Here is a 57,671-nt window from a genome sequence, read left to right as displayed (position 1 = left end):
AGCTCGCGATCGGCGGGGCGTCGACGATGACCACATCGAAATGGTCGGCAAGATATCTCACCAACTCGGCAAACTCCCCGCCCGCGAGGATCTCCCCCACGTCGATGCCGTTTCCGCCGCAGGGGATGACGGTGAAACCGCCCCAGTTGTCCTGGAGAAGTGACTGGTCGAGTCTCATCCGGGCGACAGCAAAGTCAGCGACTCCCCGCGTCTGCGTCATGCCGACCAGGGCAGACAGACGGGTTTTGCGGACATCGGCGTCGATGAAAGCCACCCGCTTCCCGGCTGCGGCGAGCGCACCGGCGACATTGGCCGCCAGCAGTGTCTTGCCTGCACCCGTCCGGGGCGAGGTGAAGATCAGGTTCGGCGAGTCTTCGACCGAGCACAGCACGTCGAAGGCGATTCGATGAAGTATCGCCCGCAGTTCGGGTGGTTGCTCGGTGAACGGCAGCAGGCCCCGAGCTTTGACGTTCCGCGCCGTCGGAACCCCCCCGAGATACGGCACGCCCGAGGCGGTGACGTCACTGCGCCTTCGTATCCGGGTATCGAAGTTGTCTGCGAGCACCGCAGCGAATACCCCGGCGATCAGCGCCACCCCAACCGCGACGGCAAGGTTCAACAGCATGTTGGGTGACGATCGGTGTGCGGGTATGTCGGCTGGTTGTAGCACGGCGACTTGGACCGGCGATTCGGCGACCGAAGGGGCGCCTTCGAGGTCAGCGATAGCCCAAGACATCTCGTTGGTGATGCGGTTGGCGATGGAGGCGGCGTCGGCAGCCGTCGGCGCCTTCACCGCCAGGTCGATCACCAACGTGTTGCTGGGAATGGTGACTTCGATCTGTTCGATCAGTTCAGGCACCGTGACGCCCAGATCGAGCGAGTCTATGACCGGCTGCAGGACCTGGTTGGTGGTCACGACCTGCGCGTAGGTGGTCATACGATCCGCGAGATATGTCTCAGCGACTTGGCGGGCCGGCAGGCTCGCATAGGGGGACAGTTTGGGCACAAACACCATTCGCGCGTGCGCCGTGTAGGTCGTCGGAATGAGGAATCCCGCCCCCACGAGTCCTGCGCCGACCACGAGGCAGACGAGGAGGAGTATCCGCCAGCGCCGCACCAGCAGTCGGCAATAGCTGCGAAGGTCCATATCCCACCAGACTTGTCGGCACCACGTAACGAGGCCCGCATGTTAGCGGTGGCCTGCTCCTTGAGTGACAATAGCGTGGTGAAACCCGGAGAGTGACGAGGTGACACGAGCGCAGGCCCGCCGATCGGCGCGTACTCGTCGCAGGCAACCACTCCGGGGTCCGGAGTGAAGCCCGCGCCGACTGTCAAACAGTTCGATAAGACGGGCGTTTCGCACGTAACTCGCGATTGGGCAAACAGCTACAATCCGACCTTGGGCAGTCCCTGATGGCTGTGAGGGAAACGAAACCTCGAACGACTCGAAAGTGGAACAGCTTGCGCTCTATCGGTTCAGTCTCGTTCCCGGTCCCGCAGCAATACCGGATTGAGGGAGCTTCAATTCCGGCCGACGGAATCGGGGGACTGTGAAGGGTCGCAGCGTTGCGGCGTGGACGCTCGCCTTGGTGATGGTGCTCGTTGCGCCAGCAACATTCGCTGGACCGGTCATCGGCTCCGCGTATGCGCAGCCCGGCGACGTCGGCGACGCCGGCGATCAGGCGCCCATTGCCCCCGCGCCGAACGAGGGAGGCGTCACGTTGCCTTGGCCCGCCCTCGGCCTGCCATCCACCATTGAGCTATACGGCGACAGCACCGCCAGTTACACCGTGCCACTGCCCGCCGGGCTGAGCGCAACGCGGTTGCAGGGGATGATCCACACGCCGTCGAATATCGCTGCCGGCTACCTCGAGATCGACGACGGCGACGGCAAGTTTCTAGCTGCGGTCGATCTGCCTCCCGCGGCCCCCGGCCTGGTAAGGACTCCATTCGACGTCGACATATCGGCGGCTCGTATTCGACCTTCTTCAGTGCGCCTGTCGTTCACAGTTCACGCAAGCGACTCCGGTGACCGAGTGTGTGGCCCAGCCCAGCGATTGACACTCAGTGATCTGGCAACCGTGTATGCCGGAACACAGCTTCCCGTGACCACGATCGCCAACTTCTTCCCCCCGGTGCTCGAGAGGGTGACCATCTACACCCCGACCGACGCCAACCCAGCCGAACAGCAGGCGGCGCTGACGTTGGTATCCACACTGGCGCGTCTCTACGCACCCCGGCCGCTGCCTATCGCGGTCGTCAGCCAACAGCGCGGCACGGTACCGCCGCCCGCCTTTGGACTAGATCGTGCGGTCGTGGTCGAGAAGGGCCGGCCTGGTCTCACCGTCGAAAACGCCGGGATGCCGAACGCCTACCTTCGGGTCTCGGGTGAAGGCGACGCACTGTCGACCCAGGTGTCGTTGCTGGTCAATCGGTTGCAACCGCTGGCGCAGGCACCCACGGCCCGTGTCGATCAAGCAGAGGCGGCCACCGCTCTAAGTGGCGATACGCTGACGTTCAGCCAGTTGGAGGTGAGTGAAAAGAACACCACCTTCCTGAGGTCGACCACCGTGGACGTTGGATTTGACCGGGCAACTCTCGGGCCTAGATTCGACAAGCTGCACGTGCATCTGCTCGCCGACTACACGCCTGTGCCCGCAGATGACGCGGCAGCCGTCGTAATCCGCTCTCAAAATGTCGTCGTCTATCAAGCCCCGCTCGACGGATCCGGACATCTCGACGCGACGTTCGACCTGGAGCACCAGTTGGTCGACCGACAATGGATCAGCCTGGATTTGGCTCTCACCTACACCCCGAATCAAGACTGTGGGCCGTTGGTGGCGTCGATGGCATTCCAGATCGATCCACGATCGACCCTCACCATGCACCGTGGAGGTCCTCCGCTCGAAGGGTTTGCTGCCTTTCCGTCCGAGTTCAGCCCAAGCTTCATGGTGGCGCTTGACGGCAGCAGCCCGGATCAGCTCAGCTACGCCGCCCGCGTACTGACCGCGATTGCGCGCCAAACCCAGGTCGAAATCAAGCCGCAAGTAGTGAATATCCAGGCGGCGGCTGACGCCAACTCCGGGGCCCTGATCGTGGCCAATTCAAAAACCATCAAGCAAACATCGCTGACGCCACCGGTCAGCGGCGACGGCTCCATCATCAACTTCGGATTGCCGGCCGAACTGAACGTGAACATCGAATACGGGCTTGGATCCATTCAGGCTTTCGCCGATCCCCCGCGTAACCGTTCCGTCGTCCTTGTCACGACGACTGGCGATTGGACGCTGGTAGACCCGCTGTTCAGCTATATCGACGGGACGACCAGCGACTGGTCAGAACTGACGGGAGACGTACTCGCCGCGGGCGCGGAAGGCGTCCCGGTTAACGTGGCGATCCGACCAGCGGGCGACATCTTCGTGCCGACGCCGTCCACCAGCGCGTGGCATTCGTGGGTCGCGGCCTACGTTGCGGGGGGCGCCGTTCTCGTGGCCGTTGCGGTCCTGGCGGTGGGCCTGTACCTACGTCGGCGCCGAATCCGCCGAACTCGCAAACTGGTCGGCGCACACAGCGCAGGCGATTCGTATCCCCAATGAATTCAGCGGAACGGGCAAGTATTCGAACCGATCACTCGAGGCGGGCTCCGATAAAGCCGGCTAGAAACTTTGCCACGTGGCCGACTTTGCCATCGGATACGATCTTCCCGCAGCACGATCGAATTATCTGAAAATAAATAATGGGGGCAGCGATCTGCTGTGCGGCTGCCCGTCTGTTCGGGGAGTCGTCCTATGCCCGCAGCTGCCTTTGACAGTCCGTACGCTGAGGCTTTGTTCCAGCGACTTTCCACGCGCACGGCTCGCACCGGCGTCATCGGCCTCGGATATGTCGGCTTACCTCTGGCGGTCGAGTTCGGCCAGGCCGGGTTCTCCGTTGTCGGCATCGACATCGACAAGCGCAAGTGCGATGCGATAAACGCCGGGACTTCTTATGTCGCAGACGTGCCAAGTTCGGCGGTTGCGGCGCTGGCCGATGCCGGCCGCCTCCACGCCGTGACCGACCTGGGGGCGGCGGGTCGCCTCGACACGATCAATATCTGTGTGCCTACACCGCTGCGCAAAACCCGAGACCCCGATATGACGTACGTGCTTACTGCCGCACAGTTGGTGAAGGAGCATCTGCACCCAGGCATGCTCGTGATCCTCGAGTCGACCACCTACCCGGGTACGACGGAAGAAGTTGTGCGAAGCATCCTCGAGGAATCCGGCCTGCGGGCGGGATCCGACTTCTTCCTGGCGTTTTCGCCGGAGCGCGTCGACCCGGGCAATGTGAAGTGGAATACCAAGAACGTGCCGAAGGTCGTGGGTGGCCTGACGTCCGATTGCTCGGCGTTGGCCGCTGAACTCTACGGGGCGTCCATTGATCGCGTCGTCCAGGTCAGCTCTCCGCGCGCAGCCGAGATGGTCAAGTTGTTGGAAAACACGTTCCGCGCCATCAACATCGGTCTCGTCAACGAAATGGCCCTGATGTGTGACCGAATCGGTATCAACATCTGGGAGGTCATCGACGCTGCCTCGACGAAACCCTTTGGCTTCATGCCTTTTTACCCCGGTCCGGGACTTGGCGGGCACTGCATTCCGATCGACCCGTTCTACCTCTCGTGGAAGGTCAAGGAGGTGGGCTTTGAAGCCCGCTTCATCGAACTGGCCGGCCACGTCAACGCGGCCATGCCGCGGTACGTCGTCGACAAGATCGCCGACGCACTCAATGAGCAGGGTAAGTCGATCAAGGGAGCCAACATTCTCGTGATGGGCGTTGCATATAAAGCCAACGTCGACGATGTTCGCGAATCACCTGCGTTGGATGTGATCACGCTTCTGGTGAAGAAGGGTGCGTGCGTCACCTACCACGACCCCTTTGTGCCGCATATGGATGCGGAATATTCGGGCACCGGCCACCGCATGGATTCGGTGCCTTACAGCCGCGAAACTGTGGCGGCAGCGGACTGCGTCGTGGTGACGACCGATCATCAGACGTTCGATTATGTGGAGCTCGTGCAGGCTGCGCGCGTCATCGTCGACACCCGGAACGCTGTCAAGGTGTCCGCACCCAACGTGTTCAAACTCGGTGCGCCCAACCCCGGCGCGTAAGGTCTATTGCGTTCTGCACCCTGGTAATTCTGTGAGGTCTCGGATCATAGAGATAGAGAATGCCATCTTGGTGGTGGCTCATCCCGACGACGAGATTCTCTGGTTCAGCTCGATCCTCGGCCTGTGTAAGCGCGTCATCGTCTGCTACGGCGTATCAGCGGGGTCCAAACAGAGTTGGGACAGCGGACGCGCTCGATTGATGGATACGTACCCGCTTGCCAAAGCGAAGTTCTTGAAAGTCACACTGTCCGGCGGATTCGACGCGGCCAACTGGAATCAACCACAAGAGGTTGACAGTGGACTGCGACTACGCGGACCCGCAGCCGCGGCATACGAGAAGAATGCGGACGAACTGTTTCGCATGTTGGAGCCGGAATTGGCATCCGAAAGTCTTGTTTTCACGCACAACCCGTGGGGTGAATACGGTCATGAAGAACATGTCCAGGTATTCAGAGTGCTCCAGCGGCTACAGGAACGAATCGGATTCGATCTCCTTGTCGACGGATATGTCAGCGATAGAAGTACTGAGCTGATGAGGCGCAGCCTGCATCTGGTGAAGGGCGCCCCATTAGTGCGCGAGACTGACAAAACGTTGGCTCTTCAATTGAAGACCTTGTATATGGACCATGACTGTTGGACATTCGACGATGATTTCGAATGGCCGGAATTTGAGCTGTTCTATCCCGTGGGTCGGGCCGGTGACCGCAATCCGAAGGCGTCGGCCGCCGTGCCCCTCAACCTCATCAGCCGAAGTCACTACGTGAGCCCGGTCAAAAAGGTGGTAAAGAACCTCGTCCCCGAGTCAGTGAAATCTGTAATCAAGAAGGCATACAAATAGATTCGCTGCATGCGCTCAAGAACAACCGCGACAGTGTGATTAGATACCCACATCTGCGAGCCGGCGGCATCTCGTTGGCCCAGAAGCCATACAGGGGATGCTGATGCCGTCAGTAGCAGTCATCGGAACACGTGGTTACCCGAGTTATTACGGGGGTTTCGAGACGGCAGTCCGCAAGATTGCGCCCTACTTGGTAAATAGCGGCTGGGACGTCACGGTGTACGGGCGACGTGGGACCACACGTCCCGACGACGAAAGTATCGAAAGAGCTGTTACCACCCGGGTAACCCGTGGACTTGAAACCAGGAGTTTGAGCACGCTCTCGTACGGAATGACATCGACTCTTGATGCTGCCGTACGCCGGCCGGATGTCGCCCTTGTGATGAATGTCGCGAATGGCTACTTCCTGCCTCTACTCAAGGCCCGCCGTATTCCGACACTGGTGAACGTGGACGGAATCGAGTGGGAAAGAGGCAAATGGAGCCGACTGGCGCAACGCGTTTTTCGTATCGGCGCAGAATTCACTGCGCGGTTCGCGAGCGGCCTCGTCTTCGATTCGCACGCCATCGAAGCCTACTGGTCCCAAACGTTCGGAGTGGCGGGCACATATATTCCGTATGGTGGCGAAGTACCGCCCCCGCTGCCTCTACCCGAAGGTTTGGCACATCGAGGTTATGTGCTGCTGGTCGCGAGATTTGTCGCCGAAAACAGTGTGCCGGAGTTCTTCGAGGCGGTTCCTGCCATTGCTGCCCGTCACCCTGTGGTGATAGTCGGAAGTTCTGGATATGGAGGGGAGTTGGACGAAGCCGCCTCCATCCTTGCGGCAGACCATCCGTCAGTCTCGTGGCTTGGCCATGTGAGTAACGACGGTCTGCTCCTTTCGCTTTGGCAGCATGCTGGCGTGTATTTCCATGGCCACAGTGTCGGGGGCACCAATCCTGCACTGATTCAAGCGATGGCGGCTGGGGCGCCGATCGTGGCGAGAGACACGATCTATAACCGCGAGGTTCTCGGGCCCGCAGGCAATTTCGTGACGCCGGATTCGGACGCGATCGCAAAGTCGATACTGGGGTTGATGGAAACCAGTGTCGAGGAGCGTGAGGACGCCGGTCAGGCGAATGTCGAGCGAGCCAAACAGCATTACTCATGGGCACAGGTCTGCGCCGACTACGACCGTGCTCTCCGCGAGCTTGTCCGCCGTTAGAGGTGGGGTAGCGCGGTGATACCCTGCCCTTCATCGAGTGGCATTGGAGGACAAAGAGATTAGGGTGTTGAACAGTATTTCACCCGCCGCTGGTCACGTGTCCGTCGCCTTCCCGCCCCTCGTGAAGATGCCCTCGATACCAGTAGCTGAAAGGTCTTTCACAGATGTGCGCGGAGGGTTGGTGCCGTGATGAAGGTCGACGATGGGGTCATGGTCACGGGCAGTGCAGGATTCATCGGCACCGCCCTGACGACGCACCTTCGCGAAATCGGCCGTCCGGTCATTGGCCTCGACCGCGTCGCTGAGCCGGCCCCCGATGCGCTGCGTCTCGACCTGACAGTCCTGCGGGAAGACGACCTACCTCGACCGTGCCCGTCGACGATCATCCACCTCGCCGCCGTCTCCAAGGAACCTGGCAGTCCCTGGCGGGATTATTTCGCGAACAACGCAGAGGGCACCCGCCGCCTCTGCCGGGCGGCCGAACGGGCGGGTGTGCAGAACATCGTCTTCACGAGTTCGATGATGGCCTTCGCCCCTGGTCCCTGGAGACGAGCCGAGGACGACTTCCTCGATGCCGATACGGCATACGGTTGCAGCAAGGTGCAGGCGGAGGAAATCCTCCGAGCGTGGCAGGTTGCCGGGCCAGGGCGCCGTCTGCGCATCGTCCGCCCCGGCGTGGTTTTCGGCCCCGGCGATCAGGGCAACATGCGGCGTTTGATCCATGGCCTGAGTAGACGGCGCTTCGCCTACATCGGTCGTCAGGACACGGTGAAGAGTTGTATCTACCTCAAGGACATGTTGCGGCTGCTGGTCCAGCTCATCGATGACGACGGGCCGCACGACACTTACCACGCCGTGTACCCACAGCCGACCACGATCCGAGAGATCGTCGATGCCATCAACCGGGCGTGGGGCTGGAACCGACGACCGCCGACCGTTCCTTATCGCCTCGCTCTAGCGGCGGCGACGCCCTTCGGGCTGATCGATCCGCGGGGCGAACGTTTCGGCATTCATCCGCGGCGCATCCAGAAACTGCATCTCGATACCAACATCAGCTCGGACCGGTTGGCCGATATCGGCTTCGTCCAACAGTATTCGTTATCCGAGGCGTTTGCCGATTGGCGACGGGAATGCGGCGGGGGGCTGCCTCAATGAGGATCGGGCGCCAGCTGCGCCGCGACCTCAACACAAGATGATTCGGCTGTTCGCGACCGCGCTCGGTCTGGTCGCGTTGGCGGTCGGTGCCGCGGGATTGGTGGCCCGCTATCTGCCCGTGACGAACGAGGTCGTGCTCGTCGTCGCCGCGGCGGCGCCGTACCTCACAGTCGCGAGTCTGATCGCGCTGTTCATGTTCGTCGTATCGCGGCGCTGGGTGCTGACGATCGTTGCCGCCCTGCTGTGCGTGGTGATGATCGCCGTTCAGCTGCCGCGCTTCATCGGACCCGAGAAAGTGGGCGTGCCGAGTGTCGCCGTCAGGGTGGTGACGGCGAATCTTGGCCGGGGACACGCGGATCCGCGTGCCGTCACCGAACTAGCCGGCACGACGGCCGACGTGCTGGTGATCCAGGAGCTGACGCCGGAGGCCGCAACGGGGTTGTCCGGGGCGGGACTGGACGCGATTTTTCCGTATCGCGCGCTCAACCCCGCAGCGCGGAGTTCCGGGGTCGGGGTGTGGAGCAGGTATCCGATCATCGACTCCGCGCGCATCGACGCCTATGTGATGCCGATGCTGCGAGCGCGAATCCAGGTGCCGGGGGTGATGTTCCCGACGACTGTCCTGTCGGTGCACCTGGCCGCGCCGTGGGTTCAGTCGCTGCACTACTTCCGCGACGACGTCGCCAACTTCCCGGTCACGTTGCGTGAGCTGTCCCGCGAGGCCGGCTCGGGTGCGGTTATCGTGGCCGGTGATTTCAACTCGACGCTCGACATGCAGCCGTTCCGCAAGCTGCTCGCCGAGGGTTACCGCGACGCCGGTGAACAGGCCGGCGCGGGCCTGACCCGGACCTACCCGAGCAAGCCCTGGCGCAGGCCGGTGATCGGCATCGACCACGTGCTCGTCCACAACTGCTCCGCGTCCTCGGTGCGGACCGTCGCACTGCCCGGCTCCGACCATCGCGGGTTGGCAACGGTCATCGACGTCCCGGTGGATCCGACCGCGAGTTATCCGGTGGTCTGAGCACTCGGCGGGGCCGGACGCCCCGTGGTGCGGTAGATGCGGAACCGTTCGTCGCCCGTAGCGCCGTAGACGGAGTGCACCAGTGTGCCGAGGCCGGCACCGTCCGCCCACAGCGACGGATAGCGGATGTTCAACGCGTCCGCTTGGGAGATCGCCGGATTGCTCGCGACGATGTACTGCACGCCGAAGTCCCACGGCCGGTTCATCACCGCGGTGAAGTCGTAATCGCTTGTGATGACGAACTGTTTCGGGTTCTTCGACGCCAGCCAGACACCCCACGTGTTGAAGGTGTCCATCAGGACGGACCCCTCAGGCAGGTGCTTACGATCGAAGTATTGCGCCAACGAGCGGTCGTTGACCATCAGCCGTCGGTACCACTGTTCGGTGGGCGGATAGTCCTCGGGATAGATGAGCGACTTCAACCCATACTGCAACTGCTGGTTGCCGATCCGCTCGTTCGACATCGCCAGCACCGTCACGGGCAGTCCAACCGTCAGGGACGCGCACAGCAGTCCCGCACCCACTCGGCTCGGGATGCTGTCCGCCCGCCACCACGCGCGCGCAGCCCGCGCGGCAGAGGCAACGGGCTCCCAGGACGCCAACGCGATGCACACCACCAGCGGGACGGCGAGCAGATAGAAACGGAACCAGCCGAACGTGGTCGACGAGTATTGGCTCCACGCCGCGAAGGCCAGGATCGGGCCGAACGTGAAGACGGGGACCAGCGCATCGGCTTTCCTGCACAGTACTGCGAGCACCACCGCGCCCGCAGATGCCAGCCCGACGAACGGCTGCATCCCCAGTATTCGGGCGGAGATAACGACCCAGTCGTCGGAGGCGGCCTTCATATGCGGGCCCGCGCGTTCGGCGGCGGCGGCCACCTGACTTCCGTTGCCGTACTGCGACGTCAGCGTCGCGAACGCCTCACCGGAGACCACCCACCCGGTGAACGCCCATATCGCGAGTGCCGCCGCGAGGGGGAACAGCACGATGATCACGGCGAGAACCGCGGAGTTGAGCCGGTTGCCGCGTTCGGAACGGCGGAAGGCGATCACGGCGACCAAAAGGGCGGCGCCGCAGGCGGCGGCGACGATCTCGTACCGAGCCAGGTAGCCGACGCCCAAAGCGACTCCCGCCCAACCGAGATCGCCCACCCGCCGCTTGCTCACCCACTGCATCAAGTGACGGGCACACCACAGCACGCAGAACACCTGCGCGGCTTCGCTCATCCCGGAGGCGCCGTAGATGATGATCATGGGCTGCAGCGCGAAGCACGCCACTGCGAGCCAGCGCCATACGTCGCCGACGCCGCGGTCCAGCGCGATCCGCCGAACCATCACCGCCGCACCCGCCATGAACAGGGCGCTCTGCGCCACTCCGGCGAGCCCGTGCGTCTTCAGCTCCGGCCACCAGTGGCTGAGCTGCAGTACGGGCACTTCGACAAGGCTGGGCAGCGGGTTCCAGACGAATCCGATAGCGGAGAGGTGGGGGTGGCGACTCATCACCACATATCCGGCGTTGGCCACCCGGCTCGGCGCATCCGGGTCGAACATGTTGTACCGCAGAATGAGCACCGCACCGACGGCGAAGTAGAACGCGGTGAGGACCGCGAAAAGCGCGATGCCCCAACGCCTTGCCGGTGCCGTCATGGTGTCAGCTCCTGGCACGTCGCCGGACAACCACCCATATGGCCGCAGCGAGCACCGCGCAGCCGCCCAATCCGATCGTCGCCCAGGCCCACCACTTCCACGGGTCGCCTGGGTACTCGTTGACGAGGCCCCCGCCTTCGCGAACGGTGAGGTTCACCGTCTCGTAGGCCGCGCCGGTTGCGACGACGTCTCCGGTCAGCGAGGCCCACCGGTTCGGCAACGAACGGATGTATTCGAAGCTGGCGTCGACCAACGACCAGTCGCCGCTGCCGGACACGGCCAGCACAGTGCGGTCCTTGTCGGTGAATGCCTGCACGACACCCAGCGCGCCCTTCAGGTCGACGTCGGTGGACGTGGCTCCGGTGACCTCGACCGTGTTCGGACCGCCGGGTAGCAGCGGCGCTTTCATGTTCGCCTTGGCCAGTTCGTCGCTGCTGGTGACGGCGAGCAGCGGGGTGCTCGATGCGGCGGCGGCCGAGAAGGCGGTGAGCCGTGGCCGAAGCATCACCCCGGTGTGCTGTCCCATCAGGTTGATCGCCTGTGCGGCGTGCGGTAGGTGCTCGGGGCTGTCGATCGCGACGTCGAACTCCGGGGTGAACGCCATCGGCAGAATGGGGAACCCGCCCCGGTTGTGTGTGCCGGGGCTGACGGCCACCGTCGATGCGGGGTCGAGTGCGAACGTCATCCGGTCGTTCATCGGTGCGCATTCCTGGCGTGGCACGTACCGAAGTTCCATCGCCATACCGATATTCGAGGTGATCGACTCCGGCGGAATCTCACCGGTGAGGTCGAGGACGCCGGAGTTGTCCAGGGTGTGGGTGGCGACCACGGTGGAACCCGAACGGATGAGAATCGATCCCTCGCCGCCGCTGATGGGGGTGTACTTCGCCTTCAGGTGAATGGTGGCGTTACTGATGGACCCGACCCCGAACTCGCTGACATCGAATCCCGCGTAGAGCGTGCTGGTCCCGAGAACCGACGTCGAACCCGTCATGCCGAGCTGGCCGAATGTCTTGATGTTGGTCGACTGAGCCACATCGGTGCGGGCGGAAAGCACCACCGCAGAATCGGTTTGCGCCAGTCCGATGCGTCGGTCGGTGAGCAGGTCCACCTGCTGCATCAGTTCGTCACCGGTGCCGGTGATCGCCAACACGGCGTTGGGGGTGCCCGGGTTCTCGACCGCGATGCCCGCCTGTTCCCCGTCGCGCATGTCGATCACGCGCGTCAGCGGGCTGCCCGCCAACGGTGGGAACTCGGTGGTGGTGACCGTGATCCGCACGGGCATCGGACGGTAGACGCGAGTCAGGGCGGACACCAGATTGAGAGCGGCCTGCTGCTGGCTGCCGCTCGGGTGGGGACCGACGTTGATCAGGATCTGGTCGAGGTAGCCGGGCAGGAATCCGGCGACGGTGGTGGGGTCCGGGGGTGGGCCCGAGTACGTGGTCATGAGCTGGCTCAGGGTGAGCGAGGGCGGCACCGAGCAGCTGTTCGACGGCGGGTTGTTATCGCGCAGAATAAAACTCAGCGGTGCTCGGCCCTCGGTCACCTGTGCGGCGGTGATGTCGACCACGAACGGCGCCGTGGAGACGCCGACAGGCACGCCGATGCTGCCGAGCACGATGCCGCGGGAATCCATGACGTCGACGCGGCCGTCGATCACGTTGACGACCGATCCGATCTCGCCGGTCAGCAGCGCGGGGCCGATACCTTCCGGCACGGGAATCGATGTGTCGAACTTCTGGTTCGCACCGATCAGGTCCATCCGCTCTGGCAGGCCCAACTGTGTCCAGCTGATCGCCGGCGTCACGTTCGGTTCGACTGGTTCGACCACTTCGACTGGTTCGACTGGTTCGACCGGTTCGACCGGTTCGACCGGTTCGACTATGTCCGGCTGTGCCGACACGACAGGTCCGCCCGCGATCACCGTCTGGCCGACGACTGCGCCGGCGGCGACAACCGCCACGATCAGCGTCCGCGCGATCGCGTGCATCAGTTTCCTCCAGAGGTTGGGGTCGAGGCTGCCTGGTGGGTGAGACCATGCACCGTCTTCTCCCAGAAGAACGGCCGGAAAACGAACTGGTACAGGGCTTTCAACGCGGCAATCGACTGCAGCACCCAATACATGGGCGCCAGGAGCGCGGCCCACCACAGGTAGGGCTTGCCGAGTGCCTGGGTGGCGATCAGCCCGACGAAGACCGAAAGCGGTGCGCCGACGATGAACAGCGCCAGGCAGATGTAATAGGTGATCGGCGGGAAGAGCTCGGTCACGAATTGGGGCCTGCCGAGCACCCACACCACCATGATGAACCAGAAGACCAGGTTGATGGCGGCGGTCAGTGGCACTCCGCCGGTCATGTTGACCAGCCGCAGCGTCGCCTTGGTACCGACTGTCTTTCGCAGGTCGGCCGGTGTCCGCAGGTGGACCATCATGGTCTGCAGGTAACCCTTGTACCAACGGGACCGCTGCCTGATCCAGTTGACCACGTCAGAGTTGGCTTCCTCCAACGTGATCGAGTCGAGAATGAGTGTCCGGTAGCCGTGTCGGGCCAGGCGAACACCCAGGTCGGCATCCTCGGTGACGTTGAACTCGTCCCAGCCACCGATCTCGCGCCACACCCTGGTCGACATGTGGTTGGACGTTCCGCCCAGCGGCACCACGCACCGCAGCTCGTCGACGGCGGGCAACACGACTCCGAACCACTGGTCATACTCCAGCGAAAACCACCGGGTGAGCAGGTTCTGGCGCTCGTTGAAGTACGCGAGCCGCGCCTGCAGGCAGCCCACGTCGGGTGGGGTGCGGCGGAAAGCGACGACCGCGCGTCGCAGCTGCAGGGGGTCGGGAATGTCCTCGGCGTCGTAGATCGTCACCAGCTCGCCCCGCAGATCGGGCAGAGACATACCGTAGTTGCACGCCTTGGGCTTCGTCTTGGGCAGGCTGTGGGGCACCAGGACGATCCGCACGGAACGCAGGTCCGCATCGAAAAGTGCGTTCTGCGTGGCGATATCGTCCTCTTCCACCAGCAGCAGGATCTCGAGCTTGTCGCTCGGGTAGTCGAGCTTGCCCACGCCATTGATGAGATTGGAGACGATGGCCGGTTCGTCGTAGACGGGCAGCAGGACGGTGTAGACCGGCAGTTCCCCGTCGGTCAGCATCCTCGCCTCGTCGTCGCTGACGCGGATCAGGGCCGAGGACTTCAGACCCCTGAGCACGAGATAGTTGCGGTCGATCGTCGAGCAGAGATACAGCAGCGCGATCGACCCGGTGATCAGCGGGGGTATGTCGTGCGGCCAGAAGATGATGACGGTGATGAGCACCGCCGCCAGGATGGCGAGGATGATCAGCGAGGTGCGCCCGAGCAGTGTGCGTGCCGACATGTGCGCCGGCAGCACAACCGCTTCGGACGTCTCAGACACCGGTGTCTGATGGGGGTTCGGGGCCGGACGAGTTCTTCAACAGTTCGATGACCTGGTCCGCGCGTTCGACGACGAGGGGGTCCACCTGACCGGTGCCGTCGGGCTGCTGGCGGGCCAACCACAGCGCCGGTTTCAGTGACATGTCGAGAAACGACAGCTCTTGCGGGGTCGGCGGAGGTGCATCGGTGTTAGGTGCCTGATTGACGATGACGGTGACACGTTGATGAGCGGTGCCGGTATCCCACAGCCAGGTGACGGCGTACCAGTCGACCGCGTTGGCGTCGGTCGTGGCATCGGCGTTGCTGTGGATGATGCGCGCACCGGCGGGCATCGCTTCGCCTGTCGCCGACTGGTATTCGAGTGGTCTGCTGCTCGGATACCAGACCATGTGGTCGAGATCCCGGAGCGTCGAGGGCTGCCGGGCGGTGAGGACATCGACGGCTGCCGCCGGCATGCCGGCCGCCGCGGGCACGGTATAGCGGACCAGTGTGGCGTCATGGCCGGCGAACCTCGTGATGAACGGGAACGTCTCCGGCGCACCGAGTCCGGCGCGTTGCACCCAATCAGCCGCGGCTTGCGTGGCGTCCATGCCCCGCGCGTGTGGCGGATTGACCACCAGCAGCGCCACGGCCATCAGCACCAGCGGCACCAGCGACAGCGGTGAGCGGCGCGGCAGGTTGGGCCGGGTGGTTGTCATGGTGGTCTCGTGGTTTGCGCCGGCCCGCAACAACATCACCACCGTGACGATGACGGGCACGATGCCCGCGACGAGCACGACCGTGGCGGCGAGGCTGAGGTGATCGCCCAGCATCAGTGTCAGCGCGACCGCGGTGGCCAGGCATACGAGGGTGGCCAACGTGCGGTGGCCGAGCGGTGCGCGGCGCCCGGCGAGAAACACGGCGACGGCCCCGACAACGGCTGTCAGCAATGCGATCGTGGTATCGGACCCGCCGAAGGCGGCCGCCGTCATGAGAAACGGCAGCGGGCTGACGCAGCACAACGCGAACAGCCACATCTGCCACATCTGCACGACGTACCGAACTCCGAGCATGATCGCGAACAGGCACGCGGTCCAGAGGATGACGCCGAACAGGTTCAGCTGCCACAGCGTCGCCAAGGTCGGCGTCCGATGCTGTAACAGGTGAAGTCCGGTGAAGCCGAGGATCCCGACCAGGACGGCGACTATCCAGTCCGACTCACCATCGCTAATGCCCCGCGGTGGTTGCCGGTATCCGGTGGCGATGACGGCCATGTGGATGGGCAGGACAACCAGGAGTATCGCCCGCGAACCCGTCAATGCGTGGCCGATCACCTCTGCGATCGCGAAGGCATAGGCCCCGAACGCCAGGGCGCCGACGAACGCGAGGCGGGGCCAGTATCGCTGCGTGAGGGGTATCGACGGGGGTGGTGGTGGCTCATCAACCAGAACAAACGGGCGCACGGAAGCGGCGAGCGTCGTTTCCAAGATTCACCTTTGAACAGCCCCCCGACGGGCAGTCAGTTACGCTATTTGCCGCAGCAACAAGATCGCTGATAACGGCTTTAAGCTTCCAAGAACAGTACCAGCAAATTCCGGAACTTGGCGTGGCGTATGACCAATATCACATGTGCATTGATTACTCGGAGCCTCGCAGCGGATAAACCGCAGCGTGCTAGGCGTGTCACCCGGCCCCCGAGGCCGTACGCGATCAAGATCGTAAACGACATTGGCGCTCAGTGCAGTCCAACCGGCCGATGACCGAGCGTGTCCTAGGCTCGACACGTGCCCGCCAAGCCGAATTCCGGGATCTACATCGCTTCACCCGAGGGCGACACGGGTAAGTCGACGATCGCGCTGGGAATTCTGCATCGATTGGCGGCGACGGTGGCAAAGGTCGGCGTGTTCCGGCCGATCACCCGCCTCGGCGAGGAGCGCGACTACATCCTCGAGCTCCTGCTCTCCCAGGCGACAGCGGGGCTGTCCTATGAGGAGTGCGTCGGAGTCAGTTACCAGCAGCTGCACGAAGACCCCGACTCCGCCATCGGTGACATCGTCGACCGCTACCACCGGGTGGCCGACCAGTGCGACGCGGTCCTCATCGTCGGCAGCGACTACACCGACGTCGCCGCACCCAGCGAGCTGTCGACCAACGCGCGCATCGCGGCCAATCTCGGTGCACCCGTCGTCCTGGCGGTGAAAGCCAAGGACCGCAGCCCCGAGCAGGTCGCGCAGATCACCGACGTCTGTCTGGCCGAGATCCGTGCCCAGCACGCGCACACCGCGGCGGTGGTGGCCAACCGCTGCGACCCGAGCGCGATGGCAGCCGTCGCGGCGGCGCTCGAGCCGTTCGGCCCGAAGTGCTACGTGCTACCCGAGGAACCGCTGTTGGTCGCCCCGTCGGTCGCCGAGCTACAGGTAGCCGTCGAGGGCACCGTGATCGCGGGCGATCCCGCGCTGCTGTCACGCGAGGCGATGCATGTGCTGGTGGCGGGCATGACCGCCGAGCACGTGCTCGAGCGGCTCAAGGAAGGCGTGGCCGTCATCACGGCCGGCGACCGCTCCGACGTCGTCCTCGCCGTCGTGAGTGCCCATGCCGCAGCGGGCTTTCCGTCGCTGAGCTGCCTCATCCTCAATGGCGGACTGGAGCTGCACCCGTCGATCGCATCGCTGGTGTCCGGGCTGGACCTGCGAGTGCCGATCATCGCGACGAGGTTCGGCACCTTCGAGACGGCCAGCCGGGTGGCGGCGACGCGGGGCCGGGTCACGGCCACCTCGCTGCGCAAGATCGACACCGCGCTCGCGCTGATGGAGGAGTACGTCGACACCGCGGATCTACTGGCGCAGTTGAGCATTGCGATTCCGTCGGTGGTGACCCCGCAGATGTTCACCTACCAGCTGCTGGACTGGGCGCGCTCGGACCGCAAGCACATTGTGCTGCCGGAGGGCGACGACGATCGCATCCTCACCGCGGCGGGCCGCCTGCTTGCGCGCGGCGTCGCCGATCTGACCATCCTCGGCGAGGAAGCCCGGATCCGGGCGCGCGCAGCCGAACTCGGCCTCGACCTGTCGTCGGCAACGGTACTCAACCCGCAGACCAGCGAGCTCTGTGACCAGTTCGCCGAACAGTACGCAGAACTCCGAAAGCGCAAGGGGGTGACGGTCGAGCAGGCCCGCGAGATCATCCACGACGTGTCGTACTTCGGCACCATGTTGGTGCACAACGACATGGTGGACGGCATGGTGTCGGGCGCCAGGCACACCACCGCCCACACCGTGCGGCCCGCGTTCGAGATCATCAAGACGCTGCCCGACGTATCGACGGTGTCGAGCATCTTCCTGATGTGCCTGTCGGACCGCGTACTCGCCTACGGCGACTGCGCGATCGTGCCGGATCCGACGGCCGAACAGCTCGCCGACATCGCGATCTCCTCGGCACGCACCGCAGCCAGGTTTGGCATCGACCCGCGCGTCGCCATGCTGTCGTATTCGACCGGCACCAGCGGAACCGGCGCGGATGTCGACAAGGTCAGGACCGCAACGGAACTCGTACGCCAGCGGGAACCCGACCTGTTGGTCGACGGGCCGATCCAGTACGACGCCGCGGTCGAACCGTCGGTGGCCAAGACGAAGATGCCCGACTCCAAGGTCGCCGGGCGTGCGACCGTGTTGATCTTCCCCGACCTCAACACGGGCAACAACACCTACAAGGCGGTGCAGCGAAGCGCGGGCGCGATCGCGATCGGACCGGTCCTGCAGGGCCTGAGGAAACCAGTGAACGATCTGTCGAGGGGTGCATTGGTCGAGGACATCGTGAACACCGTTGCCATCACCGCGATCCAGGCGCAGGCCCTATGAACCGCGTGCTGGTCGTCAACTCCGGGTCCTCGTCGTTGAAATACGCGGTCGTCGATGCGGATTCGGGCGACACCATCGCCGACGGCATCGTCGAGCGCATCGGAGAAGAGGACGGGGGAGTCCCCGATCACGCCGCCGCACTGCAGGCCGCCTTCGACGAGCTGGACGACGACATGACCGGACTGGTCGCGGTGGGGCACCGGGTGGTGCACGGCGGGCCGGACCTGTACGAGCCCACGCTCGTGGATGACGCCGTGGTAGCCAGGATCGACGAGCTATCTCCGCTTGCGCCGCTGCACAATCCGCCCGCGCTGCTCGGCATCGAGGTCGCGCGCCGCGCACTTCCCGACCTGCCGCACATCGCCGTGTTCGACACCGCCTTCTTCCATGACCTGCCGCCGGCGGCGGCGACCTATGCGATCGACCGTGATCTCGCCGCCAAGTGGGGCATTCGGCGGTACGGCTTCCACGGCACCTCGCACCAGTACGTCAGCGAGCAGGCGGCCGAATTCCTTGGCGCCCCACTGGATTCGCTACGCCAGATCGTGCTGCACCTCGGCAACGGCGCATCGGCATCGGTGATCGTCGGCGGCCGGCCGGTGGAGACATCGATGGGTCTGACGCCGATGGAGGGCCTGGTGATGGGCACGCGCTCGGGCGACCTCGACCCCGGGATCTACGCCTATCTGTGGCGCACCGCGAAGATGAGCGTCGACGACATCGAGTCGATGCTCAACCGGCGCTCCGGGATGCTGGGTCTCGGCGGCCACATCGACTTCCGCGTGGTCCATCGGCAGATCGCATCAGGTGATGCGGCAGCACAATTGGCCTACGACGTGTACATCCACCGGCTGCGCAAGTACATCGGCGCCTACCTCGCCGTGCTGGGCACCGCCGACGTCATCACCTTCACCGCGGGTGTCGGCGAGAACGACGCCGCCGTCCGGCGCGACGCACTGAGCGGCATGACCGCATTGGGTGTCGAACTCGACGAACAACTCAACGCCGACCCCCGCAGGGAGGCGCGCCGGATTTCGACGGACGATTCGGCCACCACGGTGCTGGTGATTCCCACCGACGAAGAACTGGCGATCGCCCGAGCCTGCGTGTCGCTGCTTACGAACCGGAGTTGAGCAGTGACAGCGACCGCTCGAGCGGTAGCACTCCTTCGGGATCGCAGATCTCGAGCAACCGGCGCACCTGCCGTCCTGCCTGCAACACCCAGGTGGCGTCGGCACCACAGCAGATCACGTTGATGTTGTGCAGCGCCGCGAATCCGGCGGTGCCCAGAAAGTCGACCAACCGCAGGTCGACGACGAGGTGCGTGGCACCCGCGATATGACGTTGGACGTAGTTGGCGAGCTCCCGGCTGTTCGACGCGTCCACCTCACCCTCGACAGTGACGGTGACCGTCGACGGTGCGTCAAAGTGGGCGGTGAAGATCGCGCGGTGGTGCACCTCGCGCCTGCCGATTGACTCGGGGTCCGGCCGGAATACCCGGGAGGTGCTTGTGCTCATGATCGGCTCCTCAGTCGAACTGATTCGCTCACCAGTTAGGCTGGAAACTCAACCTGGCCTGCACGCTACTACGAATTCCGTGCCTTGACTATGGCAGGTTGATGAGGGAATTTGCCTCCGACGGCCGGGGGACACGTCGAAGGGCGACGGATTTCGTAGCAAACGTCTCAGAACGTGGAAGTCGGGCGCACGCTGTTGGCCAGATCGACCAGCGCGTAGCGGTGCGCCTGGGTGGGCGCGACGCGCGCAAGGGCGCGCAGCGACGCCTCGACGCCGAGCTGAAGCCCGTGCTCGGTGAACGGGAAGCCGAGGATGTGGTTGGTGCTCGCTGTGTTGTCCGCCAGCCAGTCCATCGCGGTGCCGAGGACCAGCGCGCGGATCTGCAGCACCCGCGGCTCGGTGTCGGGCAACGCCTCGACGCGACGGGCCGCGTCGCGGATGTGTTGTTCGGTGATCTCGTTGGTCGAGCGCCCGGACAGCAGCGTCACGGCGCTGGTCAGTCGCGCGGTGGTGAAGTGCCGTGACATCACGGGCACCTGGTCCAGGGTCCGGACGGCGGCGTCACGGTCGCCTGCCGCCGACTCCGAGCGCGCCAGGCCGAACCCGGCCGAGATGACGCCGTTGTCGGTGGACCACACGGTGTCGTAGAACTTGCGCTGCGGACCTTCGTCGACCTCGGCACCCGCGAGTTCCGCAGTGGCGGCCAGCGCGAGTTTGGGCGCCAGCTCACCCGGCAGGGTATCGAGCACCTCGGTGAAATACTTTGTGGCGGAGTCGTAGTCGGCAGTCAGCAGCGCCGCCACGGCGCGGAACCACACCAGTCGCCAGCGCCAGCCGACGCGCTCCGCCAGATCGTCGAGCTTGCGGGTGGCCTTGGCGACGTCGCCGAGGTCCAGCAGCGCGCGTACCTCCATCAGCGGCAGGTCGATCGACTCCGACAGGTCGATGCCCTCCGTATCAAGCGCACCATGTCGTATGGCGCGCAACGAATCCAGCGTCTGCACGGGCTGCGACAGCACGGTCGCCGACAACACCGTCGCGCCGACATCGGTCGGGTCGAGCAGGGGTACCGGCAGGGCCTTGACGATCTCCTGCGCGGTCAAGCGCTCCGAGTGCACCTGGCCGTCGAGGTAGACGTCGGTGTGCGCGAGCAGCAGGTCAACGCCGAACGTCGAACGCGAAGGGGAGAACACCGTCGAAAGACCGGGCCGGGGAACCCCGGTGTCCTTGGCGACGACCTCGCGCAGGACGCCGAGCAGCTGACTCGTCATCTCCTCTGCGCTGGCGAATCTCCTGCGCGGATCCGGATCGATCGCGCGGCGCAACAGCCTCGCGTACGAGTCGTATTCCGCGAGCACCGGATCGTCCTCTGGCAGGCCGTCGATGTATCGGCCCTTGCGGGTGCGCATGTTCAGCGTCAGCCCCGCCAGGGTGCGGCCGACGGTGTAGATGTCGGTCGCGACCGTCGGCCCGGTGCGCACGATCTCCGGGGCCTGGTAGCCGGGAGTGCCGTAGAGGTACCCGAACGAGTTGATGGTGGACACCGCACCGAGGTCGATCAGCTTGAGCTGCTCCTCGGTGATCATGATGTTCTCGGGTTTCAGGTCGTTGTACGCAAGCCCGATCGAGTGCAGATAGCCCAGGGCGGGCAGGATTTCGAGCATGTAGCCGATGGCCTGGGCGACCGGCACCTTCTCGCCCTTGGCCTGCTTGAGCGACGTGCCGCCGACGTACTCCATCACGATGTAGCCGACCGGGTTGCCGTGCTTGTCCGCGTGCTCGACGAAGTTGTAGATCTTCACGATCCCCGGATGGGTGACCTCGGCGAGGAACCGGCGTTCCTGCATCGCGATCTTCTGCGCCTCGGCATCACCGGAGTGCACCAAACCCTTGAGCACGACCGGTCGTTCGTTGACGTTGTGGTCGAGCGCCATGTACACCCAGCCGAGTCCGCCGTGGGCGATGCACCCCTTGATCTCGTACTGGTCGGCCACCATGTCGCCCGGGCTCAGCTGCGGCAGAAAGGAATACGCGCTTCCGCAGTGCGGGCACCAGCCCTCGGACAGCGCCTCACCGTCCTCGGTGGAGCGGCCGACGGGGCGGCCACAGTTCCAGCAGAACCGCTTCGACTCGGCGACCACCGGATTGCTCATCAACGCCTCGAGCGGATCCTTCGCCTGCACGCGAGGGATCTCCACGAGGCCGCCGCCGAGACGGCGTGTCCGCGACAGCGCCCGCGTCACGGTCGTGTGGTCATGCGGTTCGGTGTCGCCGGTGCCGACGGACAAGCCCTCGGAGTCATCGTCGAAGTGCGGACGGAAGACCGCCTGGGTCGCCATCGGTCGCAGGGTGGCGGCGCTGTCCTCCATCTCGTCGAGGGTGGCCGGTTGGGTTCCCGGTCCGGCCTCGTCGAATTCCTCAGACTGTGGTTCGGCCATCAGCCCGAATACCTTGCCACTGGTGGTGCCGGCGCGGGTCCGAGCACCGTTAACCACTTGCGGTACAACGTATTCCACGTGCCGTCGCGCCGGATTCGCTCGAGGGTGCCGTTGACGAAGCGCACCAGCCCGGTGTTCTGCAGGTTGATGCCGATGCCGTAGGGCTCCTCGTTGAGGCTGGGCCCGACGATGTGCAGGTACGGATCCTGCGCCACGAGCCCGGCCAGGATGGAGTCGTCGGTGCTGACCGCGTCGGCCTGCCGCTGCTGCACCGCGACCAGGCAGTCCGCCCAGGCGACGACGCCGACGATGATCGGTGGCGGAGTGATCTCCTGGATCCGCCGCATCGACGTCGTGCCCTTCGCGACGCACACCCGCTTACCGGACAGGTCCGACGGCTCCGAGATCGCCGAGTCGCGTGGCGCCAGGATCCGCTGGTTGGCGTTGAAGTAGACCGTGGAGAAGTTGACCAGCTTCTTGCGCTCGCACGTGATCGTCATCGTCTTGACGACGACGTCCACCTGGTTGTTCTGTAGCCCGGCGATCCGGTCGGCCGACGACAGGATGCGGTACTCCACCTGTGACGGGGTGCCGAAGATGTCGCGTGCGATCTCCCCGGCGATGTCGACGTCGAAACCCGTGATTTCACCCGTGATCGGGTCGCGGAAGGAGAACAGGTTGCTGCCGATGTCGAGTCCGACGATCAACCGTCCGCGGCTGCGGATGTTCTCCACCGCGGCGTCCGCGTCGGCCCGGTTCGTGAACGGCCGCAGGCTCGCGGTGCGATCGCACTCGTCGGCGGTCGTGGGCACCCGCACCGGCTCGGGCGGCATCTCCTCCATGCCCGCCGGTGTCGGCGGGGCCAGTGTGACGCCGGGCAGCTGCGCCACCGACGACGCCTGCGCACAACCCGCCACCACCGCCGCCGCGGCGACGATGGCAACGAGCTTCTTCGTCATCACCGGTACTCACTCAGTCTCGGCCACAGTCCCAACGCCACCGCCAACGCGGCCACGACGGACAGCACCGCCGTACCGACGGTAGCGCCGGAGAGCACTCGGTGGGCGTTGATGATGTCGCTGCGCAGCTGACTGCGGCTTTCCTCGATGCCCTTGCCGAGCGCGTCGTCGAGCTTGTTGAACGCGGGCGTCGAGTCGTCTTCGCCGGTGCCGAGCGCCACCTGGGTCGCGGCCTGGTAGTTACCGACCGCGATGTAGGCGTTGATCCGGTCGTCGGCCGCGCGCCAGCGCTTGAGCAGTTGTTCGGCGTCGGCGAGGTCGGTCTTGTCGATCACGTCCTCGCGGGCGAGGTAGTCCGCCAGCTGCTGCTGCATCTCGTCGATGCGCTGGTAGTAGGACTGCTTACGGACATCCTCGTCGCCGCGGCGAATCAGCGACAGCGTCTCGTCGGCGCGGGCCTGCTGTGCGGTGATCGCAAGGTTGGTGACGGTCTTGAGGGATTCGGCCGCAGTGTCTTTCGCGTTGCGACTGTCGGCGGTGGAGATGATCAGCGCGGTACCCACCCACACCAGCATGATCAGCACCGCGAGCCCGCCCGCGATGAAACCGATGTTGATCCGCCGCCTGGTCCGCCGGGCCAGCCACCGATTGGCGAAGAGGCCGAACAGCAGCGTGGCGAGCACGATGAGGATCACCGGGCCCGGAATCCGTGTCGACGCAGTGGTCTCCTTGTCCACCCGGGCCGACGTCTCCTCGTAGAGCCGCTGCGCCTCGGGCAGGATCCGGGCCTGCATCAACGCCGACGCCTCGGACAGGTATGAGGAGCCGACCGGATTTCCGGCGCGGTTGTTCGTGCGCGCCGTCTCGACCAGCCCGGTGTACACCGACAGTTCGGCGTTGACCCGGCCGAGCAATTGCACCAGCTGCTCGTCGGTGAGCCCGCTCGAGGCCCGCGTGACGGCCACCGAGGCATCGGTGATCGCCTGCTCGTAGCGCTGCCGGACATCGCGCGGTTCGGCGCCGGCGATGAACGCCGTCGCCGCGGCGGCATCGGCCACCGACAGCGTGGTGTAGAGCTGTCCGGCGGCGAACGCCAACGGTTCGGTGTGGTTTAGAACGGTGGTCAGCGCCTCTTGCCGGTCGTTGATGGTGGTCGAGGTGGCAAACGCGCTCGCGATCACGAGGGCGGACAGGACGACGCCGATGCTCAGGATCCGTCCAGGGGTAGTCCAGAGGAACCACCAGCGTGGGTGCGCTGGTGTTGTGGGCGACCGTGACGCGAGTGGCTCGGTCGACGGGTGCGCCAGCTCCACAGTCACAAGTGCACGGACTCCAATTTTTCTATCCGGCTGATGCTCTTCTGGCTATCGTTCCTGACCGCTTTCCACTCTATAAAAAAATCCTAAGAGCTTCATCGAACACGCTCGTCCGTATTCTTGACGCGTGCGCGGCGATGGCGACGGTTGGGTGGTGTCCGACACCGGCGCGTGGTTCTGGGGTAAACACGGCGCGGCCGGTCTGCTGCTGCGCGCCCCGCACCACGCCGGCTCGGCGGCAGTGTTGTTACAACACCGCGCGGCGTGGAGCCATCAGGGCGGAACATGGGGTCTGCCGGGTGGCGCGAGGGACAGCCACGAGACTGTCGAGGAGGCCGCCATAAGGGAGGCCCGGGAGGAAGCCGGGCTTTCCGCGGACCAGGTGACCGTGCGGACCAAGGTGGTCACCAAAGAGGTCTTCGGTAAGGACAACGCGTACTGGAGCTACACGACCGTCATCGCCGACGCCCCCGAACAGTTGGTGACCACCCCTAATCGGGAGAGCGCCGAACTCCGCTGGGTCGCCGAGGACGAGGTCGCCGATTTGCCGTTGCATCCCGGCTTCGCCGCCAGCTGGGCGCGGTTGCGCACGGAATCCGCGGCAATTCCGCTGCTGGTCAACAAGCGGCTCTGAGCTCGTCCTTCAACAACCGCGCCGCCGCTTGCGGATCGTCGGCGGCGGTGATCGCGCGCACCACGACGACCCGGCGCGCCCCGGCCGCGACCACCTCGGGCAGCCGCGCCGCATCGATCCCGCCGATGGCGAACCAGGGCTTCTCCGTTGCCGACTGCGCCGCCGTGCGCACCAGGTCGAGGCCGGGCGCCGGCCGGCCGGGCTTTGTGGGCGTGGGCCAGCAGGGCCCCACACAGAAGTAGTCGACGTCCTCGCTGATCGCCGAGGCGACCTGGGCCTCGTCGTGGGTGGACCGGCCGATCACCGGGCCCGAACCGATGATTCGGCGCGCGACTGTGAGCGGCAGGTCGTCCTGGCCGAGGTGCAGCATGTCGGCGTCCGCGGCCAGTGCGATGTCCGCCCTGTCGTTCACCGCCAGCAGCGCGCCGTGGCGCCGCGCCGCATCGGCGAGGACGGCCAGCGCCTCGAGTTCTTCGCGCGCCTCGAGGGGACCGTACTGCTGCTCACCCGGCGAGCCCTTGTCGCGTAACTGGATGATGTCGACGCCGCCGGCCAGCGCCGCCTCGGCGAACTCGGCGAGGTCACCACGCTCACGACGGGCGTCGGTACACAGGTAGAGCGACGCGGTCGCCAGGCGTTCACGGGGTTGCACACCGCGACGGTAGCGACCGGGTCGGGGATTGGCGTAGCCGACTACGCTATCTGCGCCGCGGCAGCCTCGGGATGGTCTGGGTATGACCAAGATCGGCAAACACGCAGTGGTACTCGGGGCGAGCATGGGCGGGCTGGTGGCTGCGCGCGTGCTGGCCGAACACTACGAATCGGTGACCGTTGTCGAACGCGACGTGCTTCCGCACGGTGCGGACAACCGGCGCGGCGTCCCGCAGGGGCGGCACGGTCACGCACTTCTGGGGCGCGGGTTGGCGACACTCTCGGAGTTCTTCCCCGGGTTCGCCGACGACCTCACCGCCGCGGGCGTCCCTTCCCTGGACTACCGCGACATGTCCGAGGCGTACCTGCGATTCGGAAGCCACCTCATTCCGCGCACCGGCGGCTTCGCCAACGTCCCGCCGTCGTTCATACCGAGTCGGCCGTTGCTGGAAAGCCTTGTTCGGCAACGACTTCAGGAATTCAGCAATGTGGAACTCCTGGACGGTCACGACATCGTCGAGCTGACGACGAGCGCCGATACGAACAGCGTCACGGGGGCGCGCGTCAAAGCGCACGACGGCGGCAGGGAAGACGTGCTTGAAGCCGATCTGGTCGTCGACGCAACCGGACGTGCCGCACGCACACCGGCTCTGCTGGAGGCGCTGGGCTATGACCGGCCGCCCGAGCAGAGCATCAAGGTCCGGGTTTCGTATTCGAGCAAGCTGTTTCGGCTGCCGCCGGGCAGCCTGCACGAGAAGACCGTGCTGATCGGTCCCGTCCCCGGCAGGCCGTACGGCATGGTGCTGCTCGGCTACGAGAACGACACCTGGATGTTGACCCTCGTCGGCATCGCCGGATACACACCGCCGGACGCACCGGATGAGGTGATCGAATTCGTGGCGCGTCTGGCGCCCCGCCACGTGGTCGACGTGCTTGCGACCGGCGAAGCGCTCACCGAGCCGTGTCGCTTCGGCTATCCCGAGAGCCGGTGGCGTCGGTACGACAAGCTGCGCCGGTTCCCCGACGGCCTGGTGGTTCTCGGGGACGCGATGTGCAGCTTCAACCCGATCTACGGGCAGGGCATGACGGTGGCGCTGCTGCAGGCCGAGGCGCTCGACCGGTGTCTGCAGAACGGTCCGATCGACCTGCCGCGCCGCTACTTCCGTGCGGCGGCCAAACCCATCGGGGTCGCCTGGCAGTTCGCGGCGGGCGCCGACCTCAATCTGCCGGAGATCGAGGGGCGCCGGTCGTTGGCGGTGCGGCTGACGAACGCCTACGCCGATCGGCTGCAGGCGGCCGGGGAGTACGACGTCGACGTCGCCGGGCAGTTCCTGCGGGTGGTGGGGCTGATCGATCCCCCCGCGCGGCTGCTGCGCCCGCGGATGCTGCTGCGTACGGCCATGCACCGGCGGCGCCCGACGGCGCTGCAGGAAGCGGAGGTGCTGACCCCGTCCTAGTAGTCTGGGAAGCTGACACGGGAGTCCCGGGACCGGGGACTGAGAGTGGGCACGCCCTGCCCTTACCGTCGCACCTGATCCGGGTCATGCCGGCGAAGGGAGGGGTAGTGGACTCAGGCGCAACGGGCGCGCGGGCCAAGGGCACCGTCGCCGTCGTCGGCGGCGGCGTCATCGGGCTGTCGGTGGCCCGGCGGGCGGCGCTCGACGGTTGGTCGGTGCACGTACACCGCAGCGACGAGAACGGCGCGTCGTGGGTGGCGGGCGGCATGCTCGCCCCGCACAGCGAGGGCTGGCCCGGAGAGGAACGACTGCTGCGACTGGGCCTGGCATCGCTGGCCCTGTGGAATCAAGAGGGGCCGGGGGCATTCCTCGACGGACTTCCCGAGGCCGTCGTCACCGCGCGCGAATCGCTGGTCGTCGCCGTCGACAGAGCCGACGCCGCCGACCTGAAGACCGTCGGGGAGTGGTTGGCCGCACAGGGCCACCCCGTCGCGCTGACCACCGCCGCGCGCGAGATCGAACCACTGCTCGCACAGGGTATTCGGCACGGCTTCCGCGCCGAAACCGAACTGGCGGTGGACAACCGGATGCTCGTCGACGCGCTTGTCGCGGAGTGTGAACGGCTCGGGGTCGGTTGGGCGCCACCGGTCGGCAAGCTGGCGCAGGTGCGCGCCGACGTCGTGGTGATCGCCAACGGCATCGATGCTCCCTCGCTGTGGCCCGGACTCCCGATCCGTCCGGTGAAGGGTGAGGTGCTCCGGCTGCGTTGGCGCCGGGGATGTATGCCGGTGCCGCAGCGCGTGATTCGCGCCCGAGTGCACGGCCGCCAGGTGTACCTGGTGCCGCGCCACGACGGTGTGGTGGTCGGCGCCACGCAGTACGAACACGGTCGGGACACCGCTCCCGCCGTCACCGGGGTCCGTGAACTGCTCGACGACGCCTGCACCGTGATGCCCTCACTCGGCGAGTACGAATTCGCCGAATGCGCAGCCGGGCTGCGTCCGATGACCCCGGACGGACTGCCCGTCGTCGGCCGGCTCGACGAGCGCACACTGGTCGCGGGCGGGCACGGCCGCAACGGATTTCTGTTGGCGCCGTGGACGGCGGAGGCAATCGTCGGTGAGCTCAACGGTGTGCCGTTGGCCGAAGCTGATCTGGTGGGAGCGCGATGAAAGTCACCGTGAACGACGAAGCGGTAGAGATCGACGAAACGACGACCGTCGCCGCGTTGTTGGACCGGCTCGGATTTCCCGAGAAGGGTATTGCGGTCGCCGTGGACTGGTCGGTGCTGCCAAGGTCGGAGTGGGAGACGACGCTCGCCGACGGCGCGCGGGTCGAGGTGGTGACGGCGGTGCAGGGTGGTTGACACGAAACTGACGATCGCCGGGCGCGAGTTCGGCTCGCGCCTGATCCTCGGCACCGGCGGTGCGGCCAACCTCACGGTGCTCGAGGAGGCGCTGGTGGCCTCGGGCACCGAGCTGACCACCGTCGCAATGCGCCGCGTCGACAGCGAGGGCGGCACCGGTGTGCTGGATCTGCTGAACCGGCTGGGCATCACGCTGTTGCCCAACACCGCAGGCTGCCGCGGCGCCGCCGAGGCGGTGCTGACCGCGCAGCTCGCCCGCGAGGCGCTGCAGACCGACTGGGTGAAGCTCGAGGTCATCGCAGACGAGCGCACGCTGCTGCCGGACGCCGTCGAATTGATAAGGGCTGCAGAGCAGTTGGTCGACGACGGGTTCGTCGTGTTGCCCTACACCAACGACGACCCGGTACTGGCGCGTCGGCTCGAGGACACCGGATGCGCGGCCGTGATGCCGTTGGGCTCGCCGATCGGCACCGGGCTGGGCATCGCCAACCCGCACAACATCGAGATGATCGTCGAGCACGCCTCGGTGCCCGTGATACTCGACGCGGGCATCGGCACCGCCAGCGATGCGACGCTGGCGATGGAGTTGGGTTGCGACGCAGTGCTTCTCGCGACCGCAGTCACCCGGGCCGCCGACCCGCCGGCGATGGCCTCGGCGATGGCCTCCGCCGTCACCGCCGGATACCTGGCCAGGCGGGCGGGGCGGATCCCGAAGCGGTTCTGGGCGCAGGCGTCGAGCCCCTCCCTGTGACCCGATGAAACGGTATGTGGCACTCGGCAGTTCGATGGCTGCCGGACCGGGTATCCGGCCGCGCGCCGACGGCTCACCGTTCTTCGCGGGTCGTTCGGCGCGCAACTATCCGCATCTGGTGGCAGAGCGGTTGGGGCTCGAACTCGTCGACGTGACGTACTCCGGGGCCACCACCGCAGATCGGGGCGCTCGACGGGACCGAGGATCTGGTCACGGTGACCATCGGCGGCAACGACGTCGGCTACGTGCCGCTGCTGTTCGCGGCGGGGCTACCGCGGGTCCTGCGTGCCCTGCCGGTGCTCGGCGGCCGGTTCGACACCGCCACGATCGATCGTGCTCTGGCCGAGGTCGCGGATGCGCTGAGAGACGTCGGACGCGCCGTGCGTACCCGTGCACCCGCGGCCCGGGTGTTGTTCGTCGATTACCTGACGCTGCTGCCCCCGCCCGGAACCCCCGCACGGCCGCTGTCCGACTCCGACGCCGAGACGGGGCGCCGCGTGGCCGACGAGCTGGCCCGGTCCACCGCCGAGGCCGCTGCGGACACCGGCTGTGAGCTGGTCGGGGCGGCAAGGCACAGCACCGCCCACCATGGCTGGTCGGCCGAGCCGTGGACCACCCGATTCGGTCTGCCGCTGCCCGGGCGTCCCGCGCCGCTGCACCCGAACGCACTCGGCATGCGGATGGTCGCCGATCTGGTTGTCGCGCAGGTGTCGGGGCGCTGCGGCGCCGGCTCGGGCTAACGTGGTGGGCGATGTTTCGCAAAACGTTGTCGAGGGTCGCTGCGCTGAGCTTGGCCGCCGTTCTGGTGCTGGCCGGCTGCGGTCGCGAGACGCGACCCGGGCCGACCGAGTCACCGTCGACGCCCGCGGGTCCCAGCCCTGCCGCGACAGCCTTCGCGGAGAAGGTGTCACAGGCGGTGACCAAGGACGCGATGATGGTGCACATCAGAAAGCTGCAGGAGATCGCCGACGAGCACGGGGGTAACCGGGCGCTCGGCACCCCCGGCTACGACGCGAGCGTCGACTACGTGGCGAACACACTGCGCGACAAGGGTTTCGACGTGCAGACCCCCGAGTTCGAAGTGCACCTCCCGTATTCCGACAAGCCGGCCCTCACGGTCGGCGAAGCCAAGGTTGAGGCCTTCCCGCTGGAATACACCATCGGCACCGGCCCCAACGGTGTGACAGGTGACCTGGTGCCCGCCCGCGTCGAGGATTCGCCGGGCTGCACGGTGTCCGATTACGACGGCCTCCCGGTCAAGGGCGCGGTCGTGCTGGTCGACCGTGGGAAGTGCCCGTTCAGCGATAAGCAGGAGGCGGCCGCAGCACGCGGCGCGGTCGCGTTGATCGTCGCCAACAACGTCGACGGCGATGAGATGGGGGGCACCCTCGGTGAGGACACCGAGGTGAAGATCCCGGTCATCGGCGTCACGAAGGAGTCCGGTGAGCGGCTACGCGCGGCCCCCGGACCCACCACCATCAAACTCAACGCGGGCGTGCGCGTCGAGCGCACCCGCAACGTGATCGCGCAGACGAAGACGGGCTCCACGTCCGACGTCGTGATGACGGGTGCGCACCTCGACAGCGTCGCGGAGGGACCGGGGATCAACGACAACGGCTCCGGAGTGGCGGCGGTGCTGGAGACGGCCCTGCAGCTGGGGCCCACACCGGATGTCAAATACGCGGTGCGGTTCGGGTTCTGGGGTGCCGAGGAACTCGGGTTGCTCGGATCGAACGACTACGTGGCGTCGCTGGACATCGACGAGCTCAAGGACATCGCGCTCTACCTGAACTTCGACATGATCGCTTCACCCAACCCCGGCTACTTCACCATCGACGGCGATCAGTCCGACGAGCCGGACCCGGAAATGGAGGCGCCGCGCATACCCGAAGGGTCGGCAGGCATCGAACGCACACTCGTGGCCTTTCTCAAGCGCGAGGGCAAGGACCCCGAGGACGTCCAATTCGAAGGGCGTTCGGACTTCAGCAGCTTCACGCTGGCCGGCGTCGCAGCGGGTGGTCTGTTCACCGGTGCCGAGGAGAAGATGACGATCGAACAGGCCGAGCGGTGGGGCGGCAAGGCGGGCCAGCCGTTCGACCCGAACTATCACAAGGAATCCGACACGATCGACAACGTCAACGAAACCGCGCTCGAGATCAACGGTCGCGGCGCGGCATACGCCGTCGCCATCTACGCACAGGATCAGCGTGGCCGCAACGGCGTGCCGATCCGCGAGGACCGCACCCGTCACGTCATCGAATCATGATTCGACGCCTGATGAAGTGGGGGGCGCTCGGCGCGGTCCTCGCGGTGCTGACGTCATGCTCGTCGTCGGAATCCGCAGGCCCATCAACGGATCTGGGGTCCGAGCTCGCCGGCAAGGTCGGTATCGACGGCATGTACACCCACCTGCAGGAACTGCAGAAGATCGCCGACGCGAACGACGGCACCAGGGCCAGCGGCACCCCCGGATACGACGCCAGCATCGACTACGTCACACGCGTCCTGCAGGGCAAGGGTTTTGACGTCCAGACTCCGGAGTTCGAGGTGCTCGACCGCACCGAGGGCGGCAACCCCCAACTCACGATCGGCGACCGCAATTTCAAGGTGGACCAGGCCTCCCTGCTCATCACGACGCCGCGGGAGGGACTCAACGCGGTGACGCTGCGACCGCAGAAGACGGCGGCGGGCTGCCGCTCCGCCGACTACGGCACGGTGTCGGTGAAGGGCGCGATCGCCGTCGTCGACGACACCGGCTGTTCGGTCGTCGACAAGCAGAATGCCGCCGTCGACAAGGGCGCCGTGGGACTGCTCGTCGTCAGTGCACCACGCCCCGGCGCAGGCAGCCCACCCGGCCTCTTCACGCCGGGCTACTACCAGAGGCTCACCATCCCCGTCGGCGTGATCGGCACCGACGCCAACGCGGCGCTGCGCCGCACCAACGCGCCGGTGAAGCTGGTACTGGACCGCAAGCCGGTGATGAAGAAGACGCGAAATGTGCTGGCGCAAACGAAGTCCGGCGATACCCGCAACGTGGTGATGGTCGGCGCCCACCTCGACAGTTCGGCTGCCAGCCTCGGCATCAACGACGACGGCTCCGGGGTCGCCGCGCTGCTGGAGACCGCGGTGGCGCTCGGTTCGTCACCGCAGATCCACAACGCCGTGCGATTCGCGCTGTGGGGATCGGAGGAGAACTCGCTGCAGGGGCCCACGAAGTACATTCGCGGACTGCAGGGTGGACAACTCGACGAGATCGCGCTCTATCTAAACCTCGACATGATCGGCTCGCCGAACGCCGGGTACTTCACCTACGACGGCGACCAGTCGGCCCAGCCCAATCCCGAGATCCCGGTGCAGTCCGTACCCGATGGCTCGGCGGGTATCGAACGGACTCTGGCGGCATATCTCAACTCCGCGGGGGTGCGGCCCGCCGACATGCCGCTGACCCGCTACACCGACTACTACCCCCTCATGTCCGTCGGCATTCCTGTGGGAGGACTGACCACGGGGGGATCGCAGTTGAAAACCGAAGTACAGGCACGGCTTTGGGGTGGCCGGGCGGGTGTGCCCTACGACCCCAACTACCGCACGCCGCGCGACACGATCGACAACATCAACCGAGACGCACTGGCGGTGATGGGATCGGCGGCGGCGTTCGCGGTCGGCACCTACGCGCAGTCGGTGGAGGGCGTCAACGGTGTTCCGCTGTGGGATCAGCGGCATCGGAGCGCTCCCTAGCCGGACGCAGACCCAGCAGCCGCATGCCGTGGTAGACCACCAGGGCGGCGATCGACCCCAGCGCGATACCCGTGAACGTCAGATTGCCTGCATGCCAGGTGAAGTCGGCGATGCCGATGATCAACGGGATGGCCGCGGTCATCTGGTTGAGGGGTTTGGCGAAGTCCACACGATTCGTCAGCCAGATCCGAACGCCGAGGATGCCGACCAACCCGTAGAGCACGACCGTCGCGCCGCCGAGCACACCCGCGGGGATGGCCGAGATCGCCGCGCCCACCTTGGGGCACAGAGACAGCAGGATCGCGACCGCCGCGGCCACCCAGTACGCCGCCGTCGAATAGACCCGGGTGGCGGCCATGACGCCGATGTTCTCGGCGTAGGTGGTTGTCGCCGAACCGCCGCCGAACCCGGCCAGCGTCGTGGCGACCCCGTCGGCGGCCAGTGCACGGCCCATCACCGGGTCGACATCGGTGTCGGTCATCTGACCGACCGACTTCACATGTCCGATGTTCTCGGCGACCAGCGCGATGACGGCGGGCAGGAACATCGGTAGCACCGCGAGCGTGAACGTCGGGGTCTGGAACTCGGGCAGGCCGAGCCACGGTGCCGCGGCGATGCCGGAGGTGTCGACCTCGCCGAGGATCAGCGCCAGTACGTAACCGGCGACCACGGCGAGGAAGATCGCCAGGCGGCCGATTATGCCGCGGAAGAACGCCAGCGTCGCCACCAGGATCACCAGGGTGACGATCCCGACGAGGGGGCCCTTGTCGAAGTTCGCCTTCGCCGCGGGCGCGAGGTTGAACCCGATGAGGGCGACGATCGCGCCTGTGACCACCGGCGGCAGCGTTACGTCGATCCAGTGGGTGCCGACCAGATGTACGACCGCGCCGATGACGATCAGCGTGAGACCGACCGCCACCAGACCGCCCAGTGCGCTGCCGGTGCCGTTCGACGCGACGGCCGCAGTGACCGGGGCGATCACCGAGAAGCTCGAGCCGAGATAGCTGGGCAGCCGGTTCCCGGTGATCAGCAGGAACAACGCCGTGCCGACACCCGAGAACAGCAGCGTGGTCGCGGGTGGGAAGCCGGTGAGCACCGGCACCAGGAAGGTGGCGCCGAACATCGCGACGACATGCTGTGCGCCGATGCCGATGGTGCGGAACCAGTCCAGCCGTTCGTCAGGTGCGACGATGAAGTCGTCGTCGGAACTTGCCTCGACTCGCTTCCATTTCAGCGAGGGGGTGATCGCCATGACCTAAGACCGTAGGCAACGGCGCCCACGACGACCACACCAGAGCCCACGAGCACCGCGGGCAGCGGAAGTGTGAACGCCAGCAGCAGGCAGCCCGCCAGTCCGATGCCCGGGATGACTCGCCCCCCGAGCGTCCAGGCCGATGCGTTGGCGATCGCGTAGTACAGCAGCACCGCGAACGACGAGAAGCCGATCGCCGCGCGAACGTCGACGACTGCCGCCACGACCGCCACCACGATGCCGACGGCGACCTCGGCGCGGTGCGGGCTGCCGAACCGCGGGTGCACCGCGGCCAGTGCGTGCGGTAGGTGGCGGTCGCGCGCCATCGCCAGCGTCGTGCGGGACACCCCGAGGATCAGCGCCAGCAGTGCACCCAGCGCCGCCACGGCAGCACCTGCGCGCACCACGGGTTCGAGGGCGGAGAAGCCTGCGGCGGCCACCGCGTCGGCGAGCGGGGCCGCCGCGGATGCTAGTGTGTCACTTCCCAATTCGGCCAGCACCGCGACGGCGACGATGCCGTAGACCAGCAACGCGATGGTCAACGCGATCGGAATGGCGCGCGGGATCGTGCGCGCCGGATCGCGCACCTCCTCGCCCAGGGTGGCGATGCGGGCGTAACCGGCGAAGGCAAAGAACAGCAGTCCGGCGGCCTGCAGCACGCCCAGCGCGGAGATAGCGGTTCCGGTCCAGATGCGGGTCACGTCCGTATCACCGAACCCGAGGATGACGACCACCACCGCGGAGAGAACCGCAAGAACCACGGCGACGATCGCCCGCGTCAGCAGGGCCGACTTCTGAATGCCGGTGTAGTTCAACACCGTCAGCGCCACCACCGCCGCGACCGCCACGGCGTGCGCCCAGGACGGCCACACGTAGTAGCCGACCGTCAGCGCCATCGCGGCGCAGGACGCGGTCTTGCCGACGACGAAGCTCCACCCCGCGGTGTAGCCCCAGAACTCGCCGAGACGTTCCCTGCCGTAGACGTAGGTGCCGCCGGACTCGGGGTATCGAGCGGCCAACCGGGCCGACGAGGTGGCGTTGCAGTACGCGACGACGGCTGCGACACCGAGACCGATGAGCAGTCCGGCGCCTGCGGCCGCCGCGGCAGGCGCAAGCGCGACGAAGACACCCGCGCCGAGCATCGAGCCGAGGCCGATGGTCACAGCATCGAAGGTGCCGAGCCGCCGGTGCAGCTGCGGTCCGCCGGACGCGCTCACCGAGTCGATGCTAGGCGAGTCCGTCAATGCAGGCGTGTCAGGCGGTCTCGCGGTAGACCGACAGGGTCTCGCGGGCTGACGTCGTCGCGGACGCGACGGAGACCACGATGAGCACCACGCCGGCGATCACGACGAGCGGGATGGTCCATAACCGGCGCATCAACAGTGCCGTTTCGCACTGCTCGACGTAGTTCCCGTCACCGGTGCTCGCCGCGGCCTGGGTCAGGTCGGTGCTGTAGCCGGTCCCGCATTTGATTTGCCAGCCCCATTGGTCAAACGCGTCGATGAAGACCGGAAAGTTCAACGCCAGAAGTCCGACCGCCAGCACGGTGGCGGCGGCGATGCCCGCATAGGCAAGGCGATGGTGACGCTGTTGCACTGTGTTCCCCCGTCATGTCATGCATACGTCCGAGAAGAGCAGCACCGGCCACGACACGATTGTCCCGAGATACGAGACGACCAGGTCGACGCCCGCCATGCGCTGCAGGTGCTCGGTGTGTGTGCTCGACCAAATGGCGCCGACGATCAGATACGGCGTGCCAAGGACCAGGGCCACCGTGATCAGCTCGCCGACTGTCACCTGGAAGCTCAAGAGCTTCCGCAGTAGGCCGAGCACTCCTCTATGTTAATGCTCATTCTCTTTGCTGCAATACCCGTGGCCTGGGTTTTTCGCCCAGTTAGGTGAGTATCTGTGCGCAACGTCCGTTATCGTGTTCGCCATGGCGCGCCCCCGGTCAGCGAGCGGCGATGAGGTTCGGCGCCGCCCGAGGGACCGCAAGGCCCAGATCGCGCGGGCGTCGGCCGAAGCGTTCAGCACGCTGGGCTTTCACGGTGTCAGCATGGAGGCCATCGCGTCCCGGGTGGGGATCTCGGCGGCCGCGCTGTACCGGCATTACACCGGGAAGTACGAACTGTTCCGGGACGCGGTGCTCAGCCTCGGCCAGCAGTTGGTGGACTGCACGGAATTCGCCGACGAAGTTGACGGCCAAGCTGCGCCGAAGGCCGCATCACAGGACCCGCACCTGGTGCTGCAGCGGCTGATCACCGCGCTCATCGACACCGCGATGGCCAACCGGGACTCCGGCGGGCTCTATCGGTGGGAGGCCAGATATCTGCGCGGCGACGATCAGGCCACACTGTTCTCCCAGATGCGCACCGTGCACCGCCGGATCCAGCGGCCACTGTGCGAGATCCGTCCCGAGCTGACGCCGCGGCAACGCTGGACGCTCTCGACGGCGGCTCTCTCGGTCGTGGGCAGCATCGTCGATCACCGGGCCAAGCTGCCCGCCATCCAGGTCCGGGCGCTGCTGGCCGACCTTGCCAACACCGTCCTTTCCGCCGAGCTACCGGATGTCGACGATGACGAAGTCGTCGTCCAGGCGCCGCTGACGCCGGCGGCCGAGCCGTCGAGATACGAAGCGCTGCTGGACGAGTCGATGCGGCTGTTCAACCTCAAGGGCTACCGGGACACCGGTATGGAGGACATCGCGGCCGCGGTCGGGATGCCCGCGTCGGGCATCTATCGGTATTTCTCCGGCAAGGGCGACATCCTTGCGGCCGCGTTCAGGAGGGCGGCCGATCGGCTCTCGGCGGATACGGCGGCCATCACGGCCACGATCGACGATCCGGCAGAGGCGCTGGCCGCGATCATCGATGCGTACGTGGCGCGGTCGTTCGACCAGCCGGAGCTGGACTACGTGTACTACAGCGAGCGGCTCAACATGGCCGTGTCCGATCAGAAGATCCTGCGCAACATGCAGCGCGCAACGGTCGAGGCGTGGGTCGAACTAGTGACGGCCGTGCGTCCCGAGTGGACGCCTGGCCAGGCGCGGTTCACCGTCCACGCGTCGATGTCACTGGTGATCGATCTCGGCCGACTGATGCAGTATCAGCGGACGGCGCAAAGCGTTTCGACCGTCAAGCGGCTGCTCGACCTGACGCTGTTGGGCCGCTACCGGTTACGCGCGACGTTGCCCGCCAAGTAGGCCAGGTATCCGACGGTGCCGAGGGCCGCCAGCTTGCGTGTCTTCGGCGCGGCAAGCCCGAGGCCGATCGCGGTTTCGATCCCGCCGTTGATGTAGATGTGCTGACGGGTGTCGCGGGGGAACGCCGACACGGTGATCGACTCGAACAGCTGTGGCTTCACGAAATGCGACAAGCCGACACCGGCGAGGCCGAGTCCGACCAGCTTGACGACACGCGAATTCTGCTTCGGCACAGCGGATGTTCCTCTCGGTCAGGAGATCTCGTAGTCGCTAAGAGGGTACTCGGACGCCTCCTTGAGGGCCGTGCGGGTCGGCATCGGGCGGAGCAGGCTGGCTTCACCGCTGGGGTCGAAGTAGTACGACCTCGACGTCGCGCAGTTACCGACGGCGAACACCGAATCGCCGATCAGCTCCGACATCCGGTCGAGGTAGCGTGTGTTGGCGTCCTCGGTGACCTCGAACGTCGTCGCACCGCGTCTCTTGACCTCGCCGAACAGCCGATCCATGTGCCGCATCTGATATTCCATCGTGTTGAAGAAGTTCAACCCGAGGAACGCATAGGGGCTGGCCAGGCTCAGGTAGTTGGGGAAGTAGGGCACGGTGATGCCCTGATATGCCTGGAATCTGTTCTCGCGCCACCACTTTCCGAGGTTGCGACCGTGCCGGCCGACGATCTCGATGGCGGGGAAGTTCGCCTCCCACAGGTCGAAACCGGTGGCGAGCACCAGGGTGTCGATGGGGGTCCTGGTGCCGTCGTTGGCGATGATCGCATCGGACTCGATGCGCTCGATGCCGCTGTCCTGAAGGTGGACATGCGGTTTGGTGAACATGCGGTAGTACTCGTTTGAGAAAGTGGGCCGCTTGCAGCCGAAGTCGTAATTCGGGGTGAGCTTCGCGCGCAGCTCGGGATCCCGGACCGACAGGAACCGGTGCAGCTTGGCCAGATCCGAGGCGCTGATGTTGAGCCTGCGGAAAAAGAGTTGGCGGTGGTGAAGCACCACATAGATGAAGAACTCGTATATCGCGTCCGTGACGGCGCGAATCGCCCTCTGCGTCAACGGCACCCGTGCGAACAACCGCTTGGCGCGTTCGGAGAAGCCGAAGTCGATCTTGGGCACCACCCAGATCGCGGTCCGCTGGTACACGGTCAGGTCGGCAGCCTTCTTCGCCAGCTCGGGGATGAGTTGCACCGCCGTCGCACCGGTGCCGATGATCGCTACCCGTTTCCCCGTCAGGTCGTAGCTGTCGTCCCAGGCGGTCGTGTGGATCACCTTGCCCTCGAACCCGGTGATACCCGGGATGTCCGGGGTGTGCGGCTGCGAGAGGAAGCCGGTGGCGGTGATCAGGTAGCGGGTCTTCATCGTTTCGCCGCCGGCCAGCGTGACCTGCCACATGTTGGCGTCTTCATCCCACTGCGCACCCTCGACCGCGGTGTTGAACCGCATGTGGGAGCGGACGTCGTACTTGTCGGCCACATCGTCGGCGTACTGCTTGATCTCCGCACCGGTGGAGAACAAGCGCGACCAGTTGGGGTTCGGTTCGAAGAAGTAGGAGTAGGTGGTCGTCGGAACGTCGACGGCCAGGCCGGGATAGTGGTTGACGTGCCAGGTCCCGCCCAGGTCGTCCTCGCGGTCGAGGATGACGAAATTCTCCATTCCCAACCGCTTGAGCTGGATGGCAGCGCCTATCCCCCCGAAACCGGCGCCCACGATGACGGCCTCGAACTGCTCCGAACTCATGACTAGACGGTACCTCAAGTAACAGATAGGTACCGGGAGGCCCTCCGCGGTTACGTCAGCCTTTTAGCGTTCCCGAACGTGGCGGGTCGAGCGTTGCGATGCAGGTCACAGCCCGGTCGCCCTGTCCCCAGGTCTCGGCGGTGGGGTAGAGCACGTACAGCTGGACGGAATCGTCGGTCATCGCCTCGGGCGAATAGCTTTCCAACGCCGGGCTGCACTTGTCGGCGTATGCGTCGATGGCGGCCTGGCCGGGGAACTCGTCGCCCGGCATCTGCAGCACCGCGAAGACCTCGCCCGCGTGCGGTTCGGAGCACTCGATCGTCTTCACGGTCAGCACTCGGGTGTCACCCGGGATCTCCGACAGGCAGTCGCCCATCTTGACGTCCGTCGCGGTGACGGTTCCCTTGCCGACGGCGAGGTAGATCAGGACGCCGGCACCGACCCCGAGCACGAGCAGCCCCACGATGACGCCGAGGACGATGAACCCGACCTTGTTGGAGTTCGACTTAGGCGGCGGCGGGAAATGGCCTTGCGGCTGCTGCGAGTACGGCTGCGGTGGTGGGGGCGGATAGGCGCCAGGCGGGGGAGGGTACGACGGCGGGGGTGGCGGTGCGGGATAGGGATTCGGCGGCTGCCCGCCGTACGGGGGCTGCCCGCCGTACGGGGGCTGCTGGCCATATGGCGGGGGATTGCCCGGCGGCGTGGTCATCCCGTGACACTAGCTTTGTTCAGGGGCCAATGACGACTGATCAGGCAAGCAACCGCAGTGCGGCGTCGACCGCGAGTGCGGGCGCGTCGAGCGATTTCGAGCCGAGATCATGTCGTGCGCCGGTGATCTCGACGATCTCGGTGGCGGTGGGGATCAGCGCAAGGGCGGAGCGAAGTTCCTCGATCGACCCGAACGGATCGGCGGTGCCGTGGGTGAACACGGTGGGCACCGAGATACGGGGCAGGTGTTCGGTGCGCGCGCGCTCCGGCTTGCCGGGCGGATGCAAAGGGTAGGAGAACAGCGTCAGCGCATCGACTTTCGCCGTTTCGTCGGCGACGACCATCGACGTCATGCGGCCACCGTACGAGTGTCCGCCCGCGACGACCGGGCCAGACGTCAGGGCGCGAGCGAACTCCACGGCCTCGACGATGCCGGCCTGATCGGATGCCGCGGACCCGGACGGCGGTCCCTTCGGCCGGCGCCGCCGATACGGCAGGTTATACCGAATGGCCAGCCAGCCGCGTGCGGCCCATTCGTCGCAGATTTTCACCAGCAGCGGCGATTCGCGACTGCCGCCCGCGCCGTGCGTGAGCACGACGGCGCCCGTCGCCATGCCCGCGGGCTCGTGGGCGATGCCCGCGATCTGCTCGAGTGTCATTCGCTGAGTCTGAAGAGTGCCGACACCGGGCCGTGGCCCTGTCCCAGCGGGTAGGCGGCGCGTAGACATTCGGTCACCCACCGCTTTCCGAACGCGACCGCTTCGGGAACGGGGTAGCCGTGGGCGAGCGCGCTGGCGGCAGCGGCGGCCAGCGTGTCACCCGCGCCGTGGTCGTGTGGGGTGTCGATGCGCGCGGCGTCGAACTCCAGGAAGTCCGTTCCGTCGAACAGCAGATCGGGGCTCTGGGACGATGCCCGCAGATGCCCGCCCTTCACCAGCGCCCACTGCGGGCCGAGCGCGTGCAGGGCGCGCGCCGCATCGCGTTGGGTGTCGGAATCGATGACGTCGATACCGGTGATCAGACGGACCTCGTCCAGATTCGGTGTCACCAGGGTGGCGAGCGGGAACAGTTGAGTCTTGAGGGAATTCAGTGCGCTGGGATGCAGCAGGGGATCGCCGTGCATCGAGGCGCACACCGGGTCGACGACGAACGGCACCGTGCCTGCGAGGCCCTGTGAGCGCCAGGCGTCGGCGACGGTTTCGATGATCTCGGACGAGGCGAGCATGCCGGTCTTGGCGGCCTGGACACCGATGTCGGACGCCACCGCTTCGATCTGACCGGCGATGACATCCAACGGTATCTCGTGGAAACCCTTGACTCCCAAGGAGTTCTGCACGGTCACCGCCGTGACGGCGACCAGGCCGTGGACACCCAGCATCGCGAACGTCCGCAGGTCGGCCTGAATACCCGCACCGCCCCCGGAGTCGGACCCGGCGATGGTCATGACCCGGATCGGGGTCTGGCGGGGCGGTGTCAGCGGAAGAAACGTCATGTGAGCAGATCCTGGGTGATGCGCATGGAGCAGAACTTCGGACCGCACATCGAGCAGAAGTGCGCGGACTTCGCGGGCTCGGCAGGCAGGGTTTCATCGTGGAATTCGCGCGCGGTGTCGGGGTCGAGCGACAGTGCGAATTGGTCTAGCCAACGGAATTCGAAGCGCGCGCGGGACAGGGCGTCGTCGCGTTCCTGTGCGCGCGGGTGTCCCTTGGCCAGATCGGCGGCGTGGGCGGCGATCTTGTAGGCGATCACACCGTCCTTGACGTCCTTGCGATTGGGCAGCCCGAGGTGCTCCTTCGGTGTCACGTAACACAGCATCGCAGTTCCGGCATGGGCGATGATCGCCGCCCCGATGGCCGAGGTGATGTGGTCGTAGGCCGGGGCGATGTCGGTGGTCAGCGGGCCCAGCGTGTAGAACGGCGCCTCCTCGCACAGTTCCTCTTCCAGGCGCACGTTTTCGACGATCCTGTGCATCGGAACGTGACCGGGGCCTTCGACCATCACCTGCACGCCATGGGATTTCGCGACCTTGGTCAGCTCACCGAGGGTGCGCAGTTCGGCGAACTGGGCGGCGTCGTTGGCGTCGGCGATCGAGCCCGGCCGCAGTCCGTCACCGAGGCTGAACGTGACGTCATAGCGCTGCAGGATTTCGCACAGCTCGTCGAAATGGGTGTAGAGGAACGACTCCCGACGATGCGCCTGGCACCAGGCCGCCATGATCGAGCCGCCCCGGCTCACGATTCCCGTCACGCGGTCGGCGGCCAGGGGGACATGGCCGCGCAGCACGCCTGCGTGCACGGTCATATAGTCCACACCCTGCTCGCACTGTTCGATCACGGTGTCGCGGTAACACTCCCACGTCAGCGCCGTCGGATCGCCGTTGACCTTTTCCAGCGCCTGATAGATCGGCACGGTGCCGACGGGCACCGGCGAGTTGCGCAGGATCCACTCCCGCGTCTCGTGGATGTTGCGGCCGGTGGACAGGTCCATGATGGTGTCGGCACCCCACCGGGTGGCCCACACCATCTTGTCGACCTCCTCGGCGATCGAGCTGGTGAGCGCCGAATTACCGATATTGGCATTGACTTTCACCGCGAACGCCTTGCCGATGATCATCGGTTCGGACTCGGGATGGTTGTGGTTGGCCGGAATCACCGCCCGGCCACGAGCCACCTCGTCGCGCACCAGTTCGGGGGCGTACCCCTCGCGCGCCGCGATGAAAGCCATCTCCGCGGTGATCTCGCCGTTGCGGGCCCGCTGCAGCTGGGTGCCTCGGTCACGCACGACGCCCTGCCGGGACGGCAGTCCCTTGTGCAGGTCGAGGACCGCATCGGTATCGGTGTACGGCCCCGAGGTGTCGTACAGGTCGAAGTGCTCGCCGTTGGACAGGTTCACCCTGCGGAACGGCACGCCGTCCCGGTAGACCTTCGCGCTGCCCGCGATGGGGCCGGTGGTGACGGATGGATCGACGACAGACGTCATGGCATCTCCCTACGCCGGCATTACCCGGTCAGGTTCGTACGGTCGACGGGCCCACCCGTCCTCTCAGCGCACTGGGTGTGCGCTCCCGTGTGTGGACGCTAGACACGCTAGCCCAGGTCACGTTTGGCGGGAATAGGAATTGCTTCGAGTCACTTTGTATAGCTAATATATGTGTTTTGTGCCGATAGGTGAGCGAACCGGATGACGACAGAGATCGAGACCGACACCGTGGCGACCGATGCGCTGGCCGAGACCGCCCGTCGCCGGTCCCGAATGGATCGCGACCACCCGCTCTACAAGTGGGTCGTTCTGTCGAACACCACGCTGGGCATCCTGCTGGCGGCAATCAACGCCTCGATCGTCCTGATCTCGCTACCGGCGATCTTTCGCGGCATCGGGTTGAACCCGCTCGCGCCCGGCAACGTCGGCTACCTGCTCTGGATGATCATGGGCTACCTGGTCGTCACGGCCGTGCTCGTCGTCCCGTTCGGTCGCCTCGGAGACATGTTCGGCCGCGTCCGCATCTACAACCTCGGCTTCGTGGTCTTCACCGTGGCGGCCGTCGCGCTGTCCTTCGACCCGTTCGGCATGGGCGGTGGCGCGGTCTGGCTGATCACCTGGCGTGTCATCCAGGGCGTCGGCGGCGCGATGTTGATGGCCTCCTCATCGGCCATCCTCACCGACGCGTTTCCCGCCAGACAGCGGGGGATGGCGCTCGGGGTGAACATGGTCGCCGCGGTCGCGGGTTCGTTCCTGGGTCTGCTGATCGGTGGCTTCCTGTCCGAGTGGCACTGGCAGGCCGTGTTCTGGGTCGGCGTGCCGATCGGCATCGTCGGCACCATCTGGAGCTACCGCTCCCTGCGCGAGCTGGGTTCCCGGAACCCCGGCCGGCTGGACTGGGCGGGCGCGGTGAGCTTCGGGCTTGGGTTGACGGTGCTGTTGGTCGGTATCACCTACGGCATTCAGCCCTACGGCGACTCGACCACCGGTTGGACCAGTCCATGGGTGCTGGGCTCCATCGGTATCGGGCTGCTGCTGCTGGTCGCGTTCTGCTTCATCGAACTGCGGGTCGAATCGCCGATGGTCGACATCCGGCTGTTCAAGTCGACGGCGTTCGGGATGGGTAATCTCGCGGGTCTGATGTCATCGGTGGGCCGTGGCGGCCTGCAGTTCATGCTGATCATCTGGTTGCAGGGCATCTGGCTTCCGTTGCACGGCTACAGCTTCGAGTCGACGCCGCTGTGGGCGGGCATCTATCTGCTTCCTGCCACATTCGGTTTCCTGATCGCCGCACCCATGGCCGGTTGGCTGTCCGACCGGTTCGGTGCGCGTCCGCTGACCGTCGGCGGGATGCTGTTGATGGCCGTGACGTTCATAGCGCTGCTGATGATTCCGGTGAACTTCGACTACTGGATCTTCGCGCTGCTGGTGTTTCTGAACGGATTCGGCGGCGGCGTCTTCACCGCACCCAACACCGCCGCGATCATGTCGAGCGTGCCCGCCGAACAACGGGGTGCCGCGTCCGGTGTGCGGTCGACGTTTTTCAACGCGGGCAACTCGCTGTCGATCGGCATCTTCTTCTCGCTGATGATCGTGGGGTTGGCTGCGACGTTGCCGACGGCGATGAGCGACGGTCTTCAGGCGCAGGGGGTTTCGGCCGACGTCGCGCATGAGGTCAGCAACCTTCCGCCTGTTGGCAGTCTGTTCGCGGCGTTCCTCGGCTACAACCCGATCGGCGAACTGCTCGACCCGTCGGGTGCGCTGGAGGCGCCTGGCGTCAACGCCGACGTGCTGACCGGTCAGACGTTCTTCCCGCAGCTGATCACCGCGCCGTTCCACTCCGGGCTGACGGTGGTGTTCGTCGCCGCGGCGGTGATGATGTTGATCGGCGCCGTCGCATCGATGTTCAACCCCGGCCGCTACGCCGATGCACCGGGCGCCGACAACGCGGCGTGAATTCCTCGGATTGACTCTGCGGGGAGGGCGTCGATTTTCCGAATTTTTGCGCCCTGCACGCAGAGTCAATTGCTAGGAAAGCTCCACGAGCACTGGTGCGTGATCGCTCGGCGCCTTGCCTTTACGTTCCTCGCGGACGATCTCGGCGTGGGTCACGCGGTGCGCCAGCGCCGGTGATCCGAGGATGAAGTCGATGCGCATGCCCCGGTTCTTGGAGAATCGCAGCTGGGTGTAGTCCCAGTAGGTGTAGACGGCAGGACCGGGCGTGAAAGGCCTTACCACGTCCGTGAATTGGGCGGCGAGGATCGCGTTGAAGGCCGCGCGTTCCGGCTCGGTCACGTGGGTGCTGCCCTCGTAGGCCTGGACGCTCCACACATCCTCGTCGGTCGGCGCGATGTTCCAATCACCCACCAACGCGAGTTGTGCCGACGGGTCTTCGGTGAGCCAGTTCTGCGCGGTCTCGCGAAGTGCGGCAAGCCATTGCAGCTTGTACACGTAGTGCGGTGAGCCGACGGTGCGCCCGTTCGGCACGTACAGGCTCCACACGCGCACCCCGTTGCACGTCGCACCGAGCGCCCGCGCTTCCGCTGCGGCCTCCACTTCCGGCTTGTCGCTCCACGTCGGTTGGTTGTCGAAGCCGACCGCAACGTCGTCGATGCCGACACGGGACGCGATCGCGACGCCGTTCCACTGGTTGAAGCCGCAGTGCACCACCTCGTAGCCGGCCGCCAGAAACGGCATCGTGGGGAACTGCTCGTCGGAGCACTTGGTCTCCTGCATCGCGAGCACGTCGACGTCGGCGCGTTCCAGCCAGTCGGCGACCCGGTCGACTCGTGCCCGGATCGAGTTGACGTTCCATGTGGCCAACCGCATGGTCGAAAGCCTACGGACGCAATTGCACGTAGCGCGAGCGGTGGTGCAGCGTGAAACCCATCGACTCGAAAAGCGCGGTAGCGGAGGAATTGTCCGACAGCACCTGGGTGTACGCCCGCTGTGCGCCGCGGTCCGCGCCCCAACTCAGCAGTGCGCTGCACACGGTGCGCGCGTGACCGCGGCGTCGCTGGGCCTCGCTGACCTTCAACGCCGACAACCCCACCCATCGGGTTCCGTTGTGAGCGGCGGTCACGGCCGCGCGTGCCACCGCGATACCCGGGATCGCCGCGAAGGCGACCTCGCCGTCCACGACGGCGGTCAACACGTCGACAGGCACGTCGCGCTCATAGATCCGGAGCCACTCGTCGTCCGGCCGCGGGGCCAGAAGCACGTCGTCGGAAGACACACCCCCAGGCCCGATATCGCATGCCATTACGAGGTTCTCGGCGTCGGTCGGCACCTGCGGCGGAATGCGGAACAGTCGGTCCGGTGCGCTGACGAGAGACGGCGCCGATCGCGCCGCGTACCAATCGGCGATCACACCCATGTCATGGGTCGCGGAAGCATCCAGAGGTACAGCCGAATTGGCCCGTCGCGTGCTGCCGTGCCCGAAGCGGCAGAGCCAGCCGCCCACCCACTGCTGCTCCACGCCGGGCCACCCCAGCGCGGCCGCATGTTCGAGATTGCGAATGTCGCCGGTGCGCACCGGCGCAGCGGTGAGCGCCTTGATCACCACGACGTCGTCGACACGAACCGCCACCACATCCCCGCGTTTGGTGCGCACCTGCAGCGTCGGCTCCGTCTGCACCAGCTGGCCGATCACGTCCGTCAATGGTGGTGCCGACCCGGCGGGCAGGCGGTGACGAATCATCACCCGTGTGCCCACCGGCGGGATCCGCATCAGTGACCGAACGGGTCGGGATCCTCACCGGGAGTCCACGACAGACCCGGTACGCCCCAGCCGTGCGACTTCACCGCACGCTTGGCGGCACGGGCATGGCGGCCGACCAGCCGATCCAAGTAGAGGAAACCGTCGAGGTGTCCGGTCTCGTGCTGCAGCATCCGCGCGAACAGGCCGGTGCCCTCGAGTGTGATGGGCGTGCCGTCGGCGTCCAGACCCGTCACCCGCGCCCAGTCGGCCCTGCCGGTCGGAAACGACTCCCCGGGCACCGACAGGCAGCCCTCGTCATCGTCGTCGGGGTCGGGCATCGTCTCGGGAACCTCGGACGTCTCCAGCACCGGATTGATGACGACACCCTTGCGCCGCGTCGTCTTGCCGCGGTCGTCGGCGCAGTCGTAGACGAACACTCGCTTGGACACACCGATCTGGTTCGCGGCGAGCCCGACACCGTTGGCCGCGGCCATCGTGTCGTACATGTCTTGGATCAAGTCCGCGAGATCCGCAGGCAGCGAACCGTCCTCGCCCACGGGTATCGGCTCGGTCGCGGTGTGCAAGACGGGATCTCCTACGATGCGAATGGGTACGACTGCCACGCGCAACAGCTTAAGTCGGCAATCCTTATCGCCCGACTCGCGGGCATGTCGAACGCCTCAGGTTGCTAACCCGTGGTTGAATGATCGCCGAACCACAGCGATGTCATTTCGAGTGTTGGAAGGGTCCAGGAGCGAAATGGACGGCGCAATCGCGCGGACTGAGCAATCCGGGGACGACCCTGCCCTGGCTGACGGGTTGACCCGGCGCGAGCACGACATCTTGGCGTTCGAGCGCCAGTGGTGGAAGTACGCGGGCTCCAAGGAAGACGCGATCAAAGAGCTGTTCTCCATGTCGGCGACCCGCTACTACCAGGTGCTGAACGCGCTCGTCGACCGCCCCGAGGCGCTTGCCGCCGACCCCATGCTGGTCAAGCGGTTGCGCCGGCTGCGGGCCAGCAGGCAGAAGGCGCGGGCCGCACGCCGATTGGGCTTCGACGTCACCTGAGCCCGTCGGGGGATTGGCGGGCCGGCTTGTCCGGCTGGATACAGTGAACGCAATGAATCAGCAAAATTCGTCTGGCCTCCCCCTGCGCGCGATGGTGATGGTCCTGCTGTTCCTCGGCGTGGTGTTTCTGCTGGTCGGATTTCAGGCGATGGGTGGCGGCGACGACGAGGGCGAGCAGTCGCCCATCGCGACAACCACCACGACGACCACGAAGACCAGCCCGTCGACGTCGCCCAAGCCGGCCAAGCCCGAGGTGCGCGTCTTCAACATCTCGACGGTCGACGGCGCCGCGGAAGGCACCGCCAACCGGCTGCGCGAGGGCGGCTGGGACGTCGCCGAGACCGGGAACCTGGAGTTGCCGGACGTCACGGTCACCACCGTGTACTTCGCCGACGGCCCAGGCGAACGGGAGGCGGCCGAGGAAATCGCCCGGTTGTTGGACGCCCCGGTCGAACCGCGCCTGCCCGAACTCGCGGAGCAACCGCCGGGCATCCTCGTGGTGGTCACCGGCTAGGCTCTTGCCCATGCTGAAGACCGTCGCTGCCGCAGCTTGCTTCGCGGTTCCCGCTTTCGTGTTGACCGCTTGCAGCTCCCCCGAACAACCGGCAACCTCTCCTGGCACCACGCCGTCGATCTGGACGGGCTCGCCGCCGCCCGCGGCGCCGCCGGGTGAAGAGAGCGGCGGCCACGGCGGTACCGGAGGCGAGGCCGCCGGAGAGACGCTGACCGCGGACCTGAAAAACGCCGAAGGCACCACGGTCGCGACGGCGCAGATCGCGTTCAGCGGGGACTACGCCACCGTCACCGTCGAGACCACCGCCCCGGGTGAGCTGGCGCCCGGCTTCCACGGTCTGCACATTCACTCGGTCGGCAAGTGCGAGCCGAACTCGGTCGCGCCGGCAGGCGGTGCGCCGGGCGACTTCAACTCCGCCGGTGGACATTTGCAGGTGGCCGGACACTCCGGTCATCCCGCGAGTGGTGACCTGACGTCGCTGCAGGTTCGCGAGGACGGCACCGCATTGTTGGTGACCACCACCGACGCGTTCACCGCCGAGGACCTGACGAGCGGTGCGCAGACGGCGATCATCATCCACGAGAAGGCGGACAACTTCGCCAACATCCCGCCCGAGCGCTACCAGCAGGTCAACGGCGCCCCGCCGCCGGACGAGACCACCCTGGCCACGGGCGACGCCGGAAAGCGCGTGGCGTGCGGTGTCATCGGTACCGGCTAGCAGCCATATAGATTTCGTCGGTTCACCCCGGCCAACGCTCGGGGTGGAATGGGAGTTCGCGCTCGTCGACGCCGAGACCCGCGACGTGAGCAACGAGGCCACTGAGGTCATCGAGGAGCTCGGCGCGAACAACCCGCGGGTCCACAAGGAGCTGCTGCGCAACACGGTCGAGATCGTCACCGGTGTCTGTGATTCCGTCCCCGAGGCGATGGAAGACCTGAGCTCCACGCTGCGGACCGCGCGCAAGATCGTGCGTGACCGCAACATGGAGCTGTTCTGCGCGGGCACGCATCCGTTCGCGAAGTGGACCCCGGAGAGCCTGACCGATGCGCCCCGCTACGCCGAGCTGATCAAGCGCACGCAGTGGTGGGGCAGGCAGATGCTGATCTGGGGTGTCCATGTGCACGTGGGTATCTCGTCAGCGCACAAGGTGATGGCGATCATCACGTCGCTGCTCAATCACTACCCGCATCTGCTGGCGCTGTCCGCGTCGTCGCCGTTCTGGGACGGTGAGGACACCGGCTATGCGTCCAACCGGGCGATGATGTTCCAGCAGTTGCCGACGGCCGGTCTGCCTTTCCACTTCCAGACGTGGAGCGAATGGGAGGGCTTCGTCCACGACCAGAAGAAGACCGGCATCATCGACCACATGAACGAGATCCGTTGGGACATCCGGCCGTCGCCGCACATCGGCACGGTGGAGGTGCGGATCTTCGACGGGGTGTCCAACGTGCGCGAACTGAGCTCGATCGTCGCGTTGACGCACTGCCTGATCGTCGACCTCGATCGACGTCTGGACGCCGGGGAACGGCTCCCGACGATGCCGCCGTGGCATGTCCAGGAAAACAAGTGGCGCGCAGCCCGATACGGCCTGGATGCGGTGATCATCCTCGATGAGGACAGTAACGAGCGTCTGGTCACTGAGGATCTCGACGATCTGCTGAACCGACTCGAACCGGTCGCCGCCTCGTTGAACTGTGCCGACGAACTGCGCGGTGTCACCGACATCTGCAGATCGGGTGGGTCCTACCAACGTCAACGGCGGGTCGCGGAGGAGCACGACGGTGATCTGCGTGCGGTGGTCGACGCGCTGGTCGCCGAGTTGGACATCTGAGGGTGGCAGTCACGCCGATGTTCCCGCTGCAGGTGGCGATGCTGCCCGGTGAGGAGCTGCCGCTGCGGATCTTCGAACCGCGCTACACCGCAATGATTTCCGAGTGTCTGGCCACCGACGATCCGGCGTTCGGCGTGGTGCTGATCGCCGCGGGCCGTGAGGTGGGCGGTGGCGACATCCGCAGCGACGTCGGCGCCATGGCCCACATCGTCGAGGCCGCCGACTTCGGGGACGGCCGCTATCGCCTGCGCTGCGCCATGGGGGAGCGGATCAAGGTGTTGGAGTGGCAGCCCGACGATCCGTATCCGCGCGCGGCCGTCGAACCCTGGCCCGACGAACCGGGCGAGAGCGTCGACGTGGACGCGATCAGAGACATCGAGGACCGGATGGTCGCGCTGTTCGAGCGGATCGCGCAGGCGCGCGGTGCGCAGGTGGTCGGCAGGGACATCGTCGCGGGTGCCGACGCGTCGGGCGAAGCGTCGACGTGGTTGTACGCCTTGGCCTCCCGCCTTCCGATGGGCCAGGCGGACCGGTACGCGGTGCTCGCCGCGCCGTCCGTCGCCGCGCGGGTGACGGCGCTGAGTGAGGCCGTCGACACCGTCACCGCGATGGTCGAGTTCCAGCTGTCGGAGTAGCGCAGGCTAGACGCGGACAGCCTCGACGAACACGGTGCGCGGTGTGGTCTCCCCGGGAGGACGGCCGTACCGTTCCAACAGCGTCCCGGCGTCCTCCGACGACACCCGCCAGCCGTGCTTCATCAACCACTCCGCGACGTCGGTGCGCTCCTCGATGAACCAGAGGTCGGCCACATCGGGGGCATCGGTGTCGTCACCGGCCTGCTCGCGCAGCTGGCGCAACTGTTCGCGCCGGGTTTCCAGATAGCCGGAGTCGAAGAACCCGGCGCCGAACGATTCGACACCGATCCGGCTGCCGGGTGCGCTGAGTTCGTGGATGCGCTCGAACAGCAGATCCTGGGCGTCGGCGGGCAGGTACGGCAACAGGCCCTCGGCGGCCCACACCGTCGGCTCCTGTGCGTCGAAACCCGCGTCGCGCAGGGCTTTCGGCCAGTCCTGCCGCAGATCGACGGGGACCGCCACGTAACGGGCCGCCGGGTGGTCGTTCGCCAGCGTTTCCGCCTTGAAGGCGAGCACCTTCGGCTGATCGATTTCGTAGACGACGCTGTCGGTCGCCCACGGCAGCCGCCAGGCCCTGGCGTCGAGACCCGCGGCGAGGATGACGGCCTGCACGACGCCGTTGGCTCCCGCGGTGATGAAGAAGTCGTCGAACCACTTCGTGCGCGACGCCGCGTAATTCGATATGGAACGGATGCGTTCGACCATGTGGGCCGGTGGCAGCTGCCAGCCGCGCGCGACGGCCGCATCGATGAATCGCTGTGCGTAGGAATCGGTGAACAGCGGGCAACTCGACGCCGCTTCCTGCGACCGCGCCCACGCGACCCCGAGTGCGGTCGCGCCGACGCCCTCGGTGATGTCCCAGGTGTCGTCGTCAGACCTGGCCATTGCCGCGCTCGGGTTCGGTGAACTCGTACATTTCGTCCTTCGTCAGCAAGTCGTCGCGAACGTTCTGTTCCCGGTACGCCAGCTGGCCAACCCTGTTCGCCACGACCGGTGCGGTGATCACCGTGAACAACCCGGTCAGCAGCAGCATGCCGAGGTCGATGTGGCCGTGCAGCCGCACCGCCGCGCCCGCGAGCACCAGCAGCAGCCCCAGCACCTGCGGCTTGGAAGCCGCATGCATGCGCGTCAGGGTGTCGGGGAAACGGACCACGCCGATCGCTGCGGTCAGCGCGAGCGCCGAGCCGCCGAGGATGAGGACGCTGGCAACGATGTCGAAGACGCTCATCGTGACCGCTTGACAGTCGGAGGCTTCTCGATATCGGGCACGCGGAACCTCGCGACGCTCACCGACCCGACGAAGCTGATCAACGCCAGCGCGGTCAGGCCGTAGGTGACGGTGGTGTCCAGGCTGTAGGCCGCCCAGATGCCGATACCGCACATCGCCACCGCGACAAGGCAATCCACGGCGACAAGGCGGTCCAGCGTGCTTGGCCCGGCGAGCAGACGGAACATCGTGAACGCCGCCGCGGTGATGATCATCACGGCCGCGACGACCCAGACAACTGTCATGCGCTCTCCTCGCTCAGGGTCGGGCGCCAGTCCTCGTCGCGCTCGAAGCTCGCGACCAACAGCCGCTCCACGACGGACACCTGGCGGTGGAACCTTTCAACCGCACGGTCCGATCCGACGTCGAGGACGTGCATGTACAGCCGTCGACGGGTCTGGTCGATCTCCAACACGATGGACCCGGGGATGAGGTTGAAGATGTTGACCGCCAACGCCAGCACCAGATCGGATTTGACCGAGAGGTGTGCGCGCATCACGGCCGACAACGGCGGCGGTCCCGGCTTGATGGCGAGCCAGGCCACCTGGACCGACGACAGCACCAGGAAGTAGATGACGGTGAGGATCAGCCGCAGCAGCGACAGCGGGTGCACCTTGCCGTTGACGGGTACCGCGGGCAGCGGCAGGAGCCAGGTGATCAGTAGCGCGACCGCGAGACCCGACACAAAATTGGCCACGGAGAACGTGCCCCACAGCAGCACCCAGACCAGCACCAGCCAACAGATCACCCAGACCCGCAACGCAATACGTCTCATCGGCGTCCTCGGCTCTTCGCGCAAGCGCTCATCGCGTTCCCACCACCGCAGTGATGTACTGACCCCGATCCAACACCTCGTCTGCGGCGCGCTCGCTGTAGGAGAAGATCGGCCCGGCGAACACGGTCAGCGCCAACCCCACGGCGATCAGCGCCCCCGTCGGCGCGACCATCCCGGCCGGCATGCGGCCCACGTTGTCGCGGTCGACGAACTGGATGTCCTCGGGTTCGTCGAGCAGCGCCATAGGTGAGCCCGCGGAGAGATGACCTTCCGGGGCATCCGCACGCGAGCGCCAGAACGCCCTCGTCCACACCCGAGCCACCACGTAGAGCGTCAGCAGGCTGGTCACGACCCCGCCGCCCACCAACGTCCACGCCAGCACGGAGCCGACCTGCGCACCGGCCTCCAGCAGCGCGACCTTTCCGATGAAACCCGAGAACGGCGGTATGCCACCGAGATTGAGCGCGGGTACCACGAACACGAACGCCAGCAGCGGGCTGGCCGCCGCCAAACCGCCGAGCCGGTCCATCGTCGACGCCCCGGCCTGACGTTCGATCAGGCCGACGACAAGGAACAGGGTGGTCTGCACCAGGATGTGGTGCGCCACGTAATAGATCGCGCCCGACATCCCGAGCGCGTTGGCCAGCGCGATGCCGAACACCATGTAGCCGATGTGGCTGACCAAGGTGAAGGAGAGCAGTCGTTTGATGTCGTTCTGGGCGATCGCGCCGAGGATGCCGACCAGCATCGTGAACAGCGCCGCCACCAACAGGACCGGGTCCAGCCCACCGCTGGGGAACAGCAGCGAGTGCGCCCGGATGATCGCGTACACACCGACTTTGGTCAGCAAGCCGGCGAACACCGCGGTCACCGGGGCCGGTGCGGTGGGGTAGGAGTCGGGCAGCCAGCCCGACAGCGGGAACACCGCGGCCTTGATCCCGAACGCCACCAACAACACGGCGAAGATCGCCGAGCGGGTGCCGGCGGACACGTCGTCGAGCCGCAACGCGATCTCCGCCATGTTCAACGTCCCGGTGGCGGCGTACACGAGCGCGATCCCGAACAGGAATATCAGCGACGACACCATCGAGACCATCACGTACGAGATGCCGGCGCGGACACGGTCTTTGCTCGCCCCGATGGTCAGCAACACGAAGCTCGCGGCCAGCAGCACCTCGAAGCCGACGAACAGGTTGAACAGGTCGCCGGCGAGGAACGCCGTGTAGACGCCTGCCGACAGCACCAGATACGTCGGCATGAAGATGGACACGGGCTGACGCTCGTCGCCGTCGCGGATGCCCTGGCCGATGGCGTAGAACACCACCGCCAACAGCACGATTGACGACACGACGAGCATCAGGGCCGACAGCCGGTCGACGACGAGGGTGATGCCCAGCGGACCCATGCCGGGCACCGATTGGCCCCAGCCGCCGACGTTCAGCACCAACGTGCCGTCCCGGTCGGCGAGGACGAGCAGTACGGCACACACCGCGACGACGATCGACAGCGCGACGAGGGTCATGAGCCGCTGCAGCCTCGGACGGCGACCGGCGATCAGCGTCGCCGCCGCGCCGAGTGTGGGGATCAGCACCGGCAGCGGCATCAGTGTGGCGGGGAGGTTCATTTCGAACCCTCGAATCCGGGCAGCGCGTCCAGTTCATCCGCTGCGTCGGTGTCGCGCGCTACGTCCGGTCGCGGAAGGTCCTCTTTCACGGCGCCGGCATCCTGGGCGGCCAGCTCGGAGACCTGCGCGTCCATGGGGTCGTTGCCCACCTCCTCTTCGGTGGTCAGCCGGTAGGACCGGTACGCCATCGCGAGCACGAACGCGGCGACGCCCATGGTGATGACGATCGCGGTCAGGATCATGCCCTGCGCCAACGGGTCCGCGGTGATGGTGTTGTCCGCGCTGGTGCGGCCCCTGATCGGTGGGTTACCCGACGGACCCCCGACCACCAGTATCAACAGGTTGACGGCGTTGCCGATCAACAACAGGCCCAACAACATTCGCGTCAGGTTGCGCTCCAGCAGCAGGTAGACGCCTGCGCTGGTGAGTCCGCCGATCAGGACGAGCGGCACGAACGAGGTGGTCATCGGGCGGCCACCGTCCTCTTCTGGTCCTGACTCAACTCGACGTCGATGCGGGCGCCGAGGCTGCGCAACACGTCGAGGACCAATCCGACGACGATGAGATAGACGCCCAGGTCGAAGAACAACGCGGTGACGAACTTGACGGTGCCGAGCACAGGCACGTCGATCTCGATCAGTGCCGACGACAACACCGGCGCTCCCACCAGAAGCGAGGCGATCGCGGTTCCCGCCGACAAGGACAGCCCCGCGCCGAGGATCTTGCCCGCGTCCAGCGGCAGCGTCTCGCCCAGTTCGTAGCGGCCGCCCGCGAGGTACCGCAGCACCAGCGCCAGCCCCGCCGTCAACCCGCCGGCGAACCCGCCGCCGGGGGTGTTGTGACCGGCGAAGAAGAAGTACGCCGACAACACCATGATCAGCGGGAAGATGAGCCGGGTGGCGACCTCCAGGATCAGTGACCGATGTCGCGGGTCGCGAAGTTCGCTGCCCCGCAGCCACGTGATGTCGCCCGCCGCGGGGCTGGTTCTCGGAATCAGCGGCAGCCGTCCGATATCAGGCTGACCCACATCGGACACCCGGGGTGGTGTGCCGAACCGCCTGTGCCGGAACACCATTGAGGCCACCCCCGTCGCCGCGACGAGGAGCACCATGATCTCGCCCATGGTGTCCCAGGCGCGGATGTCGACGAGCAGCACGTTGACGGCGTTGGAGCCGTGGCCGCGGTAGTACGCCGCGTCCGGAATCAGTGAGGCGATCGGGATGCCGGTGCGCGCGGCCATCGCGTACGTCGCCAGGGTGGTGACCGTGGCGCCAACGGCGAGAGCCAGGGCGACGCGCGGCAGCCGATTCCGCTTGATGTGAACGCGGTCGGCCTCGGCGGGCAGCGTCCGCAGCACCAGCACGAACACGACGAGCGTCAGCGTCTCCACCAGGAACTGGGTCAGCGCCAGGTCCGGTGCGCCGTGCAGCGCGAAGATGACGCCGCAGCCGTAGCCCGTGACCCCCACCAGCAACACCGCCGCCAACCGGTTGCGCATCACCATCGCGCCGACGGCAGCGCTCAGGATGATGAGGCCGGTGACCACCTGCAGCGACGAGCCCCAGAGCGCGAAGTCGGGGCGATCCTTGGCCCCGAGCGCCAACGTGATTGTCGGCACCAGCACCAACGTCGTCAGGATGGTCGACTGGGTGGCGGGTATCGAACCACGCTGGGTGACCGCGGTGAGTTCCACCGACCACCGGTCCAGTTGGCGCACCACGCCGTCATAGATGTGGTCGGCGTTGCCGAGGGACTCGCGCATGCTGCGCACCCGCCACAGGCGGGCCCTCGCGACGAACGCGGCGACGCCGACGGTGAGGACCAGCGCCGACAACAGCAGCGGCAGATTCAGACCGTGCCACAGTGCGAGCTTGTAGTCCTCCCCGCCGGGCACCGTGTCCGCGTAGGTGTCCAGTACGTTGCCGAGCCCGCCGGGCCACAACCCGAAGAGCAGCCCGGCCGCGGCGAGGATGCCCGGTGCGATCAGGAACGTGACCTTCGGGTGGTGCATCTCGGCCACGCGTTTGCTCGGTTCCGGTAAACCCTTGCGGCCGAACGCACCCCACAAAAAGCGCAGGCTGTAGATCGTGGTGAAGACCGAGCCGAGCACGATACCCGCGAGCACGAACGGCGCCGCCGCACCGAGGTTCGGGCTGTGCAGCACGGTCTCGAAGTCGGCCTCCTTGGCGACGAATCCGAAGAACGGTGGCAGCGCCGCCATGCTCGCCGTCGCACCGATGGCGATGACCAGAAGCGGACGCGCACGCTCACCGAGCCAGGCGAGCCTGCGGATGTCCCGGGTGCCGGTGGTGTGGTCGATGATGCCGACGACCATGAACAGCGCCGCCTTGAACATCGCGTGCGCACACAGCATCGCCAACCCGCCCAGCATCAGGTCACCGCCGCCACCACCGACCATCACGGTGATCAGTCCGAGCTGGCTGACCGTGCCGAAGGCCAGGATCAGCTTCAGGTCGTATTCGCGCACCGCGCGCCAGCCGGCGAGCAGCATCGTCAGCAGGCCGAGCGTGATGACGGTCGGCCGCCACGGCGTCGCATCGGCGAAACCCGGGGTCATTCGGGCGATGAGGTAGACGCCCGCCTTGACCATCGCCGCGGCGTGCAGATAGGCGCTGACCGGCGTCGGGGCGGCCATCGCGCCGGGCAGCCAGAAGTGCATGGGCACGATGGCCGATTTGGACAGCGCCCCGACGAGGACGAGCACCAGCGCGACCGACACGGCCGCACCCGCCGGTGGTGACGCGACGAGCTCCGACAGGCGATAGGTGCCGGCGGTGTTGCCGAGCACGATGATGCCGACCAGCATCGCCAGCCCGCCGAACGTCGTGACGAGCAACGCCTGGGTGGCCGCGCGGCGGCTGGTGGCGCGCTCGGCGTAGTGGCCGACGAGCAGGAACGACAACACCGTCGTGATCTCCCAGAACACGTACAGCAGCAGCATGTTGTCGCTGGTGACCAGCCCGAACATCGCACCGGAGAACGCGACCAGCTCGGCCGCGAAGCTCGGCAGCCTCTTCTCGGTGTGTCCGTCGCGGAGATGGAAGTAGTCGGTGCAGTAGAAGAGCACCAGGGCGCCGATGCCCAGCACCAGCACGCTCATGATCGCCGCGAGCGAATCGAACCGCAGGACGATGTTCATCGACAGCTCCGGCACCCACGGAATGTCGACCGTCGGCGCCGCGCCCGGGGCGGGCCAGTTGGTGACCACCCAGATCAGCGAGCCCAGCGGCACCAACGCCAGCGGGTAGAACGCCATCCGTCCCC

Annotated in this window: 52 protein-coding genes, 1 pseudogene and 1 riboswitch (2 of these 54 only partly in view); of the genes and pseudogenes, 23 read left to right on the top strand and 30 right to left on the bottom strand. The window is 66.2% G+C overall.

Annotation, left to right across the window (positions count from 1 at the left end):
* Nucleotides 1-1,147, bottom strand: partial view of a tyrosine-protein kinase domain-containing protein gene (locus G6N43_RS29685; protein ID WP_083156839.1) — the 5' portion only. Its footprint begins 209 nt before the window's first position; only the first 1,147 of its 1,356 coding nucleotides appear in the window; it begins with the start codon at nucleotides 1,145-1,147; its stop codon lies beyond the left edge, outside the window.
* A gap of 643 nt (nucleotides 1,148-1,790) precedes the next feature.
* On the opposite strand from G6N43_RS29685, the gene G6N43_RS29680 reads away from it, so the two are divergent.
* From G6N43_RS29680 to G6N43_RS29655, 6 genes are all read left to right on the top strand, one after another.
* Nucleotides 1,791-3,596, top strand: a complete 1,806-nt coding sequence (locus G6N43_RS29680; RefSeq protein ID WP_244960505.1) for a hypothetical protein — start codon at nucleotides 1,791-1,793, stop codon at nucleotides 3,594-3,596.
* Nucleotides 3,597-3,755: 159 nt separating this feature from the next.
* Nucleotides 3,756-5,147, top strand: a complete 1,392-nt coding sequence (locus G6N43_RS29675; protein ID WP_244960504.1) for a nucleotide sugar dehydrogenase — start codon at nucleotides 3,756-3,758, stop codon at nucleotides 5,145-5,147.
* Between the two features lie 73 nt (nucleotides 5,148-5,220).
* Complete coding sequence (locus G6N43_RS29670) at nucleotides 5,221-5,985, top strand: PIG-L family deacetylase (protein WP_234810269.1); 765 nt, start codon at nucleotides 5,221-5,223, stop codon at nucleotides 5,983-5,985.
* 97 nt (nucleotides 5,986-6,082) lie between these two features.
* Entirely contained in the window at nucleotides 6,083-7,189 is a 1,107-nt protein-coding gene (locus G6N43_RS29665; protein WP_308206528.1) for a glycosyltransferase, read from the top strand.
* Between the two features lie 189 nt (nucleotides 7,190-7,378).
* Complete coding sequence (locus G6N43_RS29660) at nucleotides 7,379-8,344, top strand: NAD-dependent epimerase/dehydratase family protein (RefSeq protein ID WP_083156837.1); 966 nt, start codon at nucleotides 7,379-7,381, stop codon at nucleotides 8,342-8,344.
* A gap of 37 nt (nucleotides 8,345-8,381) precedes the next feature.
* A complete protein-coding gene (locus G6N43_RS29655; RefSeq protein WP_083156836.1) occupies nucleotides 8,382-9,365 on the top strand; it encodes an endonuclease/exonuclease/phosphatase family protein in 984 nt (327 codons plus the stop codon).
* On the opposite strand, the gene G6N43_RS29650 is transcribed toward G6N43_RS29655, so the two are convergent.
* The 4 genes from G6N43_RS29650 to G6N43_RS29635 are packed head-to-tail and all read right to left on the bottom strand — an operon-like array spanning nucleotide 9,350 to nucleotide 15,893.
* Nucleotides 9,350-11,014, bottom strand: a complete 1,665-nt coding sequence (locus G6N43_RS29650; protein WP_083156835.1) for an ArnT family glycosyltransferase — start codon at nucleotides 11,012-11,014, stop codon at nucleotides 9,350-9,352. The two genes, G6N43_RS29655 and G6N43_RS29650, sit on opposite strands and share 16 nt — an antisense overlap.
* Nucleotides 11,015-11,018: 4 nt before the next feature.
* On the bottom strand, nucleotides 11,019-13,004 hold the full coding sequence (locus tag G6N43_RS29645) for a hypothetical protein (protein WP_163657907.1): 1,986 nt from the start codon (nucleotides 13,002-13,004) through the stop codon (nucleotides 11,019-11,021).
* Nucleotides 13,004-14,389, bottom strand: a complete 1,386-nt coding sequence (locus tag G6N43_RS29640; protein WP_083156872.1) for a glycosyltransferase family 2 protein — start codon at nucleotides 14,387-14,389, stop codon at nucleotides 13,004-13,006. The genes G6N43_RS29645 and G6N43_RS29640 overlap by 1 nt, the downstream gene beginning before the upstream one ends.
* A gap of 31 nt (nucleotides 14,390-14,420) precedes the next feature.
* Nucleotides 14,421-15,893 (bottom strand): hypothetical protein, encoded by a 1,473-nt coding sequence (locus G6N43_RS29635; protein ID WP_133056583.1) that lies wholly within the window; start codon nucleotides 15,891-15,893, stop codon nucleotides 14,421-14,423.
* A gap of 297 nt (nucleotides 15,894-16,190) precedes the next feature.
* Between G6N43_RS29635 and pta the strand changes: the two genes are divergently transcribed.
* Nucleotides 16,191-18,263, top strand: a complete 2,073-nt coding sequence (gene pta / locus G6N43_RS29630) for a phosphate acetyltransferase (protein ID WP_083156831.1) — start codon at nucleotides 16,191-16,193, stop codon at nucleotides 18,261-18,263.
* Nucleotides 18,260-19,396 carry an acetate kinase gene (locus G6N43_RS29625; RefSeq protein WP_083156830.1) on the top strand — a complete coding sequence of 379 codons (1,137 nt, stop codon included), beginning with the start codon at nucleotides 18,260-18,262 and terminating at the stop codon, nucleotides 19,394-19,396. Before pta ends, G6N43_RS29625 begins: the two co-directional genes overlap by 4 nt.
* On the opposite strand, the gene G6N43_RS29620 is transcribed toward G6N43_RS29625, so the two are convergent.
* The 4 genes from G6N43_RS29620 to glnX form a co-directional block, all read right to left on the bottom strand.
* Nucleotides 19,380-19,781 carry an STAS domain-containing protein gene (locus tag G6N43_RS29620; protein ID WP_083156829.1) on the bottom strand — a complete coding sequence of 134 codons (402 nt, stop codon included), beginning with the start codon at nucleotides 19,779-19,781 and terminating at the stop codon, nucleotides 19,380-19,382. The two genes, G6N43_RS29625 and G6N43_RS29620, sit on opposite strands and share 17 nt — an antisense overlap.
* Nucleotides 19,782-19,948: 167 nt before the next feature.
* On the bottom strand, nucleotides 19,949-22,219 hold the full coding sequence (locus G6N43_RS29615; protein WP_083156828.1) for a serine/threonine-protein kinase PknG: 2,271 nt from the start codon (nucleotides 22,217-22,219) through the stop codon (nucleotides 19,949-19,951).
* The gene (locus G6N43_RS29610) at nucleotides 22,219-23,178 is read right to left on the bottom strand and encodes a glutamate ABC transporter substrate-binding protein (protein WP_083156827.1); all 960 of its coding nucleotides are present in this window, start codon (nucleotides 23,176-23,178) and stop codon (nucleotides 22,219-22,221) included. The genes G6N43_RS29615 and G6N43_RS29610 overlap by 1 nt, the downstream gene beginning before the upstream one ends.
* Nucleotides 23,178-24,497, bottom strand: a complete 1,320-nt coding sequence (glnX, locus tag G6N43_RS29605; RefSeq protein ID WP_083156826.1) for a protein kinase G-activating protein GlnX — start codon at nucleotides 24,495-24,497, stop codon at nucleotides 23,178-23,180. The genes G6N43_RS29610 and glnX overlap by 1 nt, the downstream gene beginning before the upstream one ends.
* A 124-nt stretch (nucleotides 24,498-24,621) precedes the next feature.
* Between glnX and G6N43_RS29600 the strand changes: the two genes are divergently transcribed.
* Nucleotides 24,622-25,128: an NUDIX hydrolase gene (locus G6N43_RS29600; RefSeq protein WP_083156825.1), complete on the top strand. Its 507-nt coding sequence runs from the start codon at nucleotides 24,622-24,624 to the stop codon at nucleotides 25,126-25,128.
* Here G6N43_RS29600 and thiE read toward each other — a convergent pair.
* Nucleotides 25,112-25,780, bottom strand: coding sequence for a thiamine phosphate synthase (gene thiE / locus G6N43_RS29595; RefSeq protein WP_234810268.1), 669 nt, complete (start codon nucleotides 25,778-25,780; stop codon nucleotides 25,112-25,114). The two genes, G6N43_RS29600 and thiE, sit on opposite strands and share 17 nt — an antisense overlap.
* Before the next feature lie 82 nt (nucleotides 25,781-25,862).
* Here thiE and G6N43_RS29590 point away from each other — a divergent pair, with 82 nt between their 5' ends.
* The 7 genes and pseudogenes from G6N43_RS29590 (at nucleotide 25,863) to G6N43_RS29560 (ending at nucleotide 33,091) form a co-directional block, all read left to right on the top strand.
* Nucleotides 25,863-27,236, top strand: a complete 1,374-nt coding sequence (locus tag G6N43_RS29590) for an FAD-dependent oxidoreductase (protein WP_083156823.1) — start codon at nucleotides 25,863-25,865, stop codon at nucleotides 27,234-27,236.
* Between the two features lie 107 nt (nucleotides 27,237-27,343).
* Complete coding sequence (thiO, locus tag G6N43_RS29585) at nucleotides 27,344-28,408, top strand: glycine oxidase ThiO (protein ID WP_083156822.1); 1,065 nt, start codon at nucleotides 27,344-27,346, stop codon at nucleotides 28,406-28,408.
* Nucleotides 28,405-28,602 (top strand): sulfur carrier protein ThiS, encoded by a 198-nt coding sequence (gene thiS / locus G6N43_RS29580; protein WP_083156821.1) that lies wholly within the window; start codon nucleotides 28,405-28,407, stop codon nucleotides 28,600-28,602. Before thiO ends, thiS begins: the two co-directional genes overlap by 4 nt.
* Nucleotides 28,595-29,353, top strand: a complete 759-nt coding sequence (gene thiG, locus G6N43_RS29575) for a thiazole synthase (RefSeq protein WP_083156820.1) — start codon at nucleotides 28,595-28,597, stop codon at nucleotides 29,351-29,353. Before thiS ends, thiG begins: the two co-directional genes overlap by 8 nt.
* Before the next feature lie 4 nt (nucleotides 29,354-29,357).
* Nucleotides 29,358-30,093: pseudogene (locus G6N43_RS29570) on the top strand (SGNH/GDSL hydrolase family protein).
* An 11-nt stretch (nucleotides 30,094-30,104) separates the two neighbouring features.
* Entirely contained in the window at nucleotides 30,105-31,619 is a 1,515-nt protein-coding gene (locus G6N43_RS29565; RefSeq protein WP_083156819.1) for a M28 family metallopeptidase, read from the top strand.
* A complete protein-coding gene (locus G6N43_RS29560) occupies nucleotides 31,616-33,091 on the top strand; it encodes a M28 family peptidase (protein WP_083156818.1) in 1,476 nt (491 codons plus the stop codon). Before G6N43_RS29565 ends, G6N43_RS29560 begins: the two co-directional genes overlap by 4 nt.
* On the opposite strand, the gene G6N43_RS29555 is transcribed toward G6N43_RS29560, so the two are convergent.
* From G6N43_RS29555 to G6N43_RS29540, 4 genes are read right to left on the bottom strand one after another with little or no spacing between them, the layout of a single operon-like run.
* On the bottom strand, nucleotides 33,045-34,343 hold the full coding sequence (locus tag G6N43_RS29555; RefSeq protein WP_083156817.1) for a uracil-xanthine permease family protein: 1,299 nt from the start codon (nucleotides 34,341-34,343) through the stop codon (nucleotides 33,045-33,047). The genes G6N43_RS29560 and G6N43_RS29555 overlap by 47 nt on opposite strands.
* The gene (locus G6N43_RS29550) at nucleotides 34,322-35,560 is read right to left on the bottom strand and encodes an APC family permease (protein WP_110810525.1); all 1,239 of its coding nucleotides are present in this window, start codon (nucleotides 35,558-35,560) and stop codon (nucleotides 34,322-34,324) included. The genes G6N43_RS29555 and G6N43_RS29550 overlap by 22 nt, the downstream gene beginning before the upstream one ends.
* A gap of 37 nt (nucleotides 35,561-35,597) precedes the next feature.
* A complete protein-coding gene (locus G6N43_RS29545) occupies nucleotides 35,598-35,939 on the bottom strand; it encodes a hypothetical protein (RefSeq protein WP_083156816.1) in 342 nt (113 codons plus the stop codon).
* A gap of 12 nt (nucleotides 35,940-35,951) precedes the next feature.
* Nucleotides 35,952-36,176 carry a hypothetical protein gene (locus G6N43_RS29540; protein ID WP_083156815.1) on the bottom strand — a complete coding sequence of 75 codons (225 nt, stop codon included), beginning with the start codon at nucleotides 36,174-36,176 and terminating at the stop codon, nucleotides 35,952-35,954.
* A 103-nt stretch (nucleotides 36,177-36,279) separates the two neighbouring features.
* Here G6N43_RS29540 and G6N43_RS29535 point away from each other — a divergent pair, with 103 nt between their 5' ends.
* The gene (locus G6N43_RS29535) at nucleotides 36,280-37,545 is read left to right on the top strand and encodes a TetR/AcrR family transcriptional regulator (protein ID WP_083156814.1); all 1,266 of its coding nucleotides are present in this window, start codon (nucleotides 36,280-36,282) and stop codon (nucleotides 37,543-37,545) included.
* On the opposite strand, the gene G6N43_RS29530 is transcribed toward G6N43_RS29535, so the two are convergent.
* The 6 genes from G6N43_RS29530 to thiC form a co-directional block, all read right to left on the bottom strand.
* Nucleotides 37,512-37,778: a DoxX-related protein gene (locus G6N43_RS29530; RefSeq protein WP_083156813.1), complete on the bottom strand. Its 267-nt coding sequence runs from the start codon at nucleotides 37,776-37,778 to the stop codon at nucleotides 37,512-37,514. The two genes, G6N43_RS29535 and G6N43_RS29530, sit on opposite strands and share 34 nt — an antisense overlap.
* 18 nt (nucleotides 37,779-37,796) lie before the next feature.
* Nucleotides 37,797-39,284, bottom strand: a complete 1,488-nt coding sequence (locus G6N43_RS29525; protein WP_083156812.1) for a flavin-containing monooxygenase — start codon at nucleotides 39,282-39,284, stop codon at nucleotides 37,797-37,799.
* Nucleotides 39,285-39,339: 55 nt separating this feature from the next.
* Entirely contained in the window at nucleotides 39,340-39,993 is a 654-nt protein-coding gene (locus G6N43_RS29520; RefSeq protein WP_163658264.1) for a septum formation family protein, read from the bottom strand.
* Between the two features lie 40 nt (nucleotides 39,994-40,033).
* Nucleotides 40,034-40,651, bottom strand: coding sequence for an alpha/beta hydrolase family protein (locus G6N43_RS29515; protein ID WP_083156351.1), 618 nt, complete (start codon nucleotides 40,649-40,651; stop codon nucleotides 40,034-40,036).
* Nucleotides 40,648-41,484: a bifunctional hydroxymethylpyrimidine kinase/phosphomethylpyrimidine kinase gene (gene thiD, locus G6N43_RS29510; RefSeq protein ID WP_083156352.1), complete on the bottom strand. Its 837-nt coding sequence runs from the start codon at nucleotides 41,482-41,484 to the stop codon at nucleotides 40,648-40,650. The genes G6N43_RS29515 and thiD overlap by 4 nt, the downstream gene beginning before the upstream one ends.
* Nucleotides 41,481-42,971: a phosphomethylpyrimidine synthase ThiC gene (thiC, locus tag G6N43_RS29505; protein WP_083156486.1), complete on the bottom strand. Its 1,491-nt coding sequence runs from the start codon at nucleotides 42,969-42,971 to the stop codon at nucleotides 41,481-41,483. The genes thiD and thiC overlap by 4 nt, the downstream gene beginning before the upstream one ends.
* A riboswitch (TPP riboswitch) is annotated at nucleotides 42,960-43,070 on the bottom strand. Its footprint overlaps the gene before it by 12 nt.
* A gap of 102 nt (nucleotides 43,071-43,172) precedes the next feature.
* On the opposite strand from thiC, the gene G6N43_RS29500 reads away from it, so the two are divergent.
* Nucleotides 43,173-44,927: an MFS transporter gene (locus G6N43_RS29500; protein WP_083156354.1), complete on the top strand. Its 1,755-nt coding sequence runs from the start codon at nucleotides 43,173-43,175 to the stop codon at nucleotides 44,925-44,927.
* 72 nt (nucleotides 44,928-44,999) lie between these two features.
* On the opposite strand, the gene G6N43_RS29495 is transcribed toward G6N43_RS29500, so the two are convergent.
* Genes G6N43_RS29495 through G6N43_RS29485 form a run of 3 tightly spaced genes read right to left on the bottom strand, consistent with a single transcriptional unit; the run spans nucleotide 45,000 to nucleotide 47,294 of the window.
* Nucleotides 45,000-45,800, bottom strand: a complete 801-nt coding sequence (locus G6N43_RS29495) for an exodeoxyribonuclease III (RefSeq protein ID WP_083156355.1) — start codon at nucleotides 45,798-45,800, stop codon at nucleotides 45,000-45,002.
* Between the two features lie 10 nt (nucleotides 45,801-45,810).
* Nucleotides 45,811-46,701, bottom strand: a complete 891-nt coding sequence (locus G6N43_RS29490; protein WP_083156356.1) for an N-acetylglutamate synthase, CG3035 family — start codon at nucleotides 46,699-46,701, stop codon at nucleotides 45,811-45,813.
* Complete coding sequence (locus G6N43_RS29485) at nucleotides 46,701-47,294, bottom strand: peptide deformylase (protein WP_083156358.1); 594 nt, start codon at nucleotides 47,292-47,294, stop codon at nucleotides 46,701-46,703. Before G6N43_RS29485 ends, G6N43_RS29490 begins: the two co-directional genes overlap by 1 nt.
* 136 nt (nucleotides 47,295-47,430) lie before the next feature.
* Here G6N43_RS29485 and G6N43_RS29480 point away from each other — a divergent pair, with 136 nt between their 5' ends.
* Genes G6N43_RS29480 through G6N43_RS29460 form a run of 5 tightly spaced genes read left to right on the top strand, consistent with a single transcriptional unit; the run spans nucleotide 47,431 to nucleotide 50,720 of the window.
* Nucleotides 47,431-47,739 carry a nucleoid-associated protein NapA gene (locus G6N43_RS29480; protein WP_083156359.1) on the top strand — a complete coding sequence of 103 codons (309 nt, stop codon included), beginning with the start codon at nucleotides 47,431-47,433 and terminating at the stop codon, nucleotides 47,737-47,739.
* 52 nt (nucleotides 47,740-47,791) lie between these two features.
* Nucleotides 47,792-48,253 (top strand): LytR C-terminal domain-containing protein, encoded by a 462-nt coding sequence (locus G6N43_RS29475; RefSeq protein WP_083156361.1) that lies wholly within the window; start codon nucleotides 47,792-47,794, stop codon nucleotides 48,251-48,253.
* A gap of 10 nt (nucleotides 48,254-48,263) precedes the next feature.
* Complete coding sequence (gene sodC / locus G6N43_RS29470; RefSeq protein ID WP_083156362.1) at nucleotides 48,264-48,971, top strand: superoxide dismutase[Cu-Zn]; 708 nt, start codon at nucleotides 48,264-48,266, stop codon at nucleotides 48,969-48,971.
* Nucleotides 48,952-50,085, top strand: coding sequence for a glutamate--cysteine ligase (locus G6N43_RS29465; RefSeq protein ID WP_110810511.1), 1,134 nt, complete (start codon nucleotides 48,952-48,954; stop codon nucleotides 50,083-50,085). The genes sodC and G6N43_RS29465 overlap by 20 nt, the downstream gene beginning before the upstream one ends.
* A gap of 2 nt (nucleotides 50,086-50,087) precedes the next feature.
* Nucleotides 50,088-50,720: an LON peptidase substrate-binding domain-containing protein gene (locus G6N43_RS29460; RefSeq protein WP_110810512.1), complete on the top strand. Its 633-nt coding sequence runs from the start codon at nucleotides 50,088-50,090 to the stop codon at nucleotides 50,718-50,720.
* 6 nt (nucleotides 50,721-50,726) lie between these two features.
* On the opposite strand, the gene G6N43_RS29455 is transcribed toward G6N43_RS29460, so the two are convergent.
* The 7 genes in view from G6N43_RS29455 to G6N43_RS29425 are tightly spaced (at most 28 nt apart) and all read right to left on the bottom strand, a layout consistent with a single transcriptional unit that may run on beyond the window.
* A complete protein-coding gene (locus G6N43_RS29455) occupies nucleotides 50,727-51,605 on the bottom strand; it encodes an SAM-dependent methyltransferase (protein ID WP_083156364.1) in 879 nt (292 codons plus the stop codon).
* Nucleotides 51,592-51,948, bottom strand: a complete 357-nt coding sequence (gene mnhG / locus G6N43_RS29450; RefSeq protein ID WP_083156365.1) for a monovalent cation/H(+) antiporter subunit G — start codon at nucleotides 51,946-51,948, stop codon at nucleotides 51,592-51,594. The genes G6N43_RS29455 and mnhG overlap by 14 nt, the downstream gene beginning before the upstream one ends.
* The gene (locus G6N43_RS29445) at nucleotides 51,945-52,232 is read right to left on the bottom strand and encodes a monovalent cation/H+ antiporter complex subunit F (protein WP_083156367.1); all 288 of its coding nucleotides are present in this window, start codon (nucleotides 52,230-52,232) and stop codon (nucleotides 51,945-51,947) included. Before G6N43_RS29445 ends, mnhG begins: the two co-directional genes overlap by 4 nt.
* A complete protein-coding gene (locus tag G6N43_RS29440) occupies nucleotides 52,229-52,762 on the bottom strand; it encodes a Na+/H+ antiporter subunit E (protein ID WP_083156368.1) in 534 nt (177 codons plus the stop codon). The genes G6N43_RS29445 and G6N43_RS29440 overlap by 4 nt, the downstream gene beginning before the upstream one ends.
* Nucleotides 52,763-52,790: 28 nt before the next feature.
* Complete coding sequence (locus tag G6N43_RS29435) at nucleotides 52,791-54,386, bottom strand: Na+/H+ antiporter subunit D (RefSeq protein ID WP_083156370.1); 1,596 nt, start codon at nucleotides 54,384-54,386, stop codon at nucleotides 52,791-52,793.
* Nucleotides 54,383-54,853, bottom strand: coding sequence for a Na(+)/H(+) antiporter subunit C (locus G6N43_RS29430; protein WP_083156371.1), 471 nt, complete (start codon nucleotides 54,851-54,853; stop codon nucleotides 54,383-54,385). The genes G6N43_RS29435 and G6N43_RS29430 overlap by 4 nt, the downstream gene beginning before the upstream one ends.
* A protein-coding gene (locus G6N43_RS29425) for a Na+/H+ antiporter subunit A (RefSeq protein WP_083156490.1) crosses the window boundary here: on the bottom strand, nucleotides 54,850-57,671 show its 3' portion. Its footprint extends 64 nt past the window's final position; the window shows 2,822 of its 2,886 coding nt (coding positions 65-2,886); its start codon lies off the right edge, out of view; the stop codon is at nucleotides 54,850-54,852. Before G6N43_RS29425 ends, G6N43_RS29430 begins: the two co-directional genes overlap by 4 nt.

Source organism: Mycolicibacterium moriokaense, from assembly GCF_010726085.1.
GTDB classification, from domain to species: Bacteria; Actinomycetota; Actinomycetes; order Mycobacteriales; family Mycobacteriaceae; genus Mycobacterium; species Mycobacterium moriokaense.
The sequence above is the reverse complement of the archived record's forward strand: the minus strand, read 5'-3'. Positions and strand labels throughout refer to the sequence as shown.

Bases quoted from the DNA above. Each gene is read 5' to 3' on its own strand.
- G6N43_RS29480 (WP_083156359.1), top strand. From the start codon at position 47,431: ATGGACGGCGCAATCGCGCGGACTGAGCAATCCGGGGACGACCCTGCC.
- G6N43_RS29660 (WP_083156837.1), top strand. From the start codon at position 7,379: ATGAAGGTCGACGATGGGGTCATGGTCACGGGCAGTGCAGGATTCATC.
- G6N43_RS29625 (WP_083156830.1), top strand. From the start codon at position 18,260: ATGAACCGCGTGCTGGTCGTCAACTCCGGGTCCTCGTCGTTGAAATAC.
- G6N43_RS29495 (WP_083156355.1), bottom strand. From the start codon at position 45,800: ATGCGGTTGGCCACATGGAACGTCAACTCGATCCGGGCACGAGTCGAC.
- G6N43_RS29490 (WP_083156356.1), bottom strand. From the start codon at position 46,701: ATGCGGATCCCGCCGGTGGGCACACGGGTGATGATTCGTCACCGCCTG.
- G6N43_RS29445 (WP_083156367.1), bottom strand. From the start codon at position 52,232: ATGACAGTTGTCTGGGTCGTCGCGGCCGTGATGATCATCACCGCGGCG.
- G6N43_RS29435 (WP_083156370.1), bottom strand. From the start codon at position 54,386: ATGAACCTCCCCGCCACACTGATGCCGCTGCCGGTGCTGATCCCCACA.
- G6N43_RS29525 (WP_083156812.1), bottom strand. From the start codon at position 39,284: ATGAGTTCGGAGCAGTTCGAGGCCGTCATCGTGGGCGCCGGTTTCGGG.
- G6N43_RS29665 (WP_308206528.1), top strand. From the start codon at position 6,083: ATGCTGATGCCGTCAGTAGCAGTCATCGGAACACGTGGTTACCCGAGT.
- G6N43_RS29640 (WP_083156872.1), bottom strand. From the start codon at position 14,389: ATGTCGGCACGCACACTGCTCGGGCGCACCTCGCTGATCATCCTCGCC.
- mnhG (WP_083156365.1), bottom strand. From the start codon at position 51,948: ATGAGCGTCTTCGACATCGTTGCCAGCGTCCTCATCCTCGGCGGCTCG.
- G6N43_RS29475 (WP_083156361.1), top strand. From the start codon at position 47,792: ATGAATCAGCAAAATTCGTCTGGCCTCCCCCTGCGCGCGATGGTGATG.
- G6N43_RS29455 (WP_083156364.1), bottom strand. From the start codon at position 51,605: ATGGCCAGGTCTGACGACGACACCTGGGACATCACCGAGGGCGTCGGC.
- G6N43_RS29515 (WP_083156351.1), bottom strand. From the start codon at position 40,651: ATGACACTCGAGCAGATCGCGGGCATCGCCCACGAGCCCGCGGGCATG.
- G6N43_RS29565 (WP_083156819.1), top strand. From the start codon at position 30,105: ATGTTTCGCAAAACGTTGTCGAGGGTCGCTGCGCTGAGCTTGGCCGCC.
- G6N43_RS29520 (WP_163658264.1), bottom strand. From the start codon at position 39,993: ATGACCACGCCGCCGGGCAATCCCCCGCCATATGGCCAGCAGCCCCCG.
- G6N43_RS29615 (WP_083156828.1), bottom strand. From the start codon at position 22,219: ATGGCCGAACCACAGTCTGAGGAATTCGACGAGGCCGGACCGGGAACC.
- thiS (WP_083156821.1), top strand. From the start codon at position 28,405: ATGAAAGTCACCGTGAACGACGAAGCGGTAGAGATCGACGAAACGACG.
- G6N43_RS29500 (WP_083156354.1), top strand. From the start codon at position 43,173: ATGACGACAGAGATCGAGACCGACACCGTGGCGACCGATGCGCTGGCC.
- G6N43_RS29560 (WP_083156818.1), top strand. From the start codon at position 31,616: ATGATTCGACGCCTGATGAAGTGGGGGGCGCTCGGCGCGGTCCTCGCG.
- G6N43_RS29555 (WP_083156817.1), bottom strand. From the start codon at position 34,343: ATGGCGATCACCCCCTCGCTGAAATGGAAGCGAGTCGAGGCAAGTTCC.
- G6N43_RS29535 (WP_083156814.1), top strand. From the start codon at position 36,280: ATGGCGCGCCCCCGGTCAGCGAGCGGCGATGAGGTTCGGCGCCGCCCG.
- G6N43_RS29440 (WP_083156368.1), bottom strand. From the start codon at position 52,762: ATGAGACGTATTGCGTTGCGGGTCTGGGTGATCTGTTGGCTGGTGCTG.
- G6N43_RS29610 (WP_083156827.1), bottom strand. From the start codon at position 23,178: ATGACGAAGAAGCTCGTTGCCATCGTCGCCGCGGCGGCGGTGGTGGCG.
- sodC (WP_083156362.1), top strand. From the start codon at position 48,264: ATGCTGAAGACCGTCGCTGCCGCAGCTTGCTTCGCGGTTCCCGCTTTC.
- G6N43_RS29620 (WP_083156829.1), bottom strand. From the start codon at position 19,781: ATGAGCACAAGCACCTCCCGGGTATTCCGGCCGGACCCCGAGTCAATC.
- thiD (WP_083156352.1), bottom strand. From the start codon at position 41,484: ATGACGTTTCTTCCGCTGACACCGCCCCGCCAGACCCCGATCCGGGTC.
- G6N43_RS29650 (WP_083156835.1), bottom strand. From the start codon at position 11,014: ATGACGGCACCGGCAAGGCGTTGGGGCATCGCGCTTTTCGCGGTCCTC.
- thiC (WP_083156486.1), bottom strand. From the start codon at position 42,971: ATGACGTCTGTCGTCGATCCATCCGTCACCACCGGCCCCATCGCGGGC.
- G6N43_RS29430 (WP_083156371.1), bottom strand. From the start codon at position 54,853: ATGACCACCTCGTTCGTGCCGCTCGTCCTGATCGGCGGACTCACCAGC.
- G6N43_RS29645 (WP_163657907.1), bottom strand. From the start codon at position 13,004: ATGCACGCGATCGCGCGGACGCTGATCGTGGCGGTTGTCGCCGCCGGC.
- G6N43_RS29655 (WP_083156836.1), top strand. From the start codon at position 8,382: ATGATTCGGCTGTTCGCGACCGCGCTCGGTCTGGTCGCGTTGGCGGTC.
- G6N43_RS29590 (WP_083156823.1), top strand. From the start codon at position 25,863: ATGACCAAGATCGGCAAACACGCAGTGGTACTCGGGGCGAGCATGGGC.